Genomic DNA, 57466 nt, shown 5'->3' with positions numbered 1-57466 from the left:
GCTGCCACAGGTGTTGCATGAAGATCGCTGTGCTGTCGCGTAACCCGCGTCTGTATTCCTCCCGCCGTCTGGTCGAGGCCGGCACCGAACGGGGCCATGAGATGGTGGTGATCGATACGTTGCGCGCCTATATGAACATTGCCAGTCATAAGCCGCAGATCCACTACCGGGGCAAACCACTGGAAGGCTTCGACGCGGTGATCCCGCGTATCGGGGCCTCGGTGACGTTCTACGGCTGCGCGGTCCTGCGCCAGTTTGAAATGATGGGGGTGTTTCCGCTCAACGAATCGGTGGCCATTGCCCGCTCCCGGGACAAGCTGCGCTCCCTGCAATTGCTGTCGCGCCGGGGCATCGGCTTGCCCGTGACTGGTTTTGCCCATTCCCCCGATGACATTCCCGACCTGATCGAGATGGTCAACGGTGCGCCATTGGTGATCAAGGTGCTGGAAGGCACCCAGGGCATTGGTGTGGTGCTGTGTGAAACCGCCACGGCGGCAGAGTCGGTGATCGAAGCGTTCATGGGCCTCAAGCAGAACATCATGGTCCAGGAATACATCAAGGAAGCCGGCGGGGCCGATATCCGTTGCTTCGTGGTGGGGGACAAGGTGATTGCCGCGATGAAGCGCCAGGCCAAGCCGGGGGAGTTTCGCTCCAACCTGCATCGGGGTGGCAGCGCCAGCCTGATCAAGATCACCCCGGAAGAACGCATGACCGCCCTGCGCGCAGCCAAGGTCATGGGCTTGAGTGTGGCGGGCGTGGATATCCTGCGCTCGAACCACGGGCCACTGGTGATGGAAGTCAACTCGTCACCAGGCCTGGAAGGAATTGAGACCACCACCAACAAGGATGTGGCGGGGATCATCATTCAGCATCTGGAGAAGAACAGCGGGCCGAATCTGACCCGGACCAAGGGCAAGGGCTGAAATACGCCCTTTAGGGCAGCACAAACCAGTGTGGGAGCTGGCTTGCCTGCGATGACTGACTAACATTCAACATCACTGTTAGTTTTTTTCGCAGGCAAACCAGCTCCCACATTTGATTTTAGTCGTGGCTTAGACCGCATCCCTTGGCAACATCAGCCCCAACGGCAAGCGCACCCGCGCTTCCAGCCCGCCATCGGCACGGTTGCGCAGCTCAACATTGCCACCATGCATCGAGGCAATCCGCCGCACAATCGCCAGCCCCAGGCCGGTGCCTTTGCCACCACGAGCACGGTCGCCACGGGTGAAGGGGTTGAAAATGCCCTCCAGCTCCGCCGGATCAATCCCGGCGCCACGGTCCATGACACTCAGCACCACATAGGGCGCGTTGGTGTCACCAGACACATAGGCGGCGACTTCCACCTCGGTGCCCGCATGATGCAAGGCGTTGCCGATCAGGTTGTTCAACAGGCGCTTCATCGAGACCCGGCGCAACGCAAAGGGCTGGATCGGCTCCAGGCGCATGTGTACCTGCTCGCCATTCTGGTTATAGGGCGCCACGACCTCGCGGACCAGGTCGGTCAGGTCCACTTCTTCCACCACCTCATCGCGACCATCGCGGATAAACGCCAGGAACTGGTCGAGAATCGCGTCCATGTCTTCGATATCACGGACCATGTCATCGGTCAGGTCGGTGTGGTTACCCATCAGTTCCAGGGACAGGCGCAAGCGTGTCAGCGGCGTGCGCAGGTCGTGGGACACCCCGGCCAGCATCAGCTCACGCTCGCGACCGGCCTGTTCGACATCCTCGGCCATCTGGTTGAACGCGCTATAGACCTCGGTCATTTCGCTGGGCGTATCGCTGATCGGCAGGCGCACGCTGCGCCCCTGCCCCAGTTGCCTGGCGGCGAACACCAGGCGCTTGAGCGGCTGGTTGAGCTGGCGCACGAAAATCCAGGCCGACGCGGTGGAAAGCAGGCCGATAGCCAGGAACCAGCCAAGTACGTTCCAGATCTTCTGCCCCCGCAGCGGGTGCGGATACAGCGGAACCTTGATCCATGCATCGCCCAGGCTCGGCGCGCGCACCCAGAGGGCGGGTGATACATGCATGCGCAAGCGCACCTCGGTGTCTTCACCCAGTTCGGCCTGCATCTGGCGCTGGTAGATCTCGCTGTAAGGCCAATGCTGCTCGCCTTCCGGCACGCCAGCCCCATCCACGCGGGTCAACGTCGACGCCTTGGCGACTTTTTCGCGGTTCTCCGGATCCACAGCCCAGTAACCACGCAATGTCAGCGCAACACCATGGCTGTACTGCCGGTCCACCAGCACGTCTTCGTTCATCAATAGATAAACGAGGGTCAGCGCCTTGGAAAACAGCACGACGATCAGCACCAGCCAAAGGGTGCGGGAGAAGAAACTTTGGGGGAACCACAGCGGGGTTTTCATAGAAGACAGCTAGACACCTGGCAAGAGCGAGCCACGCTCGCAGAATTGCAGACGCCGGGCATCCGGCCGACCCCTTGGGATCGAACTCCGGAATACCCGCATGTGCAAATCATCGATTACTTGGTTGCCGTGCCATCCGGCACAAACACGTAACCCACGCCCCACACTGTCTGGATATAACGCGGCTTGGACGGATCCGGCTCGATCATCCGGCGCAGACGGGAAATCTGCACATCGATGGAGCGCTCCAGGGCGTCCCATTCACGACCACGGGCCAGGTTCATCAGCTTGTCACGGGTCAGCGGTTGGCGAGCGTTCATCACCAGCGCCTTGAGCACCGCGAATTCGCCCGTGGTGAGCATGTGGACTTCTTCGCCACGCTTGAGCTCACGGGTAGCCAGCGACAGTTCGTAGTCACCAAAAGTCACGCTTTCATCTTCGCTGCCTGGCGCGCCCGGTACGGGAGCCGCCTGGCGACGCAATACGGCCTTGACCCGCGCCATCAGCTCGTCGGGGTTGAATGGCTTGGCCAGGTAGTCGTCGGCGCCCAGTTCCAGGCCCTTGATACGGCTCAGCTCATCGCCCTTGGCGGTCAGCATGATGATCGGGATCTGGTTGTTGGTGCTGCGCAGGCGCTTGCAGGCGGTCAGGCCGTCTTCGCCGGGCAACATCAGGTCAAGCACGACCAGGTTGAAGACTTCGCGCCCGAGCAGGCGGTCCATCTGCTCGGTGTTCGGCACCGCGCGGGCACGGTAGCCCTTGGAGGTGAAGAACCGCTCCAGCAGGCTGCTCAGCCCCGGATCGTCATCAACGATGAGAATTTTTTCGCCTTCAGCAGTTTGTGCAGTGCTGCTCATTGGATGCTCCTCTTATCTGGCGCGCATTATGGCTTAGCTGCCGTTATACGCACGGTACGCATTGTTAGCAGATTTTTCTCCAACCACCAGTGCGCCGGCGCCTGGCGCAATCCCCCCAAGAACGGATCGCTGGTTATAATGCCGCGCCTCAGTGCCGGGCAATACCGTGGCCGGCCTGGTGTTTTTTCATCTGCTTGTCGTGACTTTTTCGATTTCGAGGGTCAATAGGCTGCCTCTTGACCCAGGCAGCGGCGCCAGTCGGGCCGCTCAACCAGCCGCGCAAAGCCTTGTTTTCCGGGCCTGCGCACTGCTTTCAAGAATTTCAGGTGGTTTTATGGACAGCATCAACAGCCGCATCGCCGAGGAACTCGGTGTACGCCCACAACAGGTCGAAGCGGCCGTCGCTCTACTGGATGAAGGCTCCACCGTGCCCTTCATCGCCCGTTACCGTAAAGAAGTGACCGGCAGCCTCGATGATATCCAGCTGCGGCATCTGGAAGAGCGCCTGCGCTACCTGCGAGAACTCGACGAACGGCGTGTCAGCATTCTCGCCAGCATCCAGGAGCAGGGCAAGCTGACCCCGCAACTCGAACGCGATATCAAGCTCGCCGACACCAAGACCCGCCTCGAAGACTTGTACCTGCCGTACAAGCAGAAGCGCCGCACCAAGGGCCAGATCGCCCTGGAAGCCGGCCTCGGCGAGCTGGCCGACGGTCTGTTCAACGACCCGTCCCTGACCCCGGAAACCGAAGCCGCGCGCTTTGTCGATGGCGAAAAAGGCGTGGCCGACGTCAAGGCCGCCCTCGAAGGCGCCAAGTACATCCTCATGGAGCGTTTCGCCGAAGACGCCAACCTGCTGGAAAAATTGCGTAACTACCTGAAACAGGAAGCCACCCTCAGCGCCCGTGTGATCGCCGGCAAAGAGGAAGAAGGCGCCAAGTTCCGCGATTACTTCGAGCACGACGAACCACTGAAAAGCATGCCGTCCCACCGCGCCCTCGCCATTTTCCGCGGCCGCAACGAAGGCATTCTCAGCTCCGCGCTGAAGGTCGGCGACGAACTGCCGGGCACCATGCACCCGTGCGAAGGCATGATCGGCCAACAATTCGGCATCCAGAATCAGAATCGTCCTGCGGATAAATGGCTCAGTGAAGTCGTGCGCTGGACCTGGAAGGTCAAGCTCTACACCCACCTGGAAACCGACCTGCTGGGCGAGCTGCGCGACGGCGCCGAGACCGAGGCGATCAACGTATTCGCCCACAACCTGCACGACCTGCTGCTGGCCGCTCCGGCCGGCCCGCGCGCAACCCTGGGCCTGGACCCGGGCCTGCGCACCGGTTGCAAGGTCGCCGTGGTCGACGCCACCGGCAAGCTGCTGGACCACGCCACCGTGTACCCGCACGTGCCGCACAACAAGTGGGACCAGACCATCGCCATCCTCGCCGCCCTGTGCGCCAAGCATGCGGTAGACCTGATTGCCATCGGCAACGGCACCGCCAGCCGCGAAACCGACAAGCTGGCCCTGGAACTGATCAAAAAATACCCAGGCATGAAAATGACCAAGGTCATGGTCTCCGAGGCGGGCGCTTCGGTGTACTCGGCGTCGGAACTGGCCTCCAAGGAATTCCCGGACCTCGACGTGTCGATCCGTGGCGCGGTGTCCATCGCACGCCGCCTGCAGGATCCACTGGCCGAGCTGGTGAAGATCGACCCTAAATCCATTGGCGTCGGCCAGTACCAGCACGACGTGTCGCAGCTGAAACTGGCGCGCGGCCTGGATGCAGTGGTGGAAGACTGTGTGAACAAGGTCGGCGTCGACGTCAACACTGCCTCGGTCGCCCTGCTGGCGCGGATTTCCGGCCTCAACTCCACCCTGGCGCAGAATATCGTCACCCATCGCGATGAAAACGGCGCGTTCAAGACCCGAGCGGCGCTGAAAAAAGTCGCACGCCTTGGCGAAAAAACCTTCGAACAGGCCGCCGGCTTCCTGCGCGTGATGAACGGTGACAACCCGCTCGACGCCTCGGCAGTCCACCCGGAAGCCTATCCGCTGGTACAGCGCATCGCCGCTGAAACCGACCGCGATATCCGCTCGCTGATCGGCGACGCCGCGTTCCTCAAGCGCCTGGATCCGAAGAAGTACACCGACGAAACCTTCGGTGTGCCGACCATCACCGACATCCTGCAAGAACTGGAAAAACCGGGTCGCGACCCGCGTCCGGAGTTCAGGACCGCCGAGTTCCAGGAAGGCGTCGAAGACCTCAAGGACTTGCAACTGGGGATGATTCTCGAAGGCGTGGTGACCAACGTGACCAACTTCGGCGCATTTGTGGATATCGGTGTGCATCAGGACGGTTTGGTGCATATCTCCGCGCTTTCAGAGAAGTTCATCAAGGATCCGCGTGAGGCGGTGAAGGCCGGGGATGTGGTCAAGGTCAAGGTCATGGAAGTGGATATCCCGCGCAAACGCGTGGGCCTGTCGATGCGCATGAGCGATACCCCCGGCGAGAAAATCGACGGTGCCCGTGGCGCACGCCCGGGTTCAGCGCCGCGCCAGTCGCAAAACCGTTCGGAAAACACTGCACCGCGTAAGGAAGCCACCACCGCAGCCCCGGCCAATAACGCCATGGCTTCGCTGTTCGCCAACGCCAAGCAGTTGAAAAAGCGCTGATGGAGCTGCCAGCCGGCTTGACCCACAGCGCCTTCAGCGAGCTGCTCGGCTGCCGTCTGCAACGCCTGGACCAAGGCGTTGCCGAGGTTGCCCTGAGCCTGGAGCCACAATTGCGCAACCGCGCGGGCAAGCTCCATGGCGGGGCGATTTTCAGCCTGGTGGACATTGCCATGGGGCTGGCCTGTTCCAGCTCCCACGGTTTTGACCAGCAGAGCGCGACCATCGAGTGCAAAATCAACTACATCCGTGCCGTGTCCGACGGTGACGTGCTGTGCACCGCCCGGGTCATCCACCCCGGCCGGCGCACGCTGGTGGTCGAGGCCGAGGTGTATCAGGACGAAAGACTCGTCGCAAAAGCACAAGGCACCTTCGCTGTCCTATAGCTCCCTGTCATCAATTTGGGTTAATTTCGGCGCTGCGAAAACAGCGTCGGAATTTTCTTCCTGCGCGATAGCCAAATTCAGGGAATGAAGTCGGCACTTTCAGAGCAGGTTGTTCCGGCTCGAAAACCAGGCGATAACGCCAGTTTTAACTTCACCCTTGTAGACCGTCTTGCCCACCCCCATATTGGGGCGACTGACGCGTGAAGGAATCCAACTTGAGCGAACTTCTCAACCGCCGCCTGGCTCTGCTCGGCAAGCGCGAACACCTCTCTTTGCTTGAGCACTGCCTGCACGGCATCGAGCGTGAATGCCTGCGTGTCACCGGCGAAGGCCGCCTGGCTCAAACGCCGCATCCAGAGGCCCTGGGCGCCGCATTGACCCATGAGTCGATCACCACCGACTATTCCGAGTCGCTGCTGGAGTTCATCACGCCGGCACTGCCCAACCCGGCAGATACCCTGCGCAGCCTCGATAAAATTCATCGTTTTGCCTACAGCAAGCTCGGCAACGAGTACCTGTGGAGTCCATCGATGCCGTGCCCGTTGCCGGCCGAGGAAGATATTCCGATTGCCTACTACGGCACCTCCAACATCGGACAGCTCAAGTACGTGTATCGCAAGGGCCTGGCCCTGCGCTACGGCAAGACCATGCAGTGCATCGCCGGTATCCACTACAACTTCTCCCTGCCGGAAGAGCTGTGGCCGTTGCTCAAGGAAGCCGAAGGCTTCGTGGGCACCGACCGTGACTACCAGTCCACGGCCTATATCGCGCTGATCCGTAACTTCCGCCGCTACAGCTGGCTGCTGATGTACCTGTTCGGTGCCTCGCCAGCCCTGGATGCGGGTTTCCTGCGCGGGCGTTCCCACCAGCTGGAACAGTTCGATGCCGACACCCTGTACCTGCCCTATGCCACCAGCCTGCGCATGAGCGATCTGGGTTACCAGAGCAACGCCCAGGCCGGCCTGACCCCTTGCTATAACGATCTGGCCAGCTACACCGACAGCCTGCGCGAAGCGGTGGCAACGCCCTACGCGCCCTACGTCGAAGTCGGCACCCACAAGGATGGTGAGTGGGTACAGCTCAACACCAACATCCTGCAGATCGAAAACGAGTACTACTCCAACATCCGCCCCAAACGCGTGACCTACACCGGCGAACGGCCGATCCAGGCGCTGATGGCCCGTGGCATCCAGTACATCGAAGTGCGCTGCCTGGACATCAACCCGTTCCTGCCGATGGGCATCGACCTGCCGGAGTCGCGCTTCCTCGACGCGTTCCTGCTGTACTGCGCGCTGGACGACAGCCCGCTGTTCGAAAACAACGAGTGCGGCAATGCCACGTCGAACTTCCTCAGTGTGGTCAAGGAAGGCCGGCGTCCGGGGCTGCAATTGCAGCGTCGCGGCCAGGCGGTGGAAATGAAGGAATGGGCCGCCGAACTGCTGGAGAAAATCGCCCCGCTGGCTGCCCTGCTGGACCAGAGCCAGGGCATCAGCGAACACAGCCAGGCACTGGATGCCCAGTTGGCGAAGATCCAGGATTCGTCCCTGACCCCGTCGGCCCAAGTGTTGGCCGCTATGCAGGAGCGCAAGGAAAGCTTTGCGCAGTTCTCCCTGCGTCAGAGCGAAGTGCATGCCGAGTACTTCCGTAGCGAGCCGTTGCCGGCAGACGAGCAGGCGCGTTTTGAAGAGCTGGCGCGTACATCGCTGGCGCAACAGGCGGAGCTGGAGCAGAACGAAGTGGGCGATTTCGACGTGTTTGTCGGGGCGTACCAGGCGAGCATCCTGGCGATCAGTAACTGACGCCATCCGATGCCCCCAGTGGGAGCTGGCTTACCTGCGATGAGGCCGTCACATCCAAATAAGATGTCGGCTGTTACACCGCTATTGCAGGCAAGCCAGCTCCCCCATTAATTTCATGGCCCTGAAGCTCTGTTTGCACTTTTCTCCTCATAAGCTAATTCGAAAAGGTTATTTATTTTCGGATTCTTAGATCATTTAGTCTCCTCACACGCCAACGTCTGGCCGCCTGATGAGGAGCTTCTCCATGCTACGACCTTCCCCTTTACGCCTCCTGGCGGCCCTGTCCCTGGCCGGCGCCAGCCTGTTTGCCCAGGCGGCCGACGTGACCATCGCCTACCAGACCACCGTTGACCCGGCCAAAGTCGCCCAGGCCGACGGCGCTTATGAAAAAGCCACGAACGCCACTATCGACTGGCGAAAATTCGACAATGGCGCCGATATCATCGCCGCCATCGCGTCCGGCGATGTGCAGATCGGCTACCTCGGTTCCAGCCCGCTGACCGCAGCCATCACCCGCAAAGTGCCGGTGCAGACCTTCCTCGTCGCCACCCAGATCGGTGGCGCCGAAGCCCTGGTGGCGCGCAACGGTTCCGGGATCAACAGCCCGCAGGACCTGATCGGCAAGAAAATCGCCGTGCCGTTTGTTTCCACCGGCCACTACAGCCTGTTGGCCGCGCTCAAGCACTGGAACATCGACCCGTCGAAAGTCACCGTACTCAACCTCGCCCCGCCGGCCATCATCGCCGCCTGGAAGCGTGGCGATATCGACGCCACTTATGTCTGGGATCCGGCCCTGGGTGTGGCCAAGGAAAACGGCAAGGTGCTGATCACCTCTGGCGAACTGGCCAAGTTCGGCGCTCCGACCTTCGATGCCTGGATCGTGCGTAAGGACTTTGCCGAGAAGCACCCGGAAATTGTCAGCGCCTTTGCCAAAGTCACCCTTGATGCCTACGCCCAATACCGTAAAGACCCACAAGCCTGGCTGGCCGATAAGGGCAACGTCGACAAACTGGTGAGGCTCTCCGGCGCCAAGGCCAGTGATATCCCGCTGCTGCTGCAAGGCAACGTCTACCCACTGGCCGCCGACCAAGTGACGCTACTTGGCGCCCCGACCACCAAGGCCGTGACCGATACCGCCGCGTTCCTCAAGGAACAAGGCAAGGTCGAGGCCGTGCTGCCGGACTACGCCCCTTACGTCAGCGCCAAGTTCATCACTAACTGATCAGGAGTTCATCGCGATGGCCTTGCTACAGCTGGAGCGCATCAGCGCACAGTACCCAGGCGCAACCACGCCCGTGCTGGCGGATATTTCCCTGACCCTCGGCCCCCAGCAATTGCTGGTGGCCCTCGGCCCTTCCGGCAGTGGCAAGACTTCGCTGTTGAACCTGATTGCCGGCTTCGTCGAACCCAGCGCCGGACGCATCACCCTCGATGGCGTGCCCGTGCAAGGCCCGAGTGCCGAGCGTGGCGTGGTGTTCCAGGACGACGCCCTGCTGCCCTGGCAAGACGTGCTGGCCAATGTCGGCTTCGGCCTGGAGCTGGCCGGTGTGCCCAAGGCCCAGCGGCAAGTCCGCGCCCGGGAAATGCTTGCCCTGGTGGACCTGGCCGGATTTGACAGCCGGCGCATCTGGCAGCTGTCTGGCGGGCAGAAACAACGCGTCGGCCTGGCCCGCGCCCTGGCTGCCGACCCACGGGTGCTGCTGATGGACGAACCCTTCGGCGCCCTCGATGCCTTCACCCGTGAACAGATGCAGGAGCTGCTGCTGCAAGTCTGGCGGCGCACGGCCAAGCCGGTATTCCTGATCACCCATGACATCGAAGAAGCGGTGTTCCTCGCCACCGACCTGATTCTGCTGGCGCCCAACCCCGGGCAAATCGTCGAGCGCCTGAGCCTGGACTTTGGCCAGCGTTACGCGGCCGGCGAGTCGGCCCGTGCGATCAAGTCCGACCCACGGTTTATCGAAACCCGCGAACACGTGCTGGGCAAAGTGTTCTCGCAACGGCAGGAGTCCGCATGAGCAGTTATGAAATCCCGGCCACCGCCGTTAGCCCAGCCACCCCGTCGCTGCGCCGCAATCTGAGCACACGCTGGATCAGCGGGCTGACCCTGGGTGCGCTGCTGGCGCTGTGGTGGGCCGTGACCGCCAGCGGGCTGATCGAGCCGCTGTTCCTGCCGCCTCCGTCTGCCGTGCTGCAAAAGGGCTGGCTGCTGGCGACCAGCGGCTATATGGACTCCACCCTCTGGCAGCACCTGGGTGCCAGCCTTGGCCGTATCGGCCTGGGCCTGGGCTTTGCAGTGCTGACCGCCGTGCCGATCGGCATTGCTATCGGCGCCAACCGCATCGCCCGCGGCATTCTCGACCCGCTGATCGAGTTCTACAGGCCGATCCCGCCGCTGGCCTACCTGCCCTTGATCGTGATCTGGTGCGGCATCGGTGAGCTGTCCAAGGTGTTGCTGATCTACCTGGCGATCTTCGCCCCGATTGCCATCGCCACCGCCACCGGCGTGCGCACGGTCGACCCGGCCAAATTGCGCGCAGCGCAGTCCCTGGGCGCCACGCGGGCGCAGTTGATCCGCCATGTGATCTTGCCCAGCGCCCTGCCCGATATCCTTACCGGCGTGCGCATCGGCCTGGGTGTCGGTTGGTCGACCCTGGTGGCCGCCGAGTTGATCGCCGCCACCAGCGGCCTGGGGTTCATGGTGCAGTCGGCCGCGCAATTTTTGGTCACCGACGTGGTGGTACTGGGCATCCTGGTGATCGCGCTGATCGCCTTTGCCATGGAAATGGGCCTGCGCGCCCTGCAGCGTAAATGGGTGCCTTGGCATGGCCAGGCCCACTAGGAAGAGAACAACATGAGCCACCTGACCGTTACCCCCTTAAGCACCGCCCTGGGCGCCCAGATCAGTGGCGTCGATATCACCCAGGCGCTGAACCTCGAACAGCGCGACGCCATCGAGCGCGCGCTGCTCCAGCATTCGGTGCTGTTCTTTCGCGACCAGCCGATCACCCCGCAGCAGCAAGCGCGCTTCGCGGCGAATTTCGGTGACCTGCACATTCACCCGATCTACCCCAACGTGCCCGAGCAGCCTGAAGTGCTGGTGCTCGACACCGCCGTCACCGACGTGCGCGACAATGCCATCTGGCACACCGACGTGACCTTCCTGCCCACCCCGGCCCTGGGCGCGGTGCTCAGCGCCAAGCTGCTGCCGGCCTTTGGCGGTGACACGTTGTGGGCCAGCGGTATTGCGGCCTACGAGGCACTGTCGGAACCGATGAAGATTTTTTTGACCGGCCTGACGGCAACCCATGACTTCACCCGCTCGTTCCCTCAGGAACGTTACGGCAACACCGCCCAAGACCTGGCCCGCTGGGAAGAAGCGCGCAAAAAGAACCCTCCCCTGTCCCACCCGGTGATCCGCACCCACCCGGTCAGCGGGCGTAAATCGCTGTTTGTCAGTGAGGGTTTCACCAGCAAGATCAACGAACTGGAGCCGGCCGAAAGCGAAGTCATCCTCAAGCTGTTGTTCGCCCACGCCACTCGCCCGGAATTCACCCTGCGCTGGCGCTGGCAAGCCAACGACGTGGCCTTCTGGGACAACCGCGTGACGCAGCACTACGCCGTGGACGACTATCGGCCACAGCGGCGTGTGATGCATCGGGCGACGATTCTGGGTGATGTGCCGTTCTGATCCGACACGCCCTGTAGGCGCCGGCAAGCCGGCGCCTACAAAGGTTGCATCAGCGGACCAGATGCAGGAACTGCAAGTGCCGTTCGTACTGGTCGAGGATGTCGTTGATGATCTGCTCTTTGGTGTAGCCCACCAGGTCGTAATCCTGGCTGCCTTCGCTCAAGTGCACTTCCGCGCGGTAGTAGCGACGGTTGTTGATTGCCTTCGAGCCCAGGCCACCGAGGGCAAAGGACGGCGTGAAGTAGCCGCGCATCTGCACCTGATAGACAAACGGACGCTCTTCGCCATGGCCGATTTCCAGGCTGACGCTGTCGTTGGACGGGTCAGGCTGGGTGACGACGTTCAGGCCCTTCTCGACAAACACTGCCGTCACTTCTTCAATCGCCGGGCGTACCGTGGTTTCGAGGAAGCGGTACACCTCATCGCGCGACGGGAAATGCACCGCCTGGCTCAGGCGCTGGCGCCAGCCGCCACGGCCCCTGCGGGAGGCCGCCGAGACGGGTGCCAGGGAATGCATCCGGGCGATCTGCTTCTGCGATTCGAGGTAGAACGCCTTGTGCAGCCCCCACATCATCAACAGCAGGATCAACGAGAACGGTAACGACGTCAGCACCACCGCCGATTTGAGCGAGTCAATGCTACCGGCGAACAGCAAGGCGCTGGTCACCAGCGCGGTCATGGCGCCCCAGAACACCCGCAGCCACTTCGGCCCGTCTTCATCGGCATTGCCGCCCTTGGACGACAGGGTCGACAGCACCACGGTGCCGGAGTCGGCCGAGGTGACAAAGAACACAAAACTGATAAACACCGTGACCGCGATGACAGTCTTGCTCCATGGATAGGTTTCCAGCAGCAGGTACAGGCTCATCGACGGGTTGTCGATAGCCGACTGCCCCAGCGCCGCCATGCCGTGGTTGAGCACCTGGTCAATCGCACTGTTGCCGAAGATCGACATCCAGGCCAGGGTGAAACCCAGGGGGATCAGGAGCACACCGAAGACAAATTCGCGGATGGTCCGGCCACGGGAAATGCGTGCGATAAACAGGCCCACGAACGGCGACCATGCGATCCACCAGGCCCAATAAAACACGGTCCAGCCGCCGAGCCAATCGCTGGGCTCGTTGTAGGCGTAGACGTCAAAACTCTTGGTCGGCAGTGCGCCAAGGTAGTCACCGATGTTCTGGATCAGGGTGTTGAGCAAATGCTGGGTGGGCCCGGCGAACAACACAAACAGCAGCAGCGCACAGGCCAGCAGCATGTTGATGTCGGACATGACCCGCACACCCTTGTCGACACCGGCCACTGCGACCAGGATCGCCGCGCCCATCATCAGGGTGATCAGGCCGACCTGGATCCATTGGGTGTGGGCGATGCCGAACAGGTAGTCCAGGCCCGAGTTGAGGTGCAACACCCCAAAACCCATGTCCGCGCCCAGGCCGAACACCGTGGCGATGATGCCGAAGCCATCCACCGCATAGCCGATGGGGCCATTGATGCGCTTGCCGATCAGCGGGTACAGCGCCGAACGCAAGGCCAGCGGCAGGTTATGCCGGTAGGCGAAGTACGCCAGGGCCATGCCGACGAACGCAAAGACGCCCCAGCCATGCAGGCCCCAATGCAGAAACAGCACCTGCATGGCCTGGCGCGCCGCGTCGGCGTTCAAGGCCTCGCCCTGGGGCGGTTGCACCAGGTGGGTCAAGGGTTCCGAGACGCAGAAGAAAAACAGCGTGATGCTGATCCCGGCGGCAAACAGCATGCCGGCCCAGGACAGGTAACTGAATTCGGGCTCGTCGTGGTCGGCACCGAGTTTGATCTTGCCGTAGCCAGACAACGCGGTGACCACCACGAAGACCAGATACAGGGTCATCGCCAGCATGTAGTACCAGCCGACCGTATTGGCCGCCCAGTTTTGCGCGGCCAGCAACCAGGCGCCGGCCTGCTCGGGGATCGCGATTACGGTGACACCAAACAGCAGGATGAAGCTGGCGGCGAAGTAAAACACCGGTGCATTCATACGCACCTGGCCGCTTGAAGGAACAGACGATGCACTCATGAACGGTGCACCTCGAGGGTATTGGATGTGGCTGTATAAAACGGACTCAGCAAAGGTAAGCCTCCTGTTGTGAGCGGGCAGCGAACCACCGGTTTAACTTGAACGAACGTTCAAGTTAAACATGGATAGGCGGTCTGGGACTAATCGCAGGGCTGAGTGGTAGGTAATTCCTACACTAGCTCAAGGAAGGGTATGACGTGTGGGGAAGGTAAAACGTTCAGCGATTGCTGGCCTAAATTGAAATGCCATCCCCTGTGGGAGCGGACTTGCCCGCGACAACTGAGTGTCAGGTTAGAGGTATTTGACTGGCCTACCGCCATCGCGGGCAAGCCCGCTCCCACACAAGCCCGCTCCCCCATCAGGTCGTCGCTACTTCTGCGTCCCGTCATCATGCTGCAAGTTCGCCTGCGTGATATTCGCCCCCACCGGCACGCTGCGGGTCAGCCACACGTTGCCGCCAATGGTCGAACCCTTGCCGATGGTGATTCGCCCCAGGATCGTCGCCCCGGCGTAGATCACCACATCGTCCTCGACAATCGGGTGTCGTGGATGGCCCTTCTGCAACTGCCCATCTTCATCCGCCGGGAAACGCTTGGCGCCCAGGGTCACCGCCTGATAGATACGCACCCGCTCGCCAATGATCGCCGTTTCGCCAATCACCACACCCGTGCCGTGGTCGATAAAGAAGCTCGGGCCGATCTGCGCGCCTGGGTGAATGTCGATGCCAGTGGCCGAATGCGCGATTTCCGCGCTGATCCGCGCGAGCAGAGGCAGCCCGGCGCGATACAAATGGTGGGCCAGGCGATGGTGGATCACCGCGAGAATGCCCGGATAGCACAGCAGCACCTCATCCACCGTGCGTGCAGCCGGATCCCCGTGATAGGCCGCCAGCACATCGGTGTCCAACAGGCTGCGCAGCGCCGGCAAAGCCAGGGCAAAGTCCTGGATCAAGCGGATGGCCAGTGCATCGACTTCCTTATCGGCATTGCCGCCCTGGCGCGCGGCGTAGCGCAACTCCAGGCGGGCCTGGGCGAGCAAGGCGTTGAGCGCCACATCCAGGGTATGGCCGACGTAGAAGTCCTCACTTTCCTCACGCAGATCCACCGGGCCCAGGCGCATGGGGAACAGCGCACCGCACAGCGCTTCAAGAATTTGCGCCACGGCCTCGCGCGACGGTAACTCGCGACCGCCCTGCTCGCCGCTGACCCGCCCATTGCGGGTACGCCACTGATCCCGGGCGCCGCGCAACTGGCTGACGATGGTCTGTAACTGCCAATGACTGGAACGCTCACTCACGGTATTCCCTCCTGAGGTAATGGCCACACTTTACGGTATGCAACCGGGCGGCCCTTAAGAACCAATGGTGCGATGCTAATAACACTTTGGCATAAGCATCTGGCGGTTGCCCCGGCAAAAAGCCCTGCCTATAGTCCTCCCCATCTTCTATTACCCGTGCGTAACCATGATCAAACAACAGCTCGACCGTTTTAATCGTCTGAACCTGCTGGGCGGCGCCACCGCCCTGGAAAAACTCGAACGACTGTCGACCTGGCTGGGCCGTGATATCTACATCAAGCGCGATGACACCACGCCGCTGGCCATGGGCGGCAACAAGCTGCGCAAGCTCGAATACCTCGCCGCCGATGCCCTGGCCCAAGGCGCCGACACGTTGATCACCGCCGGCGCGATCCAGTCCAACCATGTGCGCCAGACCGCAGCCCTCGCCGCCAAGCTGGGCCTGGGCTGTGTCGCCCTGCTGGAAAATCCCACGGGCACCGACGACCCCAACTACCTGGGCAACGGCAACCGCCTGTTGGTCGAGCTGTTCGACGCCAAGGTCGAATTGGTCGAAAACCTGGACAACGCCGACGAGCAACTCAACGCCCTGGCCGAACGCCTGCGCAGCAATGGTAAAAACCCCTACATAGTGCCCATTGGCGGCTCCAACGCCCTGGGCGCCCTGGGTTATGTGCGGGCCGGGCTGGAACTGGCCGGGCAAATCGAAGACAGCGGCCTGCAGTTCGCGGCAGTGGTCCTGGCCTCCGGCAGCGCCGGCACCCACAGCGGCCTGGCCCTGGCGTTGAGTGAAGTGCTGCCGGACTTGCCGGTGATTGGCGTCACCGTGTCGCGCACCGACGAAGCGCAACGGCCCAAGGTCCAAGGCCTGGCCGAGCGCACGGCGCAGTTGTTGGGGGTGACGGTACCCTACGCCTTCAACGTGATTTTATGGGACGAATACTTCGCCCCGCGCTACGGCGAACCCAACGCCGGCACCCTGGCGGCAATCAAGCTGCTGGCAAGCCAGGAAGGCCTGTTGCTGGACCCGGTCTACACCGGCAAGGCCATGGCCGGGTTGCTCGACGGTATCGGTCGCCAGGCCTTCGCTGAAGGGCCGATCATCTTCCTGCACACCGGCGGCGCGCCGGCGTTGTTTGCCTATGACTCAGTGTTCTGATTGGACACATTGAATCTCTACTTAATATGCAAAAATGGAATATAAAGTTTAATTTATATTATTTTTAACGCTTTCAAACTCGCCCTATAGTCGCGCTCCCACACACCGCGTTTTTAGGGCAGGATACGACCACTGCGTCACCTGCTTCGCTCACCATAAAAAACACAGGGGCTTGTCATGACTATTTCTGTACTGCGTCGCACGTTGCTGGTTGGCACATTGGGCCTGGCGCTTGGCGCCGGCTTGCTGGGCCAGGCAGTTGCCGGCGAGCAACTGGGCAACATCAAGAAGGCCGGCGAGATCAAGATCGGCCTGGAAGGCACCTACCCACCGTTCAGTTTCGTCGATGAAAACGGCAAACTCAGTGGCTTTGAAGCCGAGCTGTCCGAAGCCCTGGCCAAGGAACTGGGGGTCAAGGTCAAGCTGCAGGCTACCCCGTGGGACGGCATCCTCGCCGCCCTGGAATCCAAGCGCCTCGACGCAGTGGTCAACCAGGTGACGATCTCCGAAGAGCGCAAGAAAAAATACGATTTCTCCAAGCCCTACACCGTCTCCGGGATCCAGGCGCTGACCCTGGCGAAAAACGTCGACACCATCAAGACCGCCGACGACCTGGCCGGCAAGAAAGTCGGGGTGGGCCTTGGCACCAACTACGAACAATGGCTCAAAGACAACCAACCCAAAGCCATCATCAAGACCTATAACGACGACCCCACCAAATTCCAGGACCTGCGCATTGGCCGTATCGACGCGATTCTGATCGACCGCCTGGCGGCCCTGGAATATGCGAAAAAAGCCAAGGACACCGCCGCTGCCGGTGAAGCCTTCTCCCGCCAGGAAGCCGGGATTGCCCTGCGCAAAGGCGAGCCTGAATTGCTTGAAGCGGTCAACCAGGCCCTCGACAAACTGCGCGCCGACGGCACTTTGAAGAAGCTGTCCGAGAAATACTTCAACGCTGACGTCACCCAATAATGGAAGCAGGTTTCCAACTCGCGCTCGATTCCGCGCCCTTTCTGCTCAAGGGCGCGTACTACACGGTGATTCTCAGCCTCGGCGGGATGTTTTTCGGCTTGCTGCTGGGCTTCGGCCTGGCCTTGATGCGCCTGTCGCGCTTCAAGCTCTTGAGCTGGACGGCCAGGGTCTACGTCTCGTTCTTTCGCGGCACGCCGTTGCTGGTGCAGCTGTTCTTGATCTACTACGGCTTGCCGCAGGTGGGCATCGAGCTGGATCCGATCCCGGCAGCGATGATCGGCTTCTCGCTGAACATGGCGGCCTATGCCTGTGAAATCCTGCGCGCCGCCATTGCCTCCATCGAGCGTGGCCAGTGGGAAGCTGCCGCCAGTATCGGCATGACCCGCGCACAGACCTTGCGCCGGGCCATCCTGCCGCAGGCGATGCGTACGGCCCTGCCGCCCCTGGGCAACAGCTTTATTTCGCTGGTAAAAGATACGGCGCTGGCCGCCACCATCCAGGTGCCCGAGCTGTTCCGCCAGGCCCAACTGGTATCGGCACGCACCTTTGAAATTTTCACCATGTACCTGTCCGCAGCCCTGATCTACTGGGTTCTGGCCAGCATCCTGGCGCATTTTCAGAATCGCCTGGAAGACCGGGTCAACCGGCATGACCTGGAGTCTTGAAGCATGATCGTGGTTGAAAAACTGACCAAACAATTCAAGGGTCAGGTGGTGCTCAACGGGATCGACCTGGAGGTCCAGGAAGGCGAAGTTGTCGCCATCATTGGCCCCAGCGGCTCCGGCAAGACCACCTTCCTGCGCTGCCTGAATTTCCTCGAAGAACCCACCAGTGGCCGGATCAAGGTCGGCGACATCGAGATCGACGGCAGCCGCCCGCTCAACCAGCAACAGGGCCTGGTGCGGCGCCTGCGCCAGCATGTGGGTTTTGTGTTCCAGGGCTTTAACTTGTTCCCCCATCGCACCGCCCTGGAGAACGTCATCGAAGGCCCGCTGGTGGTCAAGAAGATGCCACGCGAAGCCGCTGACCGCCTCGGTCGCGCACTGCTGGCCAAGGTTGGCCTGGCGGGCAAGGAAGACGCCTACCCCCGGCGCCTGTCCGGTGGCCAGCAGCAAAGGGTGGCCATTGCTCGAGCCTTGGCGATGGAGCCGGAAGTGATCCTGTTCGATGAACCGACCTCGGCCCTCGACCCGGAGTTGGTAGGCGAAGTCCTGGCGACCATCCGCAGCCTCGCCGAAGAGAAACGCACCATGGTCATCGTCACCCACGAAATGAGCTTTGCCCGTGACGTGGCCAACCGGGTGATCTTCTTCGACAAGGGTGTGATCGTCGAGCAAGGCGAAGCCAAGGCGCTGTTTGCCAACCCAAGGGAAGAACGCACCCGGCAGTTCCTCAGCAAATTCCTCACCCACTGACCCACCCCCTGTAGGAGCCGGCTTGCCGGCGCCTACAAGGTTTGTGACTTTCGGAAAAATCCCCGTATTCATTCGGCAAAGTGCCTGTCAAAACCCCCTTTAATAACACCCTCCAGTAAGACCCTTCTGAATAATCCCAAACCCGCCGTTTAGCCTTTTGCCGCCATTGACGCCCCCTGGCCAACCCTCTTATCTAGGGCTCAAAGGATTGGATCCCATCCTGGCTTTTCAAAAAAATCGTTCCTTTCGAACCCCACGCCTGAGGTTCGGAACGATCGCTGCTGGCTGCATCAAGGAGATTATTTATGACGCACATCACCCCCCTGACCATGCTCGCCGCGCCGACAGTACCCCAAGCTCATAAACAAGGTATCAACGCGCAGGCCGCCACTCATTTGCAGGTCGATATCGCCCCCTACCCGGACATGGGCAAGGGCGACTTGATCGAGTTGTTCTGGAACAACTGCTTTGCCGCCTCCAAGCGTGTAGGCACCGCCGATATCGGCTTAACCAGCCATCTGCGGGTGCCCGAAAGCTTTGTGCAAAACGGTGCTGCACGCATTCATTACCGGGTCATGCAAGTGGGGCGCGGCCCGGCGCGCTCCATGATTACCCAGGTGCAGGTCAAGACCGCTTGCCCGGGTGGGCCGCCTTCAGTGCTGTGTGCCGAAGAAAACCAGAACCTGGCCCCCGTCGCCCTGCCCGAAACCATCCGCCGCCATGGCGTCAACCCCAGCCAGATCCGCCGGGGCGTGCCGTTGACCATCGAGCCCTACCTGAACATGGCCGCCGGTGATGCAATCACTCTGCGCTGGGGCGACGCGCGCCTGGACCTGCCCCCGATCCAGGCCGCCGAGGTGGGGCACCCCGTGCAGGTCTGGGTGCCTTCGGCGCTGATCCTGGAGGCCGGGGACGATGCCCGCCAGGAGGTCACCTACTGCGTGATCGACCGCGTGGGCAACAACTCGCGCTGGGCGCCCGGGCGCATCGTGAGCATCGCCCAGGCCAACGCCACAGGCGCAGCCGATGCTTTGTCGGTGTACCAGCCCCGGCGCCCTGGCTCGCCGTGCGAACCGGGGTGACAGACCTTCTATGCATATTCCTAAAAGTTAGTTTATTTAAAAAATAAACACGATTAGGGTATATGCACCGGACCACCGGACATTCCTGATTTTTAGCTTTTCCACGGATGTGAGGTAGGTATGGTCAACATTACCCCGGTGCACAACGCCAGGGCATCACGTGTCGCCACGCAGGGGCGCACCGATGTCTAACTTGGCGCAATCGCCCCTCCAGAGCGATCTGGATATCGCCCCGCTGCTGTTGCCCACCCAGGTGCTGCGCAACGACAGTGAAGCCCTCGCCGCTGCCCACGCGCTTGCCCAGGCCGCCCGCCTGCAAGCCGGGCTGCGCGACCGCCAGCGCAAACTGCCCTGGGCCGAAATCGAACAGTTCACCCGCAGTGGCCTGGGGAGCATTTCCATCCCCCGCGAATACGGCGGCCCGCAAGTGTCGTTTGTGACCCTGGCTGAAGTGTTCGCGATTATCAGCGCCGTCGACCCGGCCCTGGGGCAGATCCCGCAGAACCATTTTGGCATCTTGCACGTGCTGCAAGGCGCCGCCAGCGAATCACAGAAAAAACAGCTGTTCCAAAGCGTGCTCGACGGCTGGCGCATCGGCAATGGCGGGCCGGAACGCGGTACCAAAAACACCCTGGATGTGAAAGCCCGGATCAGCGCCGAGGGTGACGATTTTGTCATCAACGGCCAGAAGTTCTACTCCACCGGCGCGCTGTTTGCCCATTGGGTCGCGGTCAAGGCCCTGGACGACGAAGGCCGCCAGGTCATGGCGTTTGTGCGCCGTGGCACCCCGGGATTGCGCATCGTCGATGACTGGTCGGGCTTTGGCCAACGCACCACCGCCAGCGGCACCGTGTTGCTGAACAATGTGCCAGTGGACGCCGATCTGGTGGTACCGATCTGGCGCCTGGGGCAAACCCCGGGCATCCAGGGCGCGGTCTCGCAATTGATCCAGGCGGCCATCGACGCCGGCATCGCCCGTGGCGCCCTCGACGACACCATCAGTTTTGTCCGTGAACGCTCGCGGCCGTGGATCGACGCCAAGGTCGAACGGGCCAGCGACGACCTCTATGTGATCGCCGACATCGGCAAGCTGAAAATCGAACTGCATGCCGCCGAAGCTCTGCTGCGCAAGGCCGGCCAGGTGCTGGACCAGGTCAGCGCCGCGCCCATCACCGCACACTCCGCCGCCCGGGCCTCGATTGCCGTGGCACAAGCCAAGGTGCTGACCACCGAAGTCTCGCTGCAGGTCAGCGAGAAACTCTTCGAACTGGCCGGCAGCCGCGCCACCCTCGCCGAGTTCAACCTCGACCGCCACTGGCGCAATGCACGGGTGCACACCCTGCACGACCCGGTGCGCTGGAAGTATCACGCGGTGGGCGCCTGGCACCTCAACGGAACCTTGCCGGCCCGGCATTCCTGGATCTGACGACCAGACCTCTGGAGAAAAACATGACGCTTTCCCATTCCGTCGCGGTCATCACCAGCGATGAACAAGCCCTGATTGTCGCCAGCGACCTGGCCGAAGACTTTCGCCGCGACAGCGCCCTGCGCGACCGTGAACGCCGCCTGCCGCTCGCCGAACTGGAAGCCTTTTCCCGCTCCGGCCTGTGGGGCATCAGCGTGCCCAAGGCATACGGCGGCGCTGGCGTGTCCAACGTCACCCTGGCCAAGGTCATTGCCCTGATCGCCCAGGCCGATGCCTCGTTGGGGCAGATCCCGCAGAACCATTTTTATGCCCTGGAAGTGCTGCGCATCAATGGCAGCCCGGCGCAGCAACAACGCCTGTATGCCGAGGTGCTGGCCGGCCAGCGCTTTGGCAATGCCCTGGCAGAACTGGGCACCAAGACCGCCCATGACCGGGTGACGAAACTTGTGCGCGACGGCGACGGTTTTCGTATCAGCGGCCGCAAGTTCTACGCCACCGGCGCGATCTACGCCCAGCGCATTCCCACCTCGGTGGTGGATGAGCACGGCGTGCAGCAACTGGCCTTTGTGCCACATGACAGCCAGGGCCTGACGGTGATCGACGACTGGAGCGGCTTCGGCCAGCGCACCACCGGCAGCGGTTCGGTGGTGTTCGACAATGTGTGGGTCGCAGCCGAAGACGTGATCCCGTTCCAGAGCGCCTTCGAGCGCCCGACCACCGTGGGCCCGCTGGCGCAGATCCTTCACGCGGCCATCGACACCGGCATCGCCCGCGCCGCCTTTGAAGATGCCCTGCATTTTGTGCGCACCAAGACCCGGCCGTGGATCGACTCGGGCAATGACACGGCCAGCGAAGACCCGCTGACCCTGAAAAGCTTCGGCCACCTGAGCATCCGCCTGCACGCCACCGAAGCCCTGCTGGAGCGCTCCGGCGAATTCCTCGACCGCGCCCAGGCCGACAGCAATGCGCAAACCGTCGCGGCGGCGTCGATTGCCGTGGCTGAAGTACGTGCCCTGAGCACCGAGATTTCCCTGGCCGCCGGCAGCGCCCTGTTCGAACTCGCCGGCAGCCAGGCAACCCTCGCCGAGCATGGCCTGGACCGCCACTGGCGCAACGCCCGGGTGCACACCCTGCACGACCCGGTGCGCTGGAAGTACCACGCCGTCGGCAATTATTACCTCAACGATGAAAACCCGCCGCTGCGGGGGACCATCTGATGTCGAAGAAAAAGATCCTGCTCAATGCCTTCAACATGAACTGCATCGGGCATATCAACCATGGCCTGTGGACGCATCCACGGGACACCTCGACCCAGTACAAGACCGTCGAATACTGGACCGAACTGGCGCAACTGCTGGAGCGTGGGCTGTTCGACGGCTTGTTTATCGCCGACATCGTTGGCGTGTACGACGTCTATCAAGGCTCGGTCGAGGTGCCGCTCAAGGAGTCGATCCAACTGCCAGTCAACGACCCACTGCTACTGGTCTCGGCCATGGCCGCCGTAACGAAAAACCTCGGCTTCGGCCTGACCGCCAACCTGACTTACGAGCCGCCGTATCTGTTCGCCCGGCGCATGTCCACCCTCGATCACCTGAGCCGTGGCCGGGTGGGCTGGAACATCGTCACCGGCTACCTGGACAGCGCCGCCAAGGCCATGGGCCTCAACGAGCAGGTCGAACATGACCGGCGCTACGACCAGGCCGACGAGTACCTGGAGGTGCTGTACAAGCTGTGGGAAGGCAGTTGGGAAGACGACGCGGTACTCAACGACCCGCAACAACGGATCTATGCCCAACCGGGCAAGGTGCACAAGGTCGAGCACCATGGCGAGTTCTATCAGGTGCAGGGCTATCACCTGTGCGAGCCCTCGCCGCAGCGCACGCCAGTGCTGTTCCAGGCCGGCAGTTCGGAGCGCGGCCTGGTGTTTGCCGGGCGCCATGCCGAGTGCGTGTTTATCAGCGGGCAGAACAAGGCCGCGACCAAGGTGCAAGTGGACAAGGTACGCGCCAGCGCGGTCGCAGCCGGGCGCAACCCAGATGACATCAAGGTGTTCATGGGGCTCAACGTGATTGTCGGCGCCACCGAGGCGCTGGCCTGGGCCAAGCATGCCGAGTACCTGAGCTACGCCAGCGCCGAGGCCGGCGTGGCACATTTCAGCGCCTCCACCGCCATCGACTTCTCGCAATACGAGCTGGACGAACCGATCCAGTACGTGAAGAGCAACGCGATCCAATCAGCCACCAAGGCCTTGCAGAACAACGACTGGACCCGGCGCAAGTTGTTGGAACAACACGCGTTGGGCGGGCGCTATATCACCCTGGTGGGTTCGCCTGCGCAGGTGGCTGATGAGCTGGAATCCTGGATCAGCGAGACCGGGCTGGATGGCTTCAACCTGACGCGCATTGTTACGCCGGAGAGCTATGTGGACTTTATCGAGCTGGTGATTCCCGAGTTGCAAAGGCGTGGGTCATACAAGACTGCTTATGAGAGCGGAACCTTGCGAGAAAAGGTCTTTCACCGCGAAGCGCACTTACCCGAACAACACACCGGTTCCACCTACCGCCACTCCCACATTTAGACCTTTATTGCTCATACCAACACCTTATGACTGGAAATCGACCATGAAAACAACACTGCTCTCCCACCCAGTCAAAGCACTGGCCCTGGCCCTCGGCCTGTTCAGCTCGGCGGTGTTTGCCGCCGATGCGCCGCTGAAAGTCGGCACCACGGCGGCCTTCGCCATTCCCCTCGAAGCCGCCGTCGAAGAGGCCGGCAAGCAGGGCCTGAAAGTCGAGCTGGTGGAGTTCACCGACTGGATCGCGCCCAACGTCAGCCTCGCCGCCGGCGATATCGACGTGAATTACTTCCAGCACATTCCGTTCCTGGAAAACGCTAAGGCCGCCGCCGGTTTTGACCTGGTGCCGTTCAAGCCGGGGATCATCAATAACGTCGGTCTGTACTCGAAAAAATTCAAAAGCTTCGATGAGCTGCCCCAGGGCGCCAGCGTGGCCATCGCCAACGACCCGATCAACAGCGGGCGCGGCCTACAACTGCTGGCCAAGGCCGGCCTGATCACCCTCAAGCCGGGCGTGGGCTACAAGGCCACCGAAGACGACATCGTCGCCAACCCGAAAAAGCTCAAGATCCTGCAGGTCGAAGCGGTGCAGCTAGTGCGCGCCTATGACGACGCCGACCTGGTGCAGGGCTACCCGGCCTATATCCGCCTGTCCAAGACCTTCAATGCCGAGTCGGCGCTGCTGTTCGATGGCCTTGACCACCCGGAATACGTGATCCAGTTCGTGACCCAGCCCAAGGGCACAACCGACCCACGGGTGATCAAGTTCGTCGAGATCTACCAGCATTCGCCGGTGGTCCGCGCGGCCCTGGATAAATCCCTGGGCACGCTGTACCAAGTCGGCTGGGAAGGCTGAATATGAGCGCCGCCAATGCCCAACTGCGCGACCTGGGCACACTGCCCAGGGACGCGCAACAGACAGAGCTACACCCTGACTTGAACCACGCCCATGTGCGTTTTATCAACCTGGGCAAAACCTACGACGGCACGGTGCATGCGCTGCAAGGCATCGACCTGGCGATCCAGCGTGGCGAAGTGTTCGGCATCATCGGCCGCAGCGGCGCCGGCAAGTCGTCGCTGATCCGCACCATCAACCGCCTGGAACAACCCAGCAGCGGCCGAGTGCTGATCGACCAGGTGGATATCGGCGATTTCGACGAAGACCATCTGGTGGCCCTGCGGCGACGCATCGGCATGATCTTCCAGCACTTCAACCTGATGTCGGCCAAGACCGTGTGGCAGAACGTCGAGCTGCCACTGAAAGTCGCCGGTGTGCCCAAGCCGCAACGCGAGCACAAGGTCCGCGAGCTGCTGGAGCTGGTGGGTTTGCAGGACAAGCACCAGGCGTACCCGGCGCAGTTGTCCGGCGGGCAGAAGCAACGGGTGGGCATCGCCCGCTCGCTGGTGCACGACCCGCAGATCCTGCTGTGTGACGAAGCCACCTCGGCCCTGGACCCGGAGACCACCCAGTCGATCCTCGGCCTGTTGCGCGAGATCAATCAGCGCCTGGGCCTGACCATCGTGCTGATCACCCACGAGATGGCGGTGATCCGCGAAATCTGCGACCGCGTGGTGGTGCTGGAACACGGGCGGATCGTCGAGCAAGGCCCGGTGTGGGAAGTGTTTGGCAACCCCAAGCATCAGGTCAGTAAAACCCTGCTCGCGCCCCTGCAACATGGCTTGCCCGAGGAACTGCAAAAGCGCCTGCGGGCCACGCCAGCGTCGGTGGATGCGGCCGTGGTGCTGCGCCTGCAATTTACCGGCGCCAGCGCGGATGAACCGGACCTCGCCGCACTGTTCAGCGCCCTGGGTGGGCGCGTGCGCCTGCTGCAAGGCGGGGTCGAGCGCATCCAGGGCCACGCCCTGGGGCAATTGCTGCTGGCAGTGACCGGCTCCGCCCTGGACGCCGACACATTACGCACCCGCGCCACGCGCTGGGCACAACAGGTGGAGGTGCTGGGCTATGTGGTTTGATCGTTTATTGCAGGGCGCCATCGACACCTTGTTGATGGTCGGTGTGTCGTCGTTGATCGCGCTGCTGGTGGGTATCCCGCTGGCGGTGTTCCTGGTCACCAGCGACAAGGGCGGCATCTACCAGGCCCCCGCGTTGAATAGGGTGCTGGGGGCGTTCGTCAATCTGTTCCGCTCCATCCCGTTCCTGATTCTGATGGTGGCGCTGATCCCCTTCACCCGGCTGATTGTGGGCACCACCTACGGTGTATGGGCCGCCGTGGTACCACTGACCATCGCCGCCACGCCGTTCTTTGCGCGAATCGCCGAGGTCAGCCTGCGGGAAGTCGACCATGGCCTGATCGAAGCCGCCCAGGCCATGGGCTGCCGGCGCTGGCATATCGTCAGGCATGTGCTGTTGCCGGAAGCGCTGCCGGGGATTGTCGGCGGGTTCACCATTACTCTGGTGACCATGATCAACTCGTCGGCCATGGCCGGAGCGATTGGCGCCGGTGGCCTGGGGGATATTGCCTACCGCTACGGCTACCAGCGTTTCGACAGCCAGATCATGCTCACGGTGATTGTGTTGCTGGTCCTGCTGGTGGCCGCGATCCAACTGGGTGGCGATCGCCTGGCGCGCGGGCTGAACAAGCGCTGAGGTATAGTCGGCACCTCTCTTTGCCCTGGTGCCGACTGCCATGAAACTCGCCCCCGACGACCTCGACCAGATCACCTCTACCACCCTGGGTCACTACAACCAGGTGGCCGAAGATTTTCGCGAAGGTACCCGCGACCATGATGTGAGCCAGAACATCGACGCGTTGCTGCGGCATATCCAGGCGCAGGCGCCGTTTACCGTGCTGGACTTCGGCTGCGGACCGGGGCGGGATTTGCAGACCTTCACCCGGCTTGGGCATATCGCCGTAGGCCTGGATGGCGCCGAGCGTTTCGCGCAGATGGCGCGCCAGGACAGCGGCTGTGAAGTACTGCACCAGGACTTCCTCAAACTGGATCTGCCGGCCGCGCGCTTCGACGGAATTTTTGCCAATGCGGTGCTGTTTCATATCCCCAAGCAGGAACTGCCGCGCATTCTCCAGCAACTGCAGGCTGCGCTGAAACCGGGTGGGGTGTTGTTCAGCTCCAACCCCAGGGGGAAAAACCAGGAGGGCTGGAACGGCCCGCGTTATGGCTCGTATCACGACCTTGCGGCCTGGCAGGCGCTGCTGACCACCGCAGGGTTTGTGGAGTTGGAACACTACTATCGCCCGGCAGGACTGCCGCGCGAGCAGCAGCCTTGGTTGGCCAGTGTGTGGCGTAAGGTAGGGGCTGTCTGAGCGGACGCTATCGCAGCGATGCGGCGACCCGACAAGCCAGCTCCCACATTGTTTTGTGGCGTGTCCAGAATTCCCTGCCTGGTCGAGCTCCCCCTGTGGGAGCGGGCTTGCCCGCGATGGCGGTAGTACAGGCACTATCTTTGGTGGCTGACATACCGTCATCGCAGGCAAGCCAGCTCCCACATTGGTTTGTGGTGTGTCCAGAATTCCCTGCCTGGTCGAGCCCCCCCTGTGGGAGCGGGCTTGCCCGCGATGGCGGTAGTACAGGCACTATCTTTGGTGGCTGACATACCGTCATCGCAGGCAAGCCAGCTCCCACATTGGTTTGTGGCGTGTCCAGAATTCCCTGCCGGGTCGAGCTCCCCTGTGGGAGCGGGCTTGCCCGCGATGGCCTCAAGGGCGCTGCTGAGCCACCTGATACACCACCGGACTTTCACCCACCACCCACGCCGTCACACTCTGCCCCGCATACCCGTCCCTCTCCTCCTGCGCAAAGTTGGCCACCAACCGTGTGCCATCGGCAAACGTGGTCTGCTGCACCAGCCGGTCGTTGCTCAGCCAGCGAAAATCCGTCATTGCCTGGGTCGCCAGACGCTCATGCAACGGCCGGAAGAACCCATCCTGACGCTGGATCATCGGCAAGCGCTGCTTCAAGGTAGCGGCGCTCAGATGATAGAGCGGCGGCACGTTGTACAGCAGTTGGGCCAGCTCGTTTTCCGCCTGCACATTGCTCAGCTTCAGGCTGTCGAACAACCAGTGATGGCTGGTAATGACCGAACCATGGAACACCGCCTGATACAGCGGCAGGCGCATCGCCGGGGCAAAGTACACGCTGCGCAGCGGCTCTTTGAGCGGCACGCGTTTGAAGAACACCGCCGGTTCCTCCGGTGGATACCAGGCCCCCACGTAGTACGGTGATTGCTTGTCCTGGGTCATCTCACGATCACCCCAGCCCATGACCGGGGTTTGCATGCCATGGGCGAACAACACGCCGCGAGCGGTGGTGGCGTTGCCATCTTCGGAACCCACCGGTAACTGGAGGTGGCTGGCGATCCAGCGGGCGGCGTCGATGTTGCCTTGGGCGTTCTGCGCCTGGGTCATGCCCAGCACCGAGCGATAGCTGTCAAACAGCATGCCGGTGGCGTAGGCGTCGAGGAACCAGGCATTGAACCCGGCCTTGGCCTGCACCGCCGTCACCCGCGCCTCCAGCAATGGGCGGACGCAGCGCGGGTCGGTGTAGTGCCCGGACTTCTGGAAGCCGGTCTTGAGCTGGCCGTTCTTCAACATGATCGCGCAGTCGCGATAGGCGCGGCTGCCCAGGTGCGCGGTGGTCCAGTCGGGGTTTTCGCTGGCTGCCAGGGCAGTTTCATAGGAGTCGTAAGGCGCCATCAAGTACCCGGCCGCGACCCCGTCACGCACCGCCTCCGGGTGCCAGAGCCCGCCCTCCCAGCCTTCGCCCAGGGTCAGCAGCAGGCGTGGCAGGCCACTCTCCTGCAGGGTCTTGATCGTCGTCGCGGATAACGTGCTGCCCCAGGTTTCGGGGTTGGCACGCAAGGCACCGGCAAACGCCAGTGCCAGTTGCTGGCGCAGTGCGCCGTAGCCTTGGGCAAGCGCGGGCATGTCGGGCTCGGTCGTGGCTTGCCAGCCCTGGCGCGCCTTTTTGTTGAGCGCCGCGTTGAGCCCTCTGAGCAACACAGCTTGCTGGTAGCGATCCAGAAACGGCTGGGGGGCTTGCACCACCTGTGCCGCCTCCGAGTCCAGCAGGTCATTGAGTTGTGCGCCCAAGCCATCGGGTGCACGCAGTACGGTGCGTAACTGCTCCCAATCGCGCACATCGCCCAGGCCCAGCAGGTCATTGCCCCACAGGTAGACGTGGCTGGCACCCAATAGCTTTTCGCCGGCCGGCAGGCGTTGCAGTTTGTCGGCCAACGGCTCGTAGAGCCCCTGTTCCACCAGCCATTGGCGGTAGCGCTTGGCACCGGCCAGCAAATCGGCCTCGCCCAGGTTCAGGCGCAGGGTCATGGGCGCGGTGGGGTCCAGGGCGGTGAATTCATGATGCAACGACAAGCCCAGGCGCGGGCCCTCGGCCTGCCACTGCAAACGGTTGTTGTAGGGGTTGGTCAGCAGCCAGTTGAGGGTGAAGCTTGCGTGATCGACGCCCCATAACGGCAGGCTCAGGTCCTGGGTGCTGTTGACATCCCCCTGCTCCAGCAAAAAGCGCTGCCAGAGGCTGTTGCCGGCTGGCACGTAATGCCCCTCGGCGAGCGGCCAGATCAGGCCCTTGCCCATGGCGCTGGCCGGCTGGCGGACGATCTCCAGCTCGCCGGCCTCGCGGGCGGTGATGGTCAGGATCAGGTCACGCTGGTCCAGGGTGGCGTTCAGCCGATAGGCACCGTTGTCCCATTGCCAGTTGGCGTGTTGAGTGGACTGTTGCAACTGGCTGACCTTATGGGTAGCCACACCGCTGGAGGCCTGCACCGGCTCGCCGCCGGAAGGGGTCACGCGCACGGCCAGGTTCGCCGGGTCGAGCTCGATGCGCCATTGGGGGTTTTCCAGAACGGTGCCGGCAACGGCCAGTGGCGACAGCAGCAGCACGCAGATGCACAAGGCTCGGCGCAGGTTAAGGGTCATGACGTGGGCCTTCACAGGAGCGAAAGCCCGAGGGTAAAACAGTTCGTTGACCGGAACTAATCCAATACACATTTAGAGAGTTTTCCCACTGCCTACCCCTGTGGCGAGGGGGCTTGCCCCCGTTGGGCTGCGCAGCGGCCCCTGTAAGATCCACCGGGTTGTATCAGACACACTGAGGTGGCCGGTTTTGGGGCTGCTTTGCAGCCCAACGGGGGCAAGCCCCCTCGCCACAGTAGTGATGCCCAACAGCGTGTTTGCCTTATGGCGCGGCCTCAGGCTCGCGGATTTTGTACCAGGCCACATACAACGCCGGCAAAAACAGCAGCGTCAGCAGGGTGGCGATGATGATCCCGCCAATCATCGCGTAGGCCATCGGCCCCCAGAACACTTCCCGGGCGATGGGGATCATGCCCAGGCTGGCCGCCGCCGCCGTCAGCAGGATCGGCCGGCGCCGGTGCTCGGTGGCCTGCACCACCGCGTCCCATGGCGTGTAGCCTTCCTGTTCATAGGCGTCGATCTGGGTCACCAGGATCACCGAGTTGCGAATGATGATGCCGATCAGCGCGAGGATCCCCAGGATCGCCACAAAGCCCATGGGCGTACCCGTGGGAATCAGCGCCAGGACCACGCCAATCAGACCCAGCGGGGCCACGCTGGCCACCAGGAACATCTTCTGCACGCTGTGCAACTGAATCATCAGGAAGGTCGCCATCAAGAACAGCATCAACGGCACCACGCTGGCAATCGGGCCCTGGGCCTTGCCGCTTTCCTCCACGGTACCGCCGGTAGCGACCGTGTAGCCCACCGGCAAACCGGCGCTGAATTTCTCGATTTCCGGCTTGAGCTGCTTGACCAGATCGGTCGGCTGCATCTCGTCGCGCACGGCGGCCTTGATGGTGATGGTCGGCTTGCGATCGCGACGCCACACCAGCGGCTGCTCCAACTCGTAACGCACGGTGGCAAAGGCCAGCAGCGGGATCGAGGTGCCGCTGGGCGTGACGATCTGCAGGTTCTGCAAGGTTTCCGGAGTGCCGCGCTCGGCGTCTTCGGCACGGCCCACCACGTTGATCAGGTAGATATCGTCGTGCACCTGGGTCACCGCCGAGCCGCTGACCACGCTGTTCATCAACTGCGCCACGTCTTCGGACGACAGCCCGAGCTGGCGCGCCTTGTCCTGGGCAATATCGATCCGCAGCACTTTGCCCGGCTCGTTCCAGTCATAGATGATCTCGCCCAGGTGGCTGTTTTTATCCAGCAACGTCGCCAGTTCGATGGCGTGTTTACGCACCTGGTCGATGTCCTTGCCCGACACCCGATACTGGATCGGCCGCCCGACCGGCGGGCCCATTTCCAGGGGTTGGACAAAGCTGCCGACGCCCACGAAATCATCGCGCAAGCGCTGTTGCAGGCGCTCGATCAACGCGCCGCGCTCCTCCAGGCCCTTGCTGACGATCACCAACTGCGCGTAGTACGGGTTCTCCAGTTGCTGGTCCAGGGGCAGGTAGAAGCGGATCGCGCCCTGGCCGATGTAGGTGCTCCAGCGCGCGATATCCGGGTCGTCCTTGATGATCGCTTCCAGCCGGTCCACGACCTTGCGCGTTTCATTGATCGAGGCGTTTTGCGGCAGGTTGAGGTCGACGAGGATCTCCGGGCGATCCGACGACGGGAAAAACTGGTTCTGCACAAACTGCATGGAAAACACCGACGCCGCAAACAGCAGCACCGTCAGGCCAATCGCCCACCAGCGATTGCGCATGGCCCACAGCATGCCGGCGTTGAACACCCGCCCGACCCGCCCCGGCTCGTCACTGTGGGGTTTGACCTTGGTGCTGAGGATATGCACGCCGATCACCGGCGCAAACAACACGGCCACCACCCACGACACCAGCATCGCCACGGCAATCACCGCAAACAGGGTAAAGGTGTACTCACCCGCCGAGCTGGCGTTAAGGCCAATCGGTACAAAGCCGGCCACGGTCACCAGGGTGCCGGTGAGCATCGGGAACGCGGTGGAGGTGTAGGCGAAGGTCGCGGCCTGCTCCAGGGTCTCGCCCTTTTCCAGGCGCGTGATCATCATTTCCACAGTGATCATCGCGTCATCCACCAGCAAACCGAGGGCGATGATCAACGCACCCAGCGACACCCGCTGCATGGTGATGCCGCTGTACTCCATAAAGACAAATACCAGCGCCAGCACCAGCGGGATCGAGCACGCCACCACCAGCCCGGCGCGCAGGCCGAGACTGATAAAGCTCACCACCAGCACGATGATCACCGCTTCGAACAGCGCACTGGTGAAGCCACCGACGGCCTCTTCCACCACCTCGGCCTGGTCCGACACCTTATGCACGCCGATGCCCACCGGCAGGTCGGCAGTCAGCTCATCCATACGCTGGTGGAGCGCCTTGCCGAATTCCTGGATATTGCCGCCCTTCTGCATGGCGATGGCCAGGCCGATGGCTTGCTGGCCATTGAAACGAAACATCGGCCGCGCCGGATCCACATAACCACGGCTGATATCCGCGATATCCGCCAGGCGATAAAAGCGGTCATTGAGCCGCAGGTTGACGTCGGCCAGATCCTTCTCCGAGGCAAATTGCCCGGAGGTACGCACCGAAATCCGCTCCGGCCCGGCCTCGATCACCCCGGCCGGGGTGACCGCGTTCTGCGATTGCAGGCTCTGCACCACTTGCCGTTGGTCAATCCCCAGGGCGGCGAGTTTGCGCGTGGAAAAATTCAGGTAAATCACTTCGTCCTGCTGGCCGATCATCTCGACCTTGCCCAACCCCGGCACCGCCCGGATCTCGGCGCGCACCTGTTCGACGTAGTCGCGCAGTTGGCGCATCGACATGCCATCGGCGGTAAAGGCATACACCGAGCCAAATACATCGCCGAACTCGTCGTTGAACGACGGCCCCTGCAAGCCCTGGGGGAAGGTGCCGCGAATGTCGTCGACCTTCTTGCGCACCTGGTACCAGATCTCGGGGATCGCCTTGGCGCTGGTGGTGTCTTTGAGGAACACGAAAACCGTGGACTCACCGGGCCGGGTGTAGCTTTTCACGTAATCCAGCGAGTCCAGCTCTTCGAGCTTTTTCTCGATGCGGTCGGTGACCTGCTTGAGGGTTTCTTCCTGGGTTGCGCCCGGCCAGCGGGTCTGGATCACCATGGTCTTGATGGTGAAGGACGGATCTTCCTCGCGCCCCAGGTTCATGTAGGAAAACACGCCCATCAGCAGCGCAACGAACATCAGGTACCAGACGAAGGACTGATGCTTGAGCGCCCAGTCGGATAAGTTGAAGCTCCCTTTCATCGTGGGCTGTCCTCGTCGGTTTTGACTTTTTGTCCGGGCTTGAGGCTGTTGACGCCGGCGCTGACCACACGCTCGCCAGGCTGCACCCCACCGCTGAGCACAACACTGCTGGCATCACGGCTGACCAGGGTCACGTCACGGGGCTGCACGGTCTGCTGCTGCAGATCCATGACCCAGATGCGGGTCTTGCCCTCGACGTCCTGCACTGCGCTGGCGGGCAGTTCGATACGTGGGGCGATGGCCGAGCTCAAGGTCACACTGATCGCCGTGCCCAACCGGAACGCCGGGGGCGTCTGGGCCAGGGTCAGGCGCGCGCGACGGGTGCGGGTGGCGCTTTGTGCCTGGGGCTCGATCTCGCGCACGGTGGCGGTGGTGTTGATGCCGGGCTCCAACTGGCTGGCCACCAGAAACACCACATCGGGCGGCAAGCGCTCGGCCAGGCCAGCCGGCAGGTCGATCACCGCTTCCTTGATATCCGGGCGGGCCAGGGTCACTACTTGCTGGCCGGCGCTGACCACCTGGCCGGCTTCGGCATTCCAGGCGGTCACGATGCCGCCGTGGTCGGTGCGCAGTTCGGCGTAGTTGAGCTGATCCCTGGCCTGGGCCACCGACGCCTTGGCCTGGTCGAGAGAGGCCTGGGTGGTTTTCAGGTCGGTCTGGGCAATGTCCAGTTGCGCCTGGGCGCCGACGCCACGGTTGAACAGTTCCTGCTGGCGGCGTGCATTGGCCTGGGCATTGATAAATTGCGCCTGGACCCGCGCCAGGTCGCCCTGGGCGGCGCGCAACTGGTTCTGCTGGTCGGTGGGGTCAAGCACCGCCAGCAAGGCGCCTTTGCTCACTTCGGCGCCCACATCCACCGCGCGCCGGGCAATGCGACCGGGCACTCGGAAGCCCAGGTTGCTTTCGTAGCGTGCCTGGATCGTGCCGGCGAAGCGCCCGAGGTTTTCCTGGTCTTCAGCTTTCACCTCGACCCAGAGCACTGGCCTTATTGGCTCCGGCGCCGGCTCTTCCTTGGAACAGGCGATCAGCAACAGGCTGCTGGCGAGGATCAGCGTCAGGCGCTTCATGGCTGCACTCCGCTGGCCTGGGCCTGGTCCGGCGCCTGGGCGATCTCCACCAACATGCCTGGGTGCAGCAATTGCCCGCCGGCCACCACGACTTTTTCGCCGCCTTTGAGGCCATCGCTGATGATCACTTTGCCGGTCAGGTAGCGCGCGACAGTGACCTTGTGCAATTGCGCCTTGCCGTCACCGTCCACCAGCCACACGGCAGGCTCGCTGAGGTCTTTGGTCAGTGCCGCCCAGGGCAGCTCGACGCTGGGTTTGGCTTGCCCGTTGGCAGTGGCACTGACGACCGACCCCAGTTGCATGCCCTTGGGCAAGGCATCCAGGGCGATCTTTACTTGCACCGTGCCGCTGTTGGCGGCGACGGCCGGGGTCACTTCACGCACCCGGCCCACGGCCTTGATGCTCGGGTTGTCCAGCAGGCTGACAGTGATTGGTACATCCGGTACAGGCTCCGCCAGCAGCGATTCGTACACGTTGAACACCGCATCGCGCTCGCCATCACGGGCCAGGCTGAAAATCGGCACGGTGGCCTGCACCACCTGGCCGACTTCGGCCTGCCGTGCGGTAATCACCCCTGGCGCTTCGGCGATCAACGCCGTATAGCCCAGTTGCTCACGTGCGTTGGCCAACTGCGCCTGCGCGGCCGCCAGGGCACTTTGGCTGCTGCGCAATGCAGCCTGGGCGGCGTCGTATTCGCTGCGGCTGGTGTAGCCCTTGGGCAGGAGTTTTTCCTGGCGCACAAAGGCCGCGGCCGTCTGTTTGACCCGTGCCTGTTCCGCCACCACCTGGGCCTGGGCGGAATCGACATTGGTCTGCAAATCCTTGGGATCGAGCTTGGCCAGCACTTGCCGGGCTGTCACGCGGTCGCCGACATCGACCATGCGCTGGATAATTTTGCCGCCGACGCGGAACGACAAATCGGTCTGCACCCGCGCCTGGATATCCCCGGTTAGGGTCACTGCGGCGGCGAAATCGGTCGGCTGCACCGTTTGCACAAACACCCTGGAATGGGCCTTGGGTTCAGGTTTTTCCTGGCCACAGCCGCTCAGCAATGCCAGCAGGGCAAGGCCACAAATAACTGTTGAGGTGGGACCGCCCATGCAGACTCCTTTCGCGTAATACTGACGTGCCAGTGTGTATGCGACTGTGAGCTTAGTTCAGGGTTCCACCTTCATCTGAGTGATTTACAGGCCTGCGATGATGCGGTTCTACGCGATAAGATGTTGGTCCATGCCGGCGCGGAACGCCCTCAATGCTCAAGACCTTAGCGGTAGCCAATTACCGCTCGATCAATAAATTGGTGGTACCGCTGGATCGGCTGAACCTGATCACCGGCCCCAATGGCAGCGGCAAGTCCAACCTGTACCGCGCCTTGCGCCTGCTGGCAGAAACCGCCCAGGGCGGCGTGATCAATGCGCTGGCCCGTGAAGGGGGCCTGGATTCGACGTTCTGGGCCGGCCCCGAAAACGTCAGCCGGCGCATGCTCAATGGCGAAATCCCGGTACAAGGCAGCGTGGCCCAAGGCGCCAAGCGCTTGCGCCTGGGCTTTGCCGGGGAGGATTTCAGCTACGCGATTTCCCTGGGCTTGCCAGTACCCAGCTCGTCGTATTTTTCCCTCGACCCCGAGATCAAGAAGGAATGCATCTGGGCCGGTCACGTCTATCGCCCGGCCAGCCTGCTGGTGCAGCGCTCCGGGGCGATGGTGCGCGCCCGAGACGGGCAGGCCTGGGATGTGCTGGCCCAGCACACGCCGAACTACCACAGCCTGTTCGACCAGGTCGGCAGCCTGCGCGGCTCGCCGGAAGTGCTGATGCTGCGCGAAAGCATTCGTGGCTGGCGCTTCTACGATCACTTTCGCAGCGACGCCGATGCACCTGTGCGCCAGCCGCAACTGGGTACGCGCACGCCGGTGCTGCATCACGATGGCCGCGACCTCGCGGCCGCGTTGCAGACCATCCGCGAAATCGGCAATCCCGAGGCATTGCAGCAGGCGGTGAGTGATGCGTTTCCCGGCGCACGCCTGCATATCGAGCCGTTGCAGGGCGGACGTTTTACCATTGAGTTTTATCAGGAAGGCTTGCTGCGGCCACTATCGGCGGCAGAGTTATCGGACGGCACCTTGCGTTACCTGCTGCTGATCGCCGCCCTGCTGACGCCACGCCCGCCGACGATGATGGTGCTCAACGAACCGGAAACCAGCCTGCACCCGGACCTGTTGCCGGCCTTGGCGCGCCTGATTATCCAGGCATCAAGGCACTGCCAGGTGTGGGTGGTGTCCCATGCCAGCCGCTTGATTGCGGCGTTGCAGCAGGATGAGGGATGCAATTCGATTGTGCTGGAGAAGGTGCTGGGGCAGACGCAGATTGTGGGGCAGCGGGTGTTGGATGAGCCGGCCTGGCATTGGCCGAGTTAGGCGGTGCCTGCACCGGCCTCAGATCAATACCGACTCATAGGTGCGCTCGATGATTTGCTGGCCGACCTTGATCACATCCACCACGCCGATCAGCACCGCCAGGGAACTGGTCTTGATGATCCGCGTGTAGACGTTGATGGTTGGCGGCGTCATGCGCTTGAGCGCCTGGGGCAGCAGCACGTAGCCATAGAGTTGCGGCGCCGACAAGCCAATCGGCAGGCCAAAAAACAGCAGATACAGCCACACCAGCACCGGAATCGCGCGGAACAATTCCAGGTAAATGCGCAGCAGCAGGTTGATCGCGCGCGCATTCAAAGTGCGCAGCACCCCATACACCACCCCGCCAATCGTGCTGAAGGCGATGCTCAAAAACGAAATCGACAGGGTTTGCGCAGCGCCCTTGCCCAGTTGCGGCAACGACACCCACAACAACTCAAGACCCGAACTGGCCATGCTGGAGCCTCCTTTCCAGACGGCTGAGCAGCAGCGACAGCGGCAAGAACAGCAGCACGCAAATCAGCGTGAGCACGGCGAGCATTTCGTAAGTCTTGTAGTAGAGGGCGATGTAGCTTTTGGTGGTCTAGAGAATCACTGGCGCCGCCACTGCCGAAACCACTGTGGTTTCCTTGAGCAAAAAAATGAAATTGGCGAACAGCGCCGGCAGGCTGAGGATCCCGGCCTGGGGCAGGATCACATGGCGCAGCAACTGCCAGTCGGACAGGCCGATGGACTTGCCCGACTCGATCAGCGCCACCAGCAGCGAGGTGCCAATGGCGATCAAGCCCACTTGCAGGGTTACCCCCACGGCCTTGAGAAACGCCGGCAGGGTGCTGAGGATAAACGCGTAGTCTAAGGTCATTTCAAGTCCTGGGCGCCGCAGGGGTAATGCGGCGTAAACGCAGTCCGGTTCGACGCGGTAACGTCGGCAGAAGCTGACTTTAAAGGTATAAAAACCAAAATTTAAATACCGAAATAGCATATTGATATCACCCAAAAAGCTAACCTGCGGATTCGCCGGGATGGCAGGTGACAGCTATTGTTCTGGGGGATGTAGGAAGGGTCTTTTTTCAGCGCTGAACCACAAGGAAGGACAGCGCATGGCCAGACTGAGGGCCATTTAACCAGCGAGGGAATGACAGATGAACGAGGCGAAACCGATTGATCCGCAGGACTTGGTGAAGTGGCTGGTGGCGCTGCGGCGGGCGATCAACCGCCGGGATTAACAGGCATAACACCAACCCAATGTGGGAGCAGGCTTGTGTGGGAGCTGGCTTGCCTGCGATGCAGACACCTCGGTTTATCAGTATTACCGAGGTGATGCTATCGCAGGCAAGCCAGCTCCCACACAAGCTCAGCTCCCACATTTCTTGAAGGGGGTTTGGCAAATCAGAACGCTGGCAAGACCGCGCCGCTGTATTTCTTCTCGATGAAGGCTTTGACTTCAGGGCTGGTCAGGGCCTTGGACAGTTTCTGGATCGCGGCGCTGTCCTTGTTGTCTGGACGAGCCACCAGATAGTTCACGTACGGCGAGTCGGCGCCTTCAATGATCAGTGCATCCTTGGCTGGGTTCAGGCCGGCTTCCAGGGCGTAGTTGGTGTTGATCATGTCCAGGTCAACCTGGTCCAGGACGCGCGGCAGCAGGGCCGATTCCAGCTCCTTGAACTTCAGGTTCTTCGGGTTGCTGGCGATATCCTTTGGCGTGGACAGGGCGTTTTTCGGGTCCTTGAGGGTAATCAGGCCGGCCTTTTGCAGCAGCAACAGGGCGCGACCGCTGTTGGAGCCTTCGTTGGGAATGGCCACGGTGGCGCCGTCTTTCAGGTCTTCAAGCTTGGTGACTTTCTTCGAGTAGCCGCCAAACGGTTCTACGTGCACGCCAATCACGGTGACCAGGTTGGTGCCTTTACCCTTGTTGAAGTTTTCCAGGTACGGCAGGGTCTGGAAGTAGTTGGCGTCCAGGCGCTTCTCGGCCACTTGCACGTTCGGTTGCACGTAGTCGGTGAAGACTTTGATTTCCAGGTCCACGCCTTCTTTGGCCAGGGTCGGCTTGATCAGCTCAAGGATCTCGGCGTGCGGCACCGGGGTGGCCGCGATCACCAGTTTTTCGTTGGCTTGAGCGATACCGGCAGTCAGGGCAGCCGCCAGGGCGGTGAACAACAGAACCTTTTTCATGCAGTGTCCTTAATCGAAAATCCGGGACGTCGGTGACGGCCACTTCTTATGGGGGTGCCAGCGATGTGCTATCGCGGCGTGGAATGGACAATACCGATATTTTTTATTCCCGAACAATACCTTTTATTCACGTTGATATTCCATTTTGTTCATACAGAGCCCAAGCCCCGAAACAGACGCGTCAACGCTGCGCGCTCGACTTCGCTGCCGCTGCTCAGGATCTGTCGCACCTGATGCTCAATCTGCGCCACCGACGCCACCGGCAGGTTCAGATGCTCCGGCAGGATCTCATCGCCACTGCTGACCAGCAGCGCAAAGTGGATCACGTTCTCCAGCTCCCGCGTATTGCCCGGCCAGCTGTGTTGCTCCAGCAGCCGCTGCGCGTCCTCACTGATTAGCGGCACCGGCAAGTCCAGGCGCTGGCTGTAGATGCCCAGGAAGTACTCGGCCAGGGACAGGATGTCGCCTACGCGCTCGCGCAGCGCCGGCAGCTCCAGTTGGCCTTCGCTGAGGTAATGGAATAGGCGCTCGTGGAACTTGCCGACGGCCACGGCCTGGGCCAGGTCGATGCTGGTGGCGGCGACCAGGCGCACATCCACCGGGCTCGGTTGATGCGCCCCTACGCGGGTGACTTCGTGGTTTTCCAGGGCGGCGAGCAGCTTGATCTGGATCGGCAGCGGCAAGTCGCCGATCTCATCGAGGTACAAGGTGCCGCCGTTGGCCGAGCCGAACCAACCGGCCCGGCTGCTGGCCGCGCCGCTGTGGCTGCCGGCGGCATAGCCGAACAGTTCGGCATCGGCATAAGTCGGGCTGATCGCACCGCAGTTGACCGACACAAACAAGCCGCTGCGGTCACTGCCGCGATGGACATGGCGCGCCAGCAGCTCTTTACCGCTGCCGGTTTCGCCGCGAATCAGTACGGGCAAGGCACGCGGGGCCAGGCTTTCGAGGTCTTCGCGCAGTTGCCGGGAACGGGGGTCGACAAATACCAGCGCCTTGGCGCGGATGCTCAAGGGGCTTTTTTCGGCGTCGGGGAAGGTCAGCAACGGCTGGCCGAAGGTTTCATGCAGGCTCATGGCAGGCTCCCGCCCCGTTTCCATTCAAGGGACGGGGCGTTGAAAAGGTATTAGGCGCGGCGTCGGGAGTGATGCTCCAGACGGTTTTGCAGGCGATAGAGGTAGGCGAAACCCTGCTCCCAGCGCTGGTGGCCGGACTTCACGTTGATATGCCCGGCACCTGCGAGAATCCCGGCTTCAGCCCCCCAGTTACGCGCCAGCTCCAGGGCCCGAGGGGCGCTGACCGCACTGTCGTTGTCGGAGCTGACGACCTGGCTGGGAAACGGCAACAGGTCACGGGGAATCGGTGCAAAGTTGCGCAACGCCGGCGCACACGCCGGGCGCTCGACATCTGCCGGGGCCACCAGCAAGGCCCCACGCACCTGGCGCAGGAACTGCAACGGCGCGCTGGCCGCCCAGTGCGCCACCGTGATGCAACCCAGGCTGTGGGCGATAAGAATCACCGGGGTACTGTCGGCCGCAATGGCTTCGGCCAGGGCCGCCACCCAGTCTTCACGGCGCGGGGTCAACCAGTCGGCCTGCTCCACGCGGGCGCTGTTGGGCAGGCTGTTCTGCCAATGGGTTTGCCAATGATCTTCTGGCGATCCCTGCCAGCCCGGCACGATCAGGTAACGGATCAACTCGCTGTGCATGGGTGTGCCCTCCTGCAGCGTTTAACGTTGCTGACCAGTATAGGGACGGGGCATATATTCGTTAAGGAATAAGAAGCTATTTATTAATAACCAAAAACACAGTCACTTCAATAAAGCCGGGGTCTTCAGGTACGCGGCGTTGGCTGAAGACCCCGGCGCCGGCAGGGAAAAACCGAGGCTCATCGGTGGAACTTCCGGCGGCACAATCGGCAGTACCGGCACCGGTTTCTGGCTGACCCAGTAGATCACCGCGCCATGCAGCGCCAGCGTCAACAGGCCCACTAAAATGCGTTCACGGCGACTTCAGGATGCTTTACGCGCCTGCAAAATATTCCTCAAAGGCATGCCTCAGCGCGGGTTGGCCTCGCATAAATCCCACAATTGCCGCTGCAGGCTCTGCCCCGCCGCCCCCATCCCATTGCGCCCATACAACGCCAGCCGCACGCCCTGCACCGCAGGCAAACCACTGTCGGCGCCGAGCACCACATGCCCGGCCTGCACCACTCGCTCAGGCAGCAGGCTGATGCCCAGCCCCGCCGCCACCGCCGAACACACACCGGCCAGGCTCGCGCTGGAATAGCCAATGCGCCAGCGCCAGCCACCGACCTCCAGATGCTGGAGCATTTCATTGCGGTACAGACCGCCCACCGGGAACGCCACCAAGGGCAATGGGTCGCGGCCCAGGGCCGGCATGTGGCGACTGTCGACCCAGCACAACGGCTCCGGCCAGGAGGCCAGGCAGTCGTCGCTGTCGCCCATCTGCTTGACCAGCAACACATCGAACTCACCGCCGCGATACTGGCGCAGCAGCGCCGGCCCCAGGCCGCTGGTGACCTCCAGGCGCACCCGTGGATAGGCCACGACAAACGCCGAGAGCAACGGCATCAGGCGCTCGGCGGCAAAATCTTCGGGCACGCCCAGGCGCAGCACGCCGTCGCTCTGCTGGTTGATCAGCACATCGGCGGCTTCTTCGTTGAGTGCCAGGATGCGCCGTGCATAGGCCAGCAAACGCTCGCCCTCGACCGTCGCCACCACCCGGCGCTGATCGCGGTCGAGCAAGCGGCAGCCGACACTGTCTTCCAGGCGGCGCAATTGCTGGCTGACCGTGGATTGGGTGAGGTGCAGGCGTTCGGCGGCGCGGGTGAAATTCGCACAATCGACAACGGCGACAAAACTGCGCAACAGCACGGGGTCGAACATGGGCACCACCATCTCATTTGCCACTGGTTGGCATGGTTATATTTAATTTCAGAATACCCCAGGCGGTGGCCATACTTCGCGTTCATTGCACTGAAGCGAGGTTCCCATGGCATGGCCCATTCCTTTCAAAACCGCCGTGCTGGCGCTGGGGTTGATGGTGGCGAGTAGCGCCATGGCGGCCGATAAAGATCTGCTCGACGCCGTGCGCGGCGGGCAGTTGGCACAGGTCGAACAGTTGCTGGCCAAGGGCGTTGACCTTGATGTCCGCGCCATTGATGGCAGCACCCCGCTGTTGCTGGCCACCCAGGCCAATCGCATCGACATCGCCCGCGCCCTGATCGAAGCCGGGGCTGATGTGAACCGCAAGAACCTGATGCAAGACAGCCCCTACCTGCTGGCCGGCGCCAGCGGCCACGATCAGATCCTGGCCATGACCCTGGCCCATGGCGCCGATCTCAAGAGCACCAATCGCTACGGTGGCACCGCCCTCATTCCTGCCTGTGAGCGCGGGCACGTGCAAACCGTGCGCCTGCTGATCGACGCTGGAGTCGACGTCAACCACGTCAACCGCCTGGGCTGGACCGGCCTGATGGAAGCCATCGTGCTCTCGGACGGCGGGCCGCCGCATCAGCAAATCGTCGCCATGCTGATCGCTGCCGGCGCCGACGTGAACCTGCCCGACCGCGACGGCGTCAGCCCACTGCAACAGGCGCAAAAACGTGGTCAGGTCGCCATCGCCCAACGCCTGCAAGCAGCCGGTGCGCAATGAGTTCACAGAGCGATCAAGCCTGGCTGCAGCGCGCCGTGGCCCTGGCGCAGGACAACGTGGCCCAGGGTGGACGGCCGTTTGGCGCCGTCCTGGTCAAGGACGGCGCAGTGCTGGTGGAAGCGGTCAACCAGATCCACCTCGACCAGGACCCCACCGCCCATGCCGAGATGCTCGCCATGCGCCGCGCCAGCCAACAGCTCGGTACGCGCCTTGAAGGCTGTGTGATCTACGCCAGCGGCCAGCCGTGCCCGATGTGCCTGGGCGCGATGTACCTGTGCGGCGTGTCCCGCGTGGTGTTTGCCGCGAGCAATGAAATGGCGGCACCTTTTGGCCTGTCGACCGCAGCGATTTACCAACAGATGAGCCTGCCATTGACCGCCCAGCAACTGCCCGTCGAGCACCTGCCTGTGCCGGCCATGCAAGCCCTTTACCGCCAATGGAAGACCCTGCATGCCCCTGAATAAATCCCTCGCCGGCTGGGGCCTGCTGGTCGTGCTGGGCCTCAACCTGCGGCCGATCCTCAGCTCTATCAGCCCGTTGCTCGGGGAAATCCGCCTGGCCACCGGCCTGAGTTTCCAGAGCAGTGCCCTGCTCACCAGCCTGCCGGTGGTGTGCATGGGTTTGGTGGCGCTGGTGGGCATCCGCGTCGAAGCGCAGTTGGGCGAGCGGCGCGGGATTGCCCTGGGCTTGATGATGATCCTGCTGGCGTGCCTGGCGCGCTGGCTGCTGGGCCAGGCACCGGCGCTGCTGGCCACGGCCTTGCTGGGCGGGGCCGGGGTGGCGCTGATCCAGGCGCTGGTGCCGGCGATGATCAAGCGCCAGTTCCACCACCGGGTGCCGCTGGCGATGGGGGTGTATTCGGCCTCGTTGATGGGGGGCGGTGGCTTGGCGGCGCTGCTCAGCCCGCTGGTGGCCAGCCATTTCCAGCACTGGCAGGCCGGCCTCGGCATCTGGCTGCTGCCGGCGCTCGGCGCGTTGCTGCTGTGGGCATGGCTGCCGTTGGGCGCGGCGAAAAACCTGCAGGCGACGGCGCCGCTCAAGGGCCTGCGCAATTGCCGTGCCTGGTTGCTGGCGCTGTATTTCGGCCTGGTGAATTGCGGGTACATGAGCATGGTGGCGTGGCTGCCGGCGTACTACCAGCAACTGGGTTGGGGCGTGCTGCCCAGCGGCTCGCTGCTGGCGTTCATGACGATTTTCCAGGTGATCGCCGCGCTGTTGATGCCGGCGCTGGCGCAACGCGGTATCGACCGCAGGCCCTTGCTGACCATCAGCCTGCTGGCCCAGACCGTGGGCTACCTCGGCCTGCTGCTGGCGCCGCTGCAATACCCGCACCTGTGGGTGGCGCTGATCGGCTTCGGCCTGGGGGCGTGCTTTGCCCTGAGCCTGCTGTTGACCCTGGACCATCGCCGCGACCCACGGGAAGCCGGGCAACTGGCGGCATTCGTGCAGGGCGTGGGTTTTCTGATCAATGCTGTGTCGCCATGGATGACCGGTTGGCTGCGCGAACTCACCGGCAGTTTTGTCAGCGCCTGGGTGGTGCTGGCCGTGACGGTGATCGCGATGCTGGTGGTGACCCGGGTCTTCAGCCCGGCCACCTACCGCAGCGCCACCGTCCCTGGCTAGAAGTCGTAGCGCGCCAGGTGCACGATGAACACACCGTCACCGGTTGGGAGCTGTTCGGGCGCCGGGCGATTCGCCAGGGGCAGTGGAAGGCGGTGTACATCCCCGGGCCCTTGGGGCCGGCGACCTGGCAGTTGTATGACTTGGGCAGGGATCCTGGGAGATCCATGATCTGGCGTCGAGCCAGCCGGGCTTAGGTTATTTAGTGCCTGGGAGGGCCCTTTCGCGAGCAAGCCCGCTCCCACATTTGACCGAGTACATTGTTTGGAATGTGGTCGGTTGTGGGAGCGGGCTTGCTCGCGAAAGGGCCGCTACAGGCACTGCCTACCCCTGCGCCATCTCCCGCAACCGCTGGGCATCGAGTATCTCAATCTCCCCATACCCCAACCGCACAACGCCCTGCTCTTGCAACGCCTTGAGCAGCGCATTGGTGGTCTGGCGCGACACACCCAGCATCGCCGCCAAATCCTCCTGCGCCAATTGCACCACACGCCGCGAGCCGTCGATCTCGCCATAACCCTCGGCAATCATCCACAACCGATGGGCCACCCGCACCGACGCGGGCGCAAGGCTCAACTGCTCGATATTGATAAAGGTCAGCCGCAACTTCTGGCTCATCAGCAAGGCCATGTCCCGCCAATAGGCCGGGCTTTGCGCAAGCAAGTGCAGGATCGCCGACTGCGGGACCTGCAACAGCGTGCAAGGCCCGACCGCACAAGCGTCGTGGGTGCGTGGCAGACCGTCGAACACGGCGATTTCGCCAAACCAGAAAGGCGCTTGCGCCAGGCTCAACAACGCTTCCTTGCCCTGCTCGTTCACCGCGCTGATGCGCAGGCTGCCATCGAGCACCGCATACAAGCCGCACGGTGGGTCGCCGCGCTTGAACAGCACCTGCCCCGCCGCCAGCTGCCGCACGCGGGCGTTGGCCAGCAAGCTATGCTGCAAGGGAGCAGGCAGATGGCGGTACCAGTGGCCGCTGGACAGGCGCCCATGCCAAGACTCTGCGTCCATGAGAACTCCAAAGATTGTCGCCCAGTTGACAGTTTGTCGCAGTCCTACAGGGCATGATCAAGCATCCTACAGGAGGAATAACAATGAAAAGCCTCGTCGACCATCTGAGCCAATACGCCGCCTACCACCGCGACCCCCGCAACATCGCCAGCCACTTTATCGGCATCCCCATGATCGTGGTGGCCGTCGCCGTGCTGCTGTCACGCCCCGAATGGCAAGTGGCCGGCCTGTGGCTGTCACCGGCGGTGCTGCTGGCACTGTTTTCTGCGGGGTTCTACCTGCGCCTGGAACTGGCGCTGGGGGTGTTGATGAGCGTGCTGATGGGCCTGTCGGTGTGGGCCGGGCATGTGCTGGCGGCGCAAAGCACGCTGGTGTGGCTCAGCAGTGGTATCGGCCTGTTTGTGCTGGGCTGGGTGATCCAGTTTGTCGGCCACTACTACGAGGGGCGCAAGCCTGCGTTCGTCGATGACGTGTCCGGGCTGATCGTGGGGCCGTTGTTTGTGGTGGCGGAGCTGGCGTTTCTGCTGGGGTTGCGCCATGAGCTCAAGCGGCAGATTGAAGAGCGGGCGGGGCCGGTGCGCGCGCGTCACAAGAACGCCACGGTCTGAGAAGCACCGGTAATCCAAATGTGGGAGCGGGCTTGCTCGCGAAAGCGGTGGTTCAGTCGGTACATCCAGTGACTGACACTGCGCGTTCGCGAGCAAGCCCGCTCCCACAGATTTTTTGCAATTTTTTAAGCCTTTTGCCAGACCTTGGGCTTGAAGAACAACGTCTCGCCCCGCGCCAGCCCGGTCAGGCTGTCGTGATCCTTCACCACTTCCGCTTCGATCAGTTCGCTCTGGCCTTCGACCTTCAGCGTGACCCGCGTGGTGGCGCCCAGCGGGCGGATGTCGCGCACTTGCGCGGCATGGTGGCCTTCCAGTTCATGGCGTGACAACGACACTTCGTGGGGGCGGAACAGCAGGTGCTGGTCTGCACCCAGGTGCAGGCGGTTGGAGTCGCCGAGGAAGTGATAGACGAAATCGCTGGCCGGGTTTTCGTAGACGTCGCCCGGTGAGCCGATCTGCTCGATCACGCCCTTGTTCATCACCACGATCCGGTCGGCAACTTCCATGGCTTCTTCCTGGTCGTGGGTCACGAACACCGAGGTCAGGTTGATGTCCTCGTGCAGGCGTGCCAGCCAGCGGCGCAGCTCTTTACGGACCTTGGCGTCCAGGGCACCGAAAGGCTCGTCGAGCAGCAGTACCTTGGGCTCCACCGCCAGGGCACGGGCCAGGGCGATCCGCTGGCGCTGGCCGCCGGAGAGTTGTTCCGGGTAGCGGTCCGACAGCCAGTCCAGTTGCACCATGTTCAGCAGTTCGTGGACCTTGGCGGCGATCTGGGTTTCGTTCGGGCGCTGGTTCTTCGGCTTCATGCGCAGGCCGAAGGCGACGTTGTCGAACACGGTCATATGGCGGAACAGCGCGTAGTGCTGGAACACAAAGCCGACGTTGCGATCACGCACATCGTGGCCGGACACGTCTTCACCGTGGAACACGATGCTGCCGGCATCCGGGGTTTCCAGGCCGGCAATGATGCGCAGCAAGGTGGTCTTGCCGCAGCCGGAGGGGCCAAGCAAAGCCACCAGCTCGCCACTCTGGATATCCAGGTTGATGCTGTCCAGGGCCTTGAAGGCGTTGAAGTTCTTGCTGACGTTACGGACTTCGATCGACATGACTTATTCCTCAGCCGCACCGGCGCGCAGGCGGTTAATACGGTTCTCGCTCCACTGCTTGAGCAGCAGGATGAAGAGCGCCAGGATCAGCAACAGACTCGCCACCGCAAACGCGGCGACGTGGTTGTATTCGTTGTAGAGAATCTCGACGTGCAGCGGCAGGGTGTTGGTCACGCCGCGAATGTGCCCGGACACCACCGACACCGCGCCAAACTCACCCATCGCCCGCGCGGTACACAGCACCACGCCGTAGATCAGGCCCCACTTGATGTTGGGCACGGTGACATGCCAGAACATCTGCCAGCCATTGGCGCCCAGCAGGCGCGCAGCCTCTTCTTCCTGGGTGCCCTGCTCCTGCATCAGCGGGATCAGTTCACGGGCCACGAACGGCACGGTGACGAAGATCGTCGCCAGCACGATGCCCGGCAAGGCGAAGACGATCTGGATATCGTGATCCTGCAGCCACGGGCCGAAGAACCCCTGGGCACCGAACATCAGCACATAGACCAGACCGGCGATTACCGGCGAGACCGAGAACGGCAGGTCGATCAGGGTCACCAGCATGCTTTTGCCACGGAATGAGTACTTGCTCACGCACCAGGCCGCACTGACGCCGAATACCAGGTTGAGCGGCACCGAAATCAGCACCGCAATCACCGTCAGCTTCAAGGCCGACAGCGCGTCCGGCTCGAAGATCGCGGCGAAGAACGCGCCCAGGCCGAGCTTGAGGCCCTGGGACACCACGATAAACAGCGGCAACAGCAGAAATAAAGCGAAGATCAGCCAGCCAAGGCCGATCAGGATGCGTCGCGACACCGCACTGCCACGGCGGGCAGCGTTGGCCGAAGACGCGGCGGAAATAGACGATTGGGACATGTTCCGCGCCTCCTTATGGGTGTTCGATGCGCCGCTGCAACAAGTTGATCAGCAGCAGCAGGACAAAGGAAACCACCAGCATCAGCACGCCGATGGAGGTAGCGCCGGTGTAGTCGTATTGGTCGAGCTTGACCATGATCAGCAGCGGCAGGATCTCGGTTTTCATCGGCATGTTGCCGGCGATGAAAATCACCGAACCGTACTCACCCACACCTCGGGCGAACGCCAGGGCGAACCCGGTCAGCCAGGCCGGCAGCAGCGCCGGCACGAGGATGTAGCGAAACACCTGCCAGGGCTTGGCGCCCAGGCAGGCGGCGGCTTCTTCGATTTCCCGGGGGATATCGGCCAGCACCGGCTGCACCGTACGCACCACGAAAGGCAGCGTGACGAAGGTCAGGGCCAGGGTGATGCCCAGCGGGGTGTAGGCGATCTTGAAGCCCATGTCGGTGGCGAACTGGCCGACCAGGCCGGACGGCGCGTACAGCGCAGTCAGCGCAATACCGGCCACGGCGGTGGGCAGGGCAAACGGCAGGTCGATCATCGCGTCGATGATCTTGCGCCCAGGGAAGGTGTAGCGCACCAGCACCCACGCCAGCAGCGTACCGATCACGCCGTTGATCAGCGCGGCATACAGGGCGGTACTGAAGCTCAACTTCAAGGCTGCCCAGACCCGCGGCGCCGAGATGATGGCCCAGAACTGATCCCAGGTGAGTTGGGCGGCGTGGACGAACATGGCCGCCAGCGGTATGAGCACAATCAGGCTGAGGTACACCAAGGTGTAGCCCAGCGTCAGCCCGAAGCCGGGTATGACGGGGGAGATACGACGCGACATAAAAGTCCTTGGTTAACAGTTCAATACCACTGCAGGAACGAACTCATGTGGGAGCGGGCTTACTCGCGAAAGCGGTGTGCCAGTCAACGCATTTAGTGACTGACATACCGCTTTCGCGAGCAAGCCCGCTCCCACACAAGCCGCATTCCACAGGGAGGCCGTGTTGGTTATTGGGCAGTGTAGATCTGGTCGAACACGCCACCGTCGTTGAAGAATTTCGGTTGGGCAGTTTTCCAGCCGCCGAAGTCTTTGTCGATAGTCACCAGCTCCAGTTTCGGGAACTGCTGGGCGTACTTGGCGGCCACATCCTTGTCACGCGGGCGGTAGAAGTTCTTCGCCGCGATTTCCTGGCCAGCCGGGCTGTACAGGTGGTTGAGGTACGCCGTAGCGATTTCGGTGTTGCCCTTTTTCTCGGCGTTCTTGTCGACCACGGCCACGGGTGGCTCGGCGAGGATCGACAGGGACGGCACGATGATGTCGAACTTGTCAGCGCCGCCATCTTCCTTGAGGGCCAGGAACGCTTCGTTTTCCCAGGCCAGCAACACGTCACCCTGACCGTTGTTGACGAAGGTGATGGTCGAACCGCGCGCACCGGTGTCGAGGATCGGCACGTGCTTGAACAGCGCTTTCACGTACTCCTGGGCCTTGGCTTCGCTGCCACCGGCCTTGAGGCCATAGGCCCAGGCGGCGAGGAAGTTCCAGCGGGCGCCGCCGGAGGTTTTCGGGTTCGGCGTGATCACCGAGACGTCGTTCTTGATCAAGTCGCCCCAGTCCTTGATGCCCTTGGGGTTGCCCTTGCGCACCAGGAACACGATGGTCGAGGTGTATGGCGTGCTGGCTTCAGGCAGGCGGGTCTGCCAGTTCTCTGGCAGGGTCTTGCCCAGCTTGGCGATTTCGTCGATGTCGCCGGCCAGGGCCAGGGTCACCACGTCGGCGCGCAGGCCGTCGATCACCGCCCGGCCCTGCTTGCCCGAACCACCGTGGGATTGCTGGATCTTGACGTTGTCGCCAGGGTGCGCCTTTTTCCAGAAACTGGTGAATTCGGCGTTGTACTCCTGGTACAGCTCACGGGTCGGATCGTAGGAAACGTTAAGCAGCTCGTAATCCTTGGCCACTGCGGAACCGGCAAACACGGCGCTGGCGAGGGCGGCCAGGGCGTAACGGCGAATCGACGACATAGACAAGCTCCTGAAATTCTTGGGTGTTGGCTTTTCTTATAAGTACGGGTCCTGCAATCGAAGCGCCGTCTTGGCTCAGCTCGTTTTGTTGCCCGGGCTCTGCAAGCGGAATTTCTCTTTACGTTCGATCTGCACCACTTGGGCGTTGTGTACGGTGATTTCCACTGCGCCGAAACGCAGGTCACGCAATGCGCTTTGGATCTCGCGCAAAATGGCTGCTTCGTCCTGGCCGTCGACGCTGCGTAGAGATGCGCTCATGGTCGTGCTCCTGAAATGAGAAGTGCCTGGCAGTGGCGGCACTGCTTGCGGCGTGAGAGCGATAGTAGATAAGCGCTGATATTCTTAAAAATACTATTTAAGAATGTTTATATAACCAGAAAGAATTTTCAGGCAGGACACGACGTTAAGGCGTGCGCAGATAAAAATGTGGGAGCGGGCTTGCCCGCGATGACGGAGTGTCAGCCAGTAAATCTGGCACTGATACACCGCTATCGCGGGCAAGCCCGCTCCCACATTTTTTATTGCATTCCAACCCCGGAGGGTGGGGTTAGTGGATGGCGGGGGCCAGGGCCCAATCAATCTCTGCCGCCAGCATCGGCCGGCCAAACCAGTAGCCCTGGCCCAGGTCGCATTGGTGATTCAACAGGAACCGTGCCTGTTCCATCTGCTCGATACCCTCGGCTTGCACCTGCATACCCATGCTCTGCGCCAGGGCGATGACCACCCGCACAATCGCCGCATCGTCTTCATCCCACGGCAGGCCGGCGACGAAGCCCTGGTCGATTTTCAGCTTCTGCACCGGCAACCGCTTGAGGCGCAGCAGTGACGAATAGCCAGTGCCGAAGTCGTCGATGGCCAGGCTCAGGCCCAGTTCGCGCAGGCGGTGCAGTTGTTCCAGGGCCACTTCCGGGTCGTCCATCACTGCGCTTTCGGTGACTTCCAGTTCCAGCTTCGCCGGGTCCAGGCCGGTGTCGTGCAGCACCTTGGCCACCTGCTCGTACAATTCGTGGCGGGCAAACAGGCGGCTGGAGATATTGACCGCCATAAAGGACAGGTTCTTGCCGTCTGCCAGCCACTGGCACATCTGGCGACAGGCCTGCTCCATGACCCAGCCGTCAATCTCGGCGATCAACCCGGTGCGTTCGGCAATCGGGATAAATTCTGCCGGTGACACCAGGCCGCGCAGCGGGTGCTGCCAGCGCACCAGGGCTTCCACACCAATCATCCGGCTGGTTTGCAGGTCGTGGACCGGCTGGTAGTAGACCCGCAGCTCTTGCTGATCGAGGGCGCGACGCAGCTCATTGCCGATCTCGATCCGGTGCTGGGCGTGGGCGGTCAGTTCCTCGGTGTACAGGGCGTAGCCTTCGCGCCCGGAACTCTTGGCCTTGAACAACGCGGAGTCGGCGTTGCGCAGCAACTGTTCGGCACTCAGGGCATCGCTGGGGAACAGGCTGATGCCAATACTGACGCTGACAAACAGCTGGTGGCCGTTGAACACGAACGGCTGCTTCATGCCGTCAATGATGCGCTGGGCCAGGGCGGCCGCCTGGACCACCTGTGGACAACTTTCCGCCAGCACCGCGAACTCATCGCCACCCAGGCGCGCCAAAGTCACGCCGGGACCGAACAAGCCCTGCAGGCGCTCGCCCACGGCCTTGAGCAACTGGTCGCCGACGTTATGACCCAGGCTGTCGTTGATGATCTTGAAGTGGTCCAGATCCAGCATCAACAGCGCACAGCCACGCTTGTGAATCTGCGCCGAGGCCAGCGCCTGCTCGGCGCGGTCGGTGAACAGCAGGCGGTTGGGCAGGTCGGTCAACGGGTCGTGGTGGGCCAGGTGCGCCAGTTCGTGCTCGGAGTGCTTGATGGCACTGATGTCAGAAAACACCGCCACGTAATGGCTGACCTGGCCCTGGTCATCATGGATGACACGGATGGTTTGCCACTGTGGATAAATTTCCCCGCTTTTACGCCGGTTCCAGATCTCGCCGCTCCACTCGCCCTCTTGGTTGAGCGCGCGAAACATCTGCTCATAAAAGTCCGGCGAATGGCGCCCGGACTTGAACAGGCTCGGCTGGCGGCCCATCACGTCTTCCACCTGGTAACCGGTGATTTCAATAAACGCGCGGTTGACGTGGACTATCTGCCCGCGGGCGTCGGTGACCAGCACCCCTTCGCGGGTGCAATCGAACACCGCCGCCGCCTGGCGCAGGCGCTCGCGGTTTTCCGTCAAGGGTTGCTGGATGCGATGGTTGCGGGCGCTGCGGGCGCACAACAGGAAAATAAACAGGGCGCTGAGGGTCACCCACAGGTAGCCGCGCAGTATCTGCCAGTGAATCATTTCCTTGGGTTCATCAATAAAATTGATAAATACCTGCTGACTGAGCTGTATCCACAAGACCGAAAGCAACAAGTACACCAGCCCTGCACGCAGGGCACCTCGGTATGAAAGCAGCATATGACTAGTAATCCTTACTAAAAAACAGAATCGCCTTACAGAATCTGCGGATTATAGGACAAGTAACATCTCGTCACTCCTATCTGAAAGGGTGACTGGTTTTATCTGTAGGCTAAGTGATAATGCGTCAGCTGTTCTTATCTTTATCTGAGGGCCATACAGCCTATGTGGTACAACGGTTTTCTTGACTTGTCAGCCTGGCAACTGGTGGCAGTCACTCTGTTGATGACCCACGTGACCATTATCGGTGTCACGGTCTATCTACACCGCTATTCAGCCCACCGCTCCCTGGAGCTCAATGCTGGCCTGAAACACTTCTTCCGCTTCTGGCTGTGGTTGACCACGGCGCAGAATACCCGCGAATGGACCGCTATCCACCGCAAACACCACGCCAAGTGCGAAACCGTCGACGATCCCCACAGCCCGGTGATCAAGGGCCTGTCCACGGTCCTGCGCAAAGGAGCCGAGTTGTACCGCGCCGAGGCGGAAAACCCCGAGACCCTGCGCATCTACGGCAAGAACTGCCCGGACGACTGGATCGAACGCAAGCTCTATACCCGCTATCCGCTGCTGGGCGTGGCCCTCATGGGCGTTATCGACGTGCTGCTGTTCGGCACCATCGGCATCACCATCTGGGCGATCCAGATGATGTGGATCCCGTTCTGGGCCGCCGGTGTGATCAACGGCCTGGGGCATGCCATCGGTTATCGCAACTTCGAATGCCGCGACGCGGCGACCAACCTGGTGCCGTGGGGCATCATCGTCGGTGGCGAAGAGCTGCATAACAATCATCACACCTACCCCAACTCCGCCAAACTGTCGGTGAAGAAGTGGGAATTCGACCTGGGCTGGGCCTGGATCCAAGTGTTCAGCTTCCTGCGCCTGGCCAAGGTGCAGCGCGTGGCGCCGATTGCCCATCGGGTGGAAGGCAAGGGCCACCTGGACATGGACACCGCCATGGCGATCCTCAACAACCGCTTCCAGATCATGGCCCAGTACCGCAAGTTGGTGATTGCGCCGCTGGTCAAGCAAGAACTGGAGAAGGTCGATCATTCGGTACGCCACCAGTTCCACCGGGCCAAGCGCCTGCTGTCACGGGAAACCAGCCTGCTGGATGAGCGTCACCATGTGCGCATCCAGAGCATGCTGGAGCACAGCCAGGCCTTGAAGGTGATCTACGAAAAGCGCCTGGCGCTGCAACAGATCTGGCTCAAGACCAGCAGCAACGGGCATGACATGCTCGCGGCCATCAAGGAGTGGGTGCACGAGGCCGAGGCCAGCGGGATCCAATCCCTGCGCGACTTTGCCCACCAGTTGAAAACCTACTCGTTGCGCCCCGCAAACGCCTAGGTGTTGCAGGAGCCGGGAGGACACCCAGTCCTTACCGGCTCCACAGTTTTTTGGCGCCATTTCACAGTCACCGAACATTCCCTCTCAATCGCGACTGATAACGGAACTTAGCTGCAATTCCCCTCTCTCAAACAACACTTCGCCATCCTGGCGGGCCTTGTTTTGACTGCTGTTCAATGCTGCGGCATGTCCAGAGAGAATTGTGCCGATGGTCCACGAAACGGACTCCCCGATCCCCACCACGCCTGACTCAACGGATACGTCCCGGCCGGCTGCCGCTACCTTGCTGGCGTTGATGCATGCCCAGGGCGAAGTGGAGCGTCTGAGCCAGCGTGAACAGCTGTTGAGCTCGCTGCTGGTCAGTGTGAACGCCGTGCTCTGGGCCATCGAGTGGGAGACCCGCCGCGTGCTGTACGTAAGCCCGGCCTATGAGCGCATCTTCGGGCGCTCGGCCAGCCTACTGTTGGCCGAGCACCGTGGCTGGCGCGACAGCATCCACCCCGAAGACCAGCATTACGCCGAGCACAGCCTGGCCCAGGTGCTGGAGCTGGGGGCGGTCGAGAATCGCCAGTACCGCATCATCACCGCAGACGGGCAGATCCGCTGGCTCAGCGACAAGTGCTTCACCAACCAACAGGCCACCCCAGGGAAACCGTTGATTGTGGTGGGCATCGCTGAGGACATCACCGAAAAAAAGCACCTGGAACTCGAGCTGCAGCGCCTGGCCACCACCGACGTGCTAACCCGCAGCAGCAACCGTCGCCATTTCTTCGAGTGCGCCCATCACGAATTCGAACGTGCCTGCACCCAAGGCCTGCCCCTGGCCTTCCTGTTGCTGGATATAGATAACTTCAAGGCCATCAACGACACCTACGGCCACCTGGAGGGCGATCAGGTGTTATTGCGTATCGCCGAGAGCGGCCGCGGGGTATTGCGCCGTGGCGACCTGTTCGGGCGCATTGGCGGCGAAGAATTTGCTGCGGTGCTGCCAGGATGCGAACCGGAAAGGGCCATGCAGGTCGCCGAACGCCTGGGGCAGGAAGTGCGCCAACTGGAGTTCAGCCATGACGGCCGGCTTTATGGCGTGACCGTCAGCCAGGGCCTGGCCAGCCTCACCGCCGCAGATGCAAGCCTTGATAGCCTGTTCGCCCGGGCTGATGCGGCCATGTATGAAGCCAAGCGCCAGGGCAAGAACCGGGTGATTGTCGGCTGAATGCCTGCCCTTTCACGGCGCTAAACAATAGCGCCTGGACCACCGCCATCGCGGGCAAGCCCGCTCCCACAGGGGAGCTCGACCAGGCTGGGAGTTCTGGACACACCACAAATCAAATGTGGGAGTTGTCGAGCTTTAGCGAGGCTACGATGGCGGCGGCACATTCAGCATTGTTGCTGGCGGACACAGCGCCTACCCAGGCTTGCGGATACGCGTCAGCTCTGCAAACCCGACCTTGAGCAACCTCGCCGTCTTGCCCTTGGCCAACGCCTCGACCCCTTCATGCTCGGTCAGCCCTGCCAGTTGCGCCGCGATGTTCATCACCAGCGCCTCACGGGAATACACCCCGCCTTCCAGGGAGTAGGTCGCCGCGATCAGTTGGCGCAGCTCCAGGGGCAAGCGCCAACGCGTGCGCAGCGCCGAGCCATAGCTGGCGCCAAAGGTGGACAATGACTCGCCAATCAACGCCTCATCCAGCTCACCACCGCCCTGGCGCCACTCCTGCAAGCTGCGCAGCAGGGCCAGGTCGCCCAACCGATGGAGAATACCGGCGCTGTAACAGCGTTCGTGTTCAAGATCGAGCATGCGCGCCAGTGAACGACCGTATTGCGCAGTCCGCTGGGACAACTGCCAATAACGCTCAGCGTATTCCATCAGGCTGGCATCGCTGAGGATCACGTTGTGCTTGAGGGCCAGGCCGAGGATCAGGTTCATGCTCTGCCCGGCGGCCAGTTTGTGCAGCGCCATGGACAGGGTCTGCACCGGTGTGCCGTGCTGGCCGGCGCTGTTGGCGGCGGCGATCAGCACCGCGGTGATCTGTGGATCAACCTTGACCTGCTCTTCCAACTGCTCGAGATCCAGCCCCTGCGGCGTGAGGCTGCGTTGCACAGCCGCCTTGACGTCAACCCGCAGCGGCGCGCCGTCCGACAGCTCGCGACGCTGCTCCAGGAACACCGGCAAGGACATGCCCGCCGCCAGGACGGGGGGCTCGCAATACACCGTTTCGCCTTCGTTGAGCAACAAATCCTGCAGGCGTTGCGTAAGACCCTCCATGTTCAGTGGCTTGGTCAGGTAGGCGGTGGGCGCCAGCGGCAGTGCCTCGCGCACGCTGGCGCCGTCATTGCGTGTACTGAGCAGGATAAACGGCAACACGGGCACCCGCCGACGCTGACGCACACTGCGCAACAGGCTCAGGCCGTCAACGCCCGGCAGCTCCCAATCGGCAATGATCAAATCGTAGGGTTTGTCTCGCAGCAGCTCGGCGGCGTGCTGCCCGTCGGCGCACACATCCAGCCGCGCGTCGCAGCGCACATTCAACAACACCTGCTTGAGCAGATCCCGCGACCAGGGGTCGGGCTCGGCAATCAGCACACGGGGCACAGCAGGTAAATCAACAGCAGTCATGCAGCACGCTCCATCGGCAATCCCTGCACATTAGACAAAGGAAGCACCTGCGTACAAGGAACAAGGCCTGAATAGGTGCATAGCCCACAAAAAAACCCGCCGAAGCGGGTTTTTTCGATCCAGCCAACCTGCGCTTACAGCTCGGAGAAGCACTCTTCGATGATCGCCAAACCTTTGTCCAACTGCTCGTCCGGCGAGGTCAGCGGGACCAGCACGCGCAACACGTTGCCGTAGGTGCCGCACGACAGCAGGATCAGGCCCTTGTCACGCGCCTTGGCAACCACTGCGGCCACCGCAGCAGCGTTCGGCTTGTGGCTGTCGCCGTCCTCGAACAGCTCGACCGCGATCATCGCGCCCAGGGCACGCACTTCGCCGATCACCGGGTACTTGGCCTGGATGGCTTTCAGGCCAGTGACCAGACGCTCGCCAACAGCCTTGCAGCGGTCCAGCAGATGCTCTTCTTCGAACACTTCCATCACGGCCAGGGCCGCGGCGCACGCGATCGGGCTACCGGCATAGGTGCCACCCAGGCCACCTGGGGCAATGGCGTCCATGTATTCGGCCTTGCCGCACACGCCAGCCAACGGGAAGCCGCCCGCGATGGATTTGGCAAAGGTGGTCAGGTCGGCAGCAACGCCCATCTGCTCCATGGCAAAGAAGGTCCCGGTACGGCCGGCACCGGTTTGCACTTCGTCGGCGATCAGCAGGATGCCGTGCTTGTCGCACAGTTCGCGCAGGCGCTTCATGAAGGCTTTAGGCGCGACATAGAAACCGCCCTCGCCCTGTACCGGCTCGATGATGATGGCAGCGATATCACGCGGCTCGGCATCGTTCTTGAAGATGCGTTCGATGCTGGCGATGGAGTCGTCGATGCTCACGCCGTGCAACTCATTCGGGTACAGCGCACGGAAGATACCGCCTGGCATCAGGCCCATGCCAGCGGAGTACGGCACGACCTTGCCGGTCAGGCCCAGGGTCATCATGGTGCGGCCGTGGTAAGCGCCGGTGAAGGCGATCACGCCGGCACGGCCAGTCGCGGCACGCGCAATTTTCACGGCGTTTTCCACGGCTTCGGAACCGGTGGTGACCAGCAGGGTTTTCTTGGCGAAATCACCTGGCACCTTGGCGTTAACTTTTTCGCACAGCTCCACGTACGGCTCGTAGGCCAGGACCTGGAAGCAGGTGTGGGTCAGCTTGCTCAACTGCTCGGTCACGGCCGCGATGATTTTCGGGTGCAGGTGACCGGTGTTCAGTACGGCGATGCCGCCGGCGAAGTCGATAAACTCGCGACCTTCAACGTCAGTCACGGTGGCGTTCTTCGCGGATTCGGCGAAGATAGGGTGAATCTGGCCAACACCGCGCGGTACAGCGGCTTCGCGGCGTTTCATCAAGGAAGCGTTGGTCTTGTTGCTCATAAAGTCCTCATTCGCCACTCATCGGGTGGCGTGGTCCAAGGAATACGTGACGGGGAGGCAACTACGGCAGCATGCGATGATCGACTGCCACAGCTTTCC

The 57466-nt window shown here is 62.2% G+C and carries 50 protein-coding genes and 3 pseudogenes (1 of these 53 only partly in view); 29 read left to right on the top strand and 24 right to left on the bottom strand.

Going from position 1 to position 57466, the window contains the following annotated elements:
• Both rimB and rimK read left to right on the top strand, forming a co-directional pair.
• Positions 1-21, top strand: partial view of a retropepsin-like aspartic endopeptidase RimB gene (gene rimB / locus HU773_RS02060; protein ID WP_057958014.1) — the 3' end only. The gene continues 462 nt to the left of window position 1, outside the view; 21 of the gene's 483 nt are visible here — the last part of the coding sequence; the start codon falls outside the window, past its left edge; it ends in the stop codon at positions 19-21.
• The gene (gene rimK, locus HU773_RS02055; RefSeq protein WP_186625088.1) at positions 18-923 is read left to right on the top strand and encodes a 30S ribosomal protein S6--L-glutamate ligase; all 906 of its coding nucleotides are present in this window, start codon (positions 18-20) and stop codon (positions 921-923) included. Before rimB ends, rimK begins: the two co-directional genes overlap by 4 nt.
• 129 nt (positions 924-1052) lie before the next feature.
• Here rimK and HU773_RS02050 read toward each other — a convergent pair whose 3' ends face one another.
• Together HU773_RS02050 and ompR are read right to left on the bottom strand one after the other, a co-directional pair.
• Positions 1053-2366: an ATP-binding protein gene (locus HU773_RS02050; protein WP_057437058.1), complete on the bottom strand. Its 1314-nt coding sequence runs from the start codon at positions 2364-2366 to the stop codon at positions 1053-1055.
• 116 nt (positions 2367-2482) lie between these two features.
• Positions 2483-3223 carry an osmolarity response regulator transcription factor OmpR gene (gene ompR / locus HU773_RS02045; RefSeq protein WP_032856582.1) on the bottom strand — a complete coding sequence of 247 codons (741 nt, stop codon included), beginning with the start codon at positions 3221-3223 and terminating at the stop codon, positions 2483-2485.
• A gap of 334 nt (positions 3224-3557) precedes the next feature.
• On the opposite strand from ompR, the gene HU773_RS02040 reads away from it, so the two are divergent.
• From HU773_RS02040 to tauD, 7 genes are all read left to right on the top strand, one after another.
• Positions 3558-5894 (top strand): Tex family protein, encoded by a 2337-nt coding sequence (locus tag HU773_RS02040; RefSeq protein WP_186625087.1) that lies wholly within the window; start codon positions 3558-3560, stop codon positions 5892-5894.
• Positions 5894-6277 carry a PaaI family thioesterase gene (locus HU773_RS02035; protein ID WP_057437056.1) on the top strand — a complete coding sequence of 128 codons (384 nt, stop codon included), beginning with the start codon at positions 5894-5896 and terminating at the stop codon, positions 6275-6277. Before HU773_RS02040 ends, HU773_RS02035 begins: the two co-directional genes overlap by 1 nt.
• Positions 6278-6492: 215 nt before the next feature.
• Complete coding sequence (gene gshA, locus HU773_RS02030) at positions 6493-8076, top strand: glutamate--cysteine ligase (RefSeq protein WP_186625085.1); 1584 nt, start codon at positions 6493-6495, stop codon at positions 8074-8076.
• 244 nt (positions 8077-8320) lie between these two features.
• Positions 8321-9298 carry a taurine ABC transporter substrate-binding protein gene (tauA, locus tag HU773_RS02025; RefSeq protein ID WP_169990609.1) on the top strand — a complete coding sequence of 326 codons (978 nt, stop codon included), beginning with the start codon at positions 8321-8323 and terminating at the stop codon, positions 9296-9298.
• Between the two features lie 16 nt (positions 9299-9314).
• A complete protein-coding gene (gene tauB, locus HU773_RS02020; RefSeq protein WP_057437050.1) occupies positions 9315-10094 on the top strand; it encodes a taurine ABC transporter ATP-binding subunit in 780 nt (259 codons plus the stop codon).
• Positions 10091-10918 (top strand): taurine ABC transporter permease TauC, encoded by an 828-nt coding sequence (tauC, locus tag HU773_RS02015; protein ID WP_169990610.1) that lies wholly within the window; start codon positions 10091-10093, stop codon positions 10916-10918. Before tauB ends, tauC begins: the two co-directional genes overlap by 4 nt.
• 12 nt (positions 10919-10930) lie before the next feature.
• Positions 10931-11767 carry a taurine dioxygenase gene (gene tauD, locus HU773_RS02010; protein WP_057437048.1) on the top strand — a complete coding sequence of 279 codons (837 nt, stop codon included), beginning with the start codon at positions 10931-10933 and terminating at the stop codon, positions 11765-11767.
• A gap of 49 nt (positions 11768-11816) precedes the next feature.
• Here tauD and betT read toward each other — a convergent pair whose 3' ends face one another.
• Both betT and epsC read right to left on the bottom strand, forming a co-directional pair.
• The gene (betT, locus tag HU773_RS02005; RefSeq protein ID WP_162947780.1) at positions 11817-13781 is read right to left on the bottom strand and encodes a choline transporter BetT; all 1965 of its coding nucleotides are present in this window, start codon (positions 13779-13781) and stop codon (positions 11817-11819) included.
• A 408-nt stretch (positions 13782-14189) separates the two neighbouring features.
• On the bottom strand, positions 14190-15116 hold the full coding sequence (gene epsC, locus HU773_RS02000) for a serine O-acetyltransferase EpsC (protein ID WP_186625083.1): 927 nt from the start codon (positions 15114-15116) through the stop codon (positions 14190-14192).
• Between the two features lie 166 nt (positions 15117-15282).
• On the opposite strand from epsC, the gene HU773_RS01995 reads away from it, so the two are divergent.
• The 12 genes from HU773_RS01995 (at position 15283) to HU773_RS01940 (ending at position 27029) form a co-directional block, all read left to right on the top strand.
• Positions 15283-16275, top strand: coding sequence for a D-cysteine desulfhydrase (locus HU773_RS01995; RefSeq protein ID WP_169990611.1), 993 nt, complete (start codon positions 15283-15285; stop codon positions 16273-16275).
• A 177-nt stretch (positions 16276-16452) separates the two neighbouring features.
• Positions 16453-17247 carry a cystine ABC transporter substrate-binding protein gene (gene tcyJ, locus HU773_RS01990; RefSeq protein ID WP_057437040.1) on the top strand — a complete coding sequence of 265 codons (795 nt, stop codon included), beginning with the start codon at positions 16453-16455 and terminating at the stop codon, positions 17245-17247.
• Positions 17247-17912 carry a cystine ABC transporter permease gene (gene tcyL / locus HU773_RS01985; RefSeq protein ID WP_032884921.1) on the top strand — a complete coding sequence of 222 codons (666 nt, stop codon included), beginning with the start codon at positions 17247-17249 and terminating at the stop codon, positions 17910-17912. The genes tcyJ and tcyL overlap by 1 nt, the downstream gene beginning before the upstream one ends.
• Positions 17913-17915: 3 nt before the next feature.
• Positions 17916-18662, top strand: a complete 747-nt coding sequence (gene tcyN / locus HU773_RS01980; RefSeq protein WP_057437038.1) for an L-cystine ABC transporter ATP-binding protein TcyN — start codon at positions 17916-17918, stop codon at positions 18660-18662.
• A 305-nt stretch (positions 18663-18967) separates the two neighbouring features.
• On the top strand, positions 18968-19744 hold the full coding sequence (locus HU773_RS01975; protein ID WP_186625081.1) for a hypothetical protein: 777 nt from the start codon (positions 18968-18970) through the stop codon (positions 19742-19744).
• Between the two features lie 184 nt (positions 19745-19928).
• Positions 19929-21170, top strand: coding sequence for an SfnB family sulfur acquisition oxidoreductase (locus HU773_RS01970; protein WP_186625079.1), 1242 nt, complete (start codon positions 19929-19931; stop codon positions 21168-21170).
• A 23-nt stretch (positions 21171-21193) separates the two neighbouring features.
• Complete coding sequence (locus tag HU773_RS01965; protein ID WP_169990614.1) at positions 21194-22387, top strand: SfnB family sulfur acquisition oxidoreductase; 1194 nt, start codon at positions 21194-21196, stop codon at positions 22385-22387.
• Positions 22387-23748, top strand: coding sequence for an LLM class flavin-dependent oxidoreductase (locus HU773_RS01960; protein WP_186625077.1), 1362 nt, complete (start codon positions 22387-22389; stop codon positions 23746-23748). Before HU773_RS01965 ends, HU773_RS01960 begins: the two co-directional genes overlap by 1 nt.
• A 43-nt stretch (positions 23749-23791) precedes the next feature.
• On the top strand, positions 23792-24601 hold the full coding sequence (locus tag HU773_RS01955; RefSeq protein ID WP_169959980.1) for a MetQ/NlpA family ABC transporter substrate-binding protein: 810 nt from the start codon (positions 23792-23794) through the stop codon (positions 24599-24601).
• 2 nt (positions 24602-24603) lie between these two features.
• Positions 24604-25719 carry a methionine ABC transporter ATP-binding protein gene (locus HU773_RS01950; protein ID WP_169990616.1) on the top strand — a complete coding sequence of 372 codons (1116 nt, stop codon included), beginning with the start codon at positions 24604-24606 and terminating at the stop codon, positions 25717-25719.
• On the top strand, positions 25709-26353 hold the full coding sequence (locus tag HU773_RS01945; RefSeq protein WP_057957985.1) for a methionine ABC transporter permease: 645 nt from the start codon (positions 25709-25711) through the stop codon (positions 26351-26353). Before HU773_RS01950 ends, HU773_RS01945 begins: the two co-directional genes overlap by 11 nt.
• A 40-nt stretch (positions 26354-26393) precedes the next feature.
• The gene (locus HU773_RS01940) at positions 26394-27029 is read left to right on the top strand and encodes a class I SAM-dependent methyltransferase (RefSeq protein WP_186625075.1); all 636 of its coding nucleotides are present in this window, start codon (positions 26394-26396) and stop codon (positions 27027-27029) included.
• A 393-nt stretch (positions 27030-27422) separates the two neighbouring features.
• Here HU773_RS01940 and HU773_RS01935 read toward each other — a convergent pair whose 3' ends face one another.
• The 4 genes from HU773_RS01935 to HU773_RS01920 all read right to left on the bottom strand — a co-directional run bounded on the left by HU773_RS01935 (position 27423) and on the right by HU773_RS01920 (position 35137).
• Positions 27423-29660: a glycoside hydrolase gene (locus HU773_RS01935; RefSeq protein ID WP_186625073.1), complete on the bottom strand. Its 2238-nt coding sequence runs from the start codon at positions 29658-29660 to the stop codon at positions 27423-27425.
• A 259-nt stretch (positions 29661-29919) separates the two neighbouring features.
• Complete coding sequence (locus HU773_RS01930) at positions 29920-32970, bottom strand: efflux RND transporter permease subunit (RefSeq protein ID WP_186625071.1); 3051 nt, start codon at positions 32968-32970, stop codon at positions 29920-29922.
• Positions 32967-34037, bottom strand: a complete 1071-nt coding sequence (locus HU773_RS01925; RefSeq protein ID WP_169990527.1) for an efflux RND transporter periplasmic adaptor subunit — start codon at positions 34035-34037, stop codon at positions 32967-32969. The genes HU773_RS01930 and HU773_RS01925 overlap by 4 nt, the downstream gene beginning before the upstream one ends.
• Complete coding sequence (locus tag HU773_RS01920) at positions 34034-35137, bottom strand: efflux RND transporter periplasmic adaptor subunit (RefSeq protein ID WP_057957980.1); 1104 nt, start codon at positions 35135-35137, stop codon at positions 34034-34036. Before HU773_RS01920 ends, HU773_RS01925 begins: the two co-directional genes overlap by 4 nt.
• Before the next feature lie 152 nt (positions 35138-35289).
• On the opposite strand from HU773_RS01920, the gene HU773_RS01915 reads away from it, so the two are divergent.
• Positions 35290-36450: an AAA family ATPase gene (locus tag HU773_RS01915; protein WP_186625069.1), complete on the top strand. Its 1161-nt coding sequence runs from the start codon at positions 35290-35292 to the stop codon at positions 36448-36450.
• Between the two features lie 21 nt (positions 36451-36471).
• Here HU773_RS01915 and HU773_RS01910 read toward each other — a convergent pair.
• From HU773_RS01910 to HU773_RS01880, 7 genes and pseudogenes are all read right to left on the bottom strand, one after another.
• Positions 36472-36903 (bottom strand): annotated as a pseudogene (locus tag HU773_RS01910) (ABC transporter permease subunit); the annotation flags it as partial.
• Positions 36884-37309: pseudogene (locus HU773_RS01905) on the bottom strand (ABC transporter permease subunit). The pseudogenes HU773_RS01905 and HU773_RS01910, both read right to left, overlap by 20 nt.
• 527 nt (positions 37310-37836) lie before the next feature.
• Positions 37837-38619, bottom strand: a complete 783-nt coding sequence (locus tag HU773_RS01900) for a MetQ/NlpA family ABC transporter substrate-binding protein (protein WP_057437018.1) — start codon at positions 38617-38619, stop codon at positions 37837-37839.
• Between the two features lie 149 nt (positions 38620-38768).
• Positions 38769-39695: a sigma 54-interacting transcriptional regulator gene (locus HU773_RS01895; protein WP_057437016.1), complete on the bottom strand. Its 927-nt coding sequence runs from the start codon at positions 39693-39695 to the stop codon at positions 38769-38771.
• A 50-nt stretch (positions 39696-39745) separates the two neighbouring features.
• Positions 39746-40327: an alpha/beta hydrolase gene (locus HU773_RS01890; RefSeq protein WP_032856553.1), complete on the bottom strand. Its 582-nt coding sequence runs from the start codon at positions 40325-40327 to the stop codon at positions 39746-39748.
• A gap of 102 nt (positions 40328-40429) precedes the next feature.
• Entirely contained in the window at positions 40430-40609 is a 180-nt protein-coding gene (locus tag HU773_RS01885; RefSeq protein ID WP_057957977.1) for a hypothetical protein, read from the bottom strand.
• 66 nt (positions 40610-40675) lie between these two features.
• The gene (locus tag HU773_RS01880) at positions 40676-41527 is read right to left on the bottom strand and encodes a LysR family transcriptional regulator (protein WP_186625067.1); all 852 of its coding nucleotides are present in this window, start codon (positions 41525-41527) and stop codon (positions 40676-40678) included.
• Between the two features lie 154 nt (positions 41528-41681).
• Between HU773_RS01880 and HU773_RS01875 the strand changes: the two genes are divergently transcribed.
• The 4 genes and pseudogenes from HU773_RS01875 to HU773_RS01860 all read left to right on the top strand — a co-directional run.
• Positions 41682-42296, top strand: a complete 615-nt coding sequence (locus HU773_RS01875) for an ankyrin repeat domain-containing protein (RefSeq protein ID WP_225923862.1) — start codon at positions 41682-41684, stop codon at positions 42294-42296.
• On the top strand, positions 42293-42760 hold the full coding sequence (locus HU773_RS01870) for a nucleoside deaminase (RefSeq protein WP_128593630.1): 468 nt from the start codon (positions 42293-42295) through the stop codon (positions 42758-42760). Before HU773_RS01875 ends, HU773_RS01870 begins: the two co-directional genes overlap by 4 nt.
• Entirely contained in the window at positions 42747-43919 is a 1173-nt protein-coding gene (locus tag HU773_RS01865; RefSeq protein WP_057957974.1) for a CynX/NimT family MFS transporter, read from the top strand. Before HU773_RS01870 ends, HU773_RS01865 begins: the two co-directional genes overlap by 14 nt.
• Positions 43920-43936: 17 nt before the next feature.
• Positions 43937-44109 (top strand): annotated as a pseudogene (locus HU773_RS01860) (arylsulfatase); the annotation flags it as partial.
• A 131-nt stretch (positions 44110-44240) separates the two neighbouring features.
• Here the strand turns inward: HU773_RS01860 and HU773_RS01855 are convergent.
• The gene (locus HU773_RS01855; RefSeq protein WP_057957973.1) at positions 44241-44927 is read right to left on the bottom strand and encodes a Crp/Fnr family transcriptional regulator; all 687 of its coding nucleotides are present in this window, start codon (positions 44925-44927) and stop codon (positions 44241-44243) included.
• A gap of 83 nt (positions 44928-45010) precedes the next feature.
• On the opposite strand from HU773_RS01855, the gene HU773_RS01850 reads away from it, so the two are divergent.
• Positions 45011-45535, top strand: coding sequence for an Mpo1 family 2-hydroxy fatty acid dioxygenase (locus HU773_RS01850; protein WP_057957972.1), 525 nt, complete (start codon positions 45011-45013; stop codon positions 45533-45535).
• Between the two features lie 125 nt (positions 45536-45660).
• On the opposite strand, the gene HU773_RS01845 is transcribed toward HU773_RS01850, so the two are convergent.
• The 6 genes from HU773_RS01845 to dibA form a co-directional block, all read right to left on the bottom strand.
• The gene (locus HU773_RS01845; protein WP_169990531.1) at positions 45661-46641 is read right to left on the bottom strand and encodes a sulfate/molybdate ABC transporter ATP-binding protein; all 981 of its coding nucleotides are present in this window, start codon (positions 46639-46641) and stop codon (positions 45661-45663) included.
• Positions 46642-46644: 3 nt separating this feature from the next.
• Positions 46645-47517: a sulfate ABC transporter permease subunit CysW gene (cysW, locus tag HU773_RS01840; protein ID WP_029299486.1), complete on the bottom strand. Its 873-nt coding sequence runs from the start codon at positions 47515-47517 to the stop codon at positions 46645-46647.
• A gap of 13 nt (positions 47518-47530) precedes the next feature.
• Positions 47531-48349 (bottom strand): sulfate ABC transporter permease subunit CysT, encoded by an 819-nt coding sequence (gene cysT / locus HU773_RS01835; protein WP_057436992.1) that lies wholly within the window; start codon positions 48347-48349, stop codon positions 47531-47533.
• A 167-nt stretch (positions 48350-48516) separates the two neighbouring features.
• Entirely contained in the window at positions 48517-49527 is a 1011-nt protein-coding gene (locus tag HU773_RS01830; protein ID WP_057436990.1) for a sulfate ABC transporter substrate-binding protein, read from the bottom strand.
• Positions 49528-49602: 75 nt separating this feature from the next.
• Positions 49603-49785: a sulfur starvation response protein OscA gene (gene oscA / locus HU773_RS01825; RefSeq protein ID WP_057436988.1), complete on the bottom strand. Its 183-nt coding sequence runs from the start codon at positions 49783-49785 to the stop codon at positions 49603-49605.
• Positions 49786-50074: 289 nt separating this feature from the next.
• Positions 50075-51985, bottom strand: coding sequence for a phosphodiesterase DibA (gene dibA / locus HU773_RS01820; protein WP_057957970.1), 1911 nt, complete (start codon positions 51983-51985; stop codon positions 50075-50077).
• Between the two features lie 165 nt (positions 51986-52150).
• Between dibA and desA the strand changes: the two genes are divergently transcribed.
• Both desA and HU773_RS01810 read left to right on the top strand, forming a co-directional pair.
• Positions 52151-53335, top strand: a complete 1185-nt coding sequence (desA, locus tag HU773_RS01815) for a delta-9 fatty acid desaturase DesA (RefSeq protein WP_057436984.1) — start codon at positions 52151-52153, stop codon at positions 53333-53335.
• 208 nt (positions 53336-53543) lie between these two features.
• Positions 53544-54548, top strand: coding sequence for a sensor domain-containing diguanylate cyclase (locus HU773_RS01810; protein WP_169990532.1), 1005 nt, complete (start codon positions 53544-53546; stop codon positions 54546-54548).
• 192 nt (positions 54549-54740) lie between these two features.
• Here the strand turns inward: HU773_RS01810 and HU773_RS01805 are convergent, their stop codons facing one another.
• Both HU773_RS01805 and gabT read right to left on the bottom strand, forming a co-directional pair.
• A complete protein-coding gene (locus HU773_RS01805) occupies positions 54741-55952 on the bottom strand; it encodes an HDOD domain-containing protein (protein WP_169990533.1) in 1212 nt (403 codons plus the stop codon).
• 134 nt (positions 55953-56086) lie between these two features.
• The gene (gene gabT / locus HU773_RS01800; protein ID WP_057957967.1) at positions 56087-57367 is read right to left on the bottom strand and encodes a 4-aminobutyrate--2-oxoglutarate transaminase; all 1281 of its coding nucleotides are present in this window, start codon (positions 57365-57367) and stop codon (positions 56087-56089) included.
• Positions 57368-57466 lie beyond the last annotated feature (99 nt).

It is taken from the genome of Pseudomonas shahriarae (genome assembly GCF_014268455.2).
In the GTDB taxonomy this organism is placed as follows: domain Bacteria; phylum Pseudomonadota; class Gammaproteobacteria; order Pseudomonadales; family Pseudomonadaceae; genus Aquipseudomonas; species Aquipseudomonas shahriarae.
This window is presented reverse-complemented; position numbering and strand designations above follow the sequence as displayed.

Excerpts from the sequence above, each read along its gene's own strand:
- HU773_RS01805 (WP_169990533.1), bottom strand. The coding sequence starts at position 55,952 with ATGACTGCTGTTGATTTACCTGCTGTGCCCCGTGTGCTGATTGCCGAG.
- HU773_RS01830 (WP_057436990.1), bottom strand. The coding sequence starts at position 49,527 with ATGTCGTCGATTCGCCGTTACGCCCTGGCCGCCCTCGCCAGCGCCGTG.
- HU773_RS01810 (WP_169990532.1), top strand. The coding sequence starts at position 53,544 with ATGGTCCACGAAACGGACTCCCCGATCCCCACCACGCCTGACTCAACG.
- HU773_RS01915 (WP_186625069.1), top strand. The coding sequence starts at position 35,290 with ATGCTCAAGACCTTAGCGGTAGCCAATTACCGCTCGATCAATAAATTG.
- desA (WP_057436984.1), top strand. The coding sequence starts at position 52,151 with ATGTGGTACAACGGTTTTCTTGACTTGTCAGCCTGGCAACTGGTGGCA.
- tauA (WP_169990609.1), top strand. The coding sequence starts at position 8,321 with ATGCTACGACCTTCCCCTTTACGCCTCCTGGCGGCCCTGTCCCTGGCC.
- cysW (WP_029299486.1), bottom strand. The coding sequence starts at position 47,517 with ATGTCCCAATCGTCTATTTCCGCCGCGTCTTCGGCCAACGCTGCCCGC.
- tauC (WP_169990610.1), top strand. The coding sequence starts at position 10,091 with ATGAGCAGTTATGAAATCCCGGCCACCGCCGTTAGCCCAGCCACCCCG.
- betT (WP_162947780.1), bottom strand. The coding sequence starts at position 13,781 with ATGAATGCACCGGTGTTTTACTTCGCCGCCAGCTTCATCCTGCTGTTT.
- HU773_RS01880 (WP_186625067.1), bottom strand. The coding sequence starts at position 41,527 with ATGTTCGACCCCGTGCTGTTGCGCAGTTTTGTCGCCGTTGTCGATTGT.
- HU773_RS01855 (WP_057957973.1), bottom strand. The coding sequence starts at position 44,927 with ATGGACGCAGAGTCTTGGCATGGGCGCCTGTCCAGCGGCCACTGGTAC.
- tauB (WP_057437050.1), top strand. The coding sequence starts at position 9,315 with ATGGCCTTGCTACAGCTGGAGCGCATCAGCGCACAGTACCCAGGCGCA.
- tcyL (WP_032884921.1), top strand. The coding sequence starts at position 17,247 with ATGGAAGCAGGTTTCCAACTCGCGCTCGATTCCGCGCCCTTTCTGCTC.
- rimK (WP_186625088.1), top strand. The coding sequence starts at position 18 with ATGAAGATCGCTGTGCTGTCGCGTAACCCGCGTCTGTATTCCTCCCGC.
- HU773_RS01935 (WP_186625073.1), bottom strand. The coding sequence starts at position 29,660 with ATGACCCTTAACCTGCGCCGAGCCTTGTGCATCTGCGTGCTGCTGCTG.
- ompR (WP_032856582.1), bottom strand. The coding sequence starts at position 3,223 with ATGAGCAGCACTGCACAAACTGCTGAAGGCGAAAAAATTCTCATCGTT.
- HU773_RS01940 (WP_186625075.1), top strand. The coding sequence starts at position 26,394 with ATGAAACTCGCCCCCGACGACCTCGACCAGATCACCTCTACCACCCTG.
- HU773_RS01845 (WP_169990531.1), bottom strand. The coding sequence starts at position 46,641 with ATGTCGATCGAAGTCCGTAACGTCAGCAAGAACTTCAACGCCTTCAAG.
- HU773_RS01955 (WP_169959980.1), top strand. The coding sequence starts at position 23,792 with ATGAAAACAACACTGCTCTCCCACCCAGTCAAAGCACTGGCCCTGGCC.
- HU773_RS01930 (WP_186625071.1), bottom strand. The coding sequence starts at position 32,970 with ATGAAAGGGAGCTTCAACTTATCCGACTGGGCGCTCAAGCATCAGTCC.
- HU773_RS01875 (WP_225923862.1), top strand. The coding sequence starts at position 41,682 with ATGGTGGCGAGTAGCGCCATGGCGGCCGATAAAGATCTGCTCGACGCC.
- HU773_RS01970 (WP_186625079.1), top strand. The coding sequence starts at position 19,929 with ATGTCTAACTTGGCGCAATCGCCCCTCCAGAGCGATCTGGATATCGCC.
- tcyN (WP_057437038.1), top strand. The coding sequence starts at position 17,916 with ATGATCGTGGTTGAAAAACTGACCAAACAATTCAAGGGTCAGGTGGTG.
- HU773_RS01960 (WP_186625077.1), top strand. The coding sequence starts at position 22,387 with ATGTCGAAGAAAAAGATCCTGCTCAATGCCTTCAACATGAACTGCATC.
- HU773_RS01920 (WP_057957980.1), bottom strand. The coding sequence starts at position 35,137 with ATGGGCGGTCCCACCTCAACAGTTATTTGTGGCCTTGCCCTGCTGGCA.
- HU773_RS01895 (WP_057437016.1), bottom strand. The coding sequence starts at position 39,695 with ATGAGCCTGCATGAAACCTTCGGCCAGCCGTTGCTGACCTTCCCCGAC.
- HU773_RS01945 (WP_057957985.1), top strand. The coding sequence starts at position 25,709 with ATGTGGTTTGATCGTTTATTGCAGGGCGCCATCGACACCTTGTTGATG.
- HU773_RS01965 (WP_169990614.1), top strand. The coding sequence starts at position 21,194 with ATGACGCTTTCCCATTCCGTCGCGGTCATCACCAGCGATGAACAAGCC.
- HU773_RS01995 (WP_169990611.1), top strand. The coding sequence starts at position 15,283 with ATGATCAAACAACAGCTCGACCGTTTTAATCGTCTGAACCTGCTGGGC.
- HU773_RS01865 (WP_057957974.1), top strand. The coding sequence starts at position 42,747 with ATGCCCCTGAATAAATCCCTCGCCGGCTGGGGCCTGCTGGTCGTGCTG.
- HU773_RS01850 (WP_057957972.1), top strand. The coding sequence starts at position 45,011 with ATGAAAAGCCTCGTCGACCATCTGAGCCAATACGCCGCCTACCACCGC.
- HU773_RS02050 (WP_057437058.1), bottom strand. The coding sequence starts at position 2,366 with ATGAAAACCCCGCTGTGGTTCCCCCAAAGTTTCTTCTCCCGCACCCTT.
- tcyJ (WP_057437040.1), top strand. The coding sequence starts at position 16,453 with ATGACTATTTCTGTACTGCGTCGCACGTTGCTGGTTGGCACATTGGGC.
- HU773_RS01900 (WP_057437018.1), bottom strand. The coding sequence starts at position 38,619 with ATGAAAAAGGTTCTGTTGTTCACCGCCCTGGCGGCTGCCCTGACTGCC.
- oscA (WP_057436988.1), bottom strand. The coding sequence starts at position 49,785 with ATGAGCGCATCTCTACGCAGCGTCGACGGCCAGGACGAAGCAGCCATT.
- HU773_RS01890 (WP_032856553.1), bottom strand. The coding sequence starts at position 40,327 with ATGCACAGCGAGTTGATCCGTTACCTGATCGTGCCGGGCTGGCAGGGA.
- dibA (WP_057957970.1), bottom strand. The coding sequence starts at position 51,985 with ATGCTGCTTTCATACCGAGGTGCCCTGCGTGCAGGGCTGGTGTACTTG.
- HU773_RS01925 (WP_169990527.1), bottom strand. The coding sequence starts at position 34,037 with ATGAAGCGCCTGACGCTGATCCTCGCCAGCAGCCTGTTGCTGATCGCC.
- cysT (WP_057436992.1), bottom strand. The coding sequence starts at position 48,349 with ATGTCGCGTCGTATCTCCCCCGTCATACCCGGCTTCGGGCTGACGCTG.
- HU773_RS02035 (WP_057437056.1), top strand. The coding sequence starts at position 5,894 with ATGGAGCTGCCAGCCGGCTTGACCCACAGCGCCTTCAGCGAGCTGCTC.
- HU773_RS02040 (WP_186625087.1), top strand. The coding sequence starts at position 3,558 with ATGGACAGCATCAACAGCCGCATCGCCGAGGAACTCGGTGTACGCCCA.
- HU773_RS01975 (WP_186625081.1), top strand. The coding sequence starts at position 18,968 with ATGACGCACATCACCCCCCTGACCATGCTCGCCGCGCCGACAGTACCC.
- HU773_RS01950 (WP_169990616.1), top strand. The coding sequence starts at position 24,604 with ATGAGCGCCGCCAATGCCCAACTGCGCGACCTGGGCACACTGCCCAGG.
- tauD (WP_057437048.1), top strand. The coding sequence starts at position 10,931 with ATGAGCCACCTGACCGTTACCCCCTTAAGCACCGCCCTGGGCGCCCAG.
- gabT (WP_057957967.1), bottom strand. The coding sequence starts at position 57,367 with ATGAGCAACAAGACCAACGCTTCCTTGATGAAACGCCGCGAAGCCGCT.
- HU773_RS01870 (WP_128593630.1), top strand. The coding sequence starts at position 42,293 with ATGAGTTCACAGAGCGATCAAGCCTGGCTGCAGCGCGCCGTGGCCCTG.